Here is a 57671-nt window from a genome sequence, read left to right as displayed (position 1 = left end):
CCCGCTACGGGCTGGAGGAGCAGGCCTTGCTGTCCTGCTGGCGGTGGCGTGGCCAGCGGCCACGCCACGAGAGCAGCAGTGCGCGGGCAGATGCGGAAGTGCTGCTGGATACGGCCGGGCGTCACCTGCTGGCGGGACTGTGCGGGGTAGATCAGGAGACGCTGGCACGGGCGTTGCCGGCCTGGGCACTGGAGGACGCCAAGCTCCCCGAGTCGCAGGCTGGTGCGGGGCAGGCGCTGTGGCGGGTCGGGGGCGCGGTGGTTGGCCCGGTGGCGTTCGGATGCCGTCTGTGCGCGGCACGGCGCACCGCGGTGACCGGGCGGGTGGTGCGCTACGCCAAGCGCTGGGAGCGGGTGTGTATCCGGCACAGGCGGTGGGCGCTAGACGCTGACGCCGACCAGCCCCACGAGTACCTCGACCTACGGGGCGTGCCGGAGGTGGTCACGGCGCAGCGGCGGTGGGCCGGTGTCGCGCGGCGGGCGGTGCGAGCCGGGGCGGAGCCAGAGAGGGTGTTCGCTCTGGCGTACGCGGTGGCTGCCCGCTGGTGGGAGCACGCTCTGCACTGGGGGCAGGAGAAGGACTGGCCTCGTCGGCTGCACCAGGTCGCGGACGGTGACGCCGGGGGCGATTTCGACCGGTGGCGGATCGTGGGCCGGGACGCGGTCATCTTCCCCGAGGTGGTCACCGTCGCCGACGCGCTGCTGGATCCGGCCATGGCCGAACTGGTGTGGAGGGACAGCGGGGCGGGGCGGCCGCGGGCGCTGCCCGCCGACGGGATGTTCTGCCGCCAGCTCGGTGAGCGAGTCGGGCGCACGTGGCTGGGCCCCTTGGCAGCAGGGGATCACGGCGGTCCGCTGATCGCCTGGATGGGCAGCCTCATCCGCCAGCGCCGCACAGCCGCCGGCCCGCCCGGGTACGCGAACGATCCATGGTGGGTGCGCAAGGAAAACCAGCCGGTAACGATGGCGGGGCAGTTGCGGGTGCTGGACAAGGAGAAGCGGGCGCCGGGCTCGGGGAGGATGTGGCGGGCGTCGGTGTCCGCGGAACAGCGCATGCTGATCACCCGTGCGATCGAGAGTGCCGAGGAGCAGCTCCACCAACTGCGCGGGGTGCAGACCGGGCCCACCGCCGACGTTGCCGAGCAGCTCCTGGGCAACCTCCGCCACAGCGCTGTCCTGCTCGAGAACGCCTGGAAGCGGACCGCCCTGGCCGCCGCGAACGCCGGAGTGCCTTTGGAGGAGGTCGCCCGGTGGGCGGACACGCCCACCGAAACGCTCAGGAGCATGCTGACGGCGAGCCGGCAAGAAGACGACTGCTGAGAGCCACGGGCCGACGGGTGCATCGGCTGTTAGCTGAAACGGCACTCGTTTGTGGCAGAAATCCTGAAAACAACGGTGTCTGTCGGCGGGAACGGTTTGGCTGACGCAGGTGATCAGCACAGGAGCGGCCCGGCCCGGGGGCCGGACAGGACGAGCGGCGGTGGATCGTGGGATCGGGTTCGAGGCGGTGTTCCTTGACCCGGTGGGGCAAACGGTCCAGCAGCGGTGGGCGGATGCCGCCATGACCATGCCGTTCGAGGAGTTGCCACCAGTGTCGGCGTTCCCGGTGATCCCGGGGCGGCGGCGGGGGCCGGGTTTGTGGTGGTCGGCGACCACCGGGCGGCACGTGGCCGTGGGGTCGAACGCGATGCGGACCCAGTTGATGGTCCTGGACCGCGACCCCGATGTGGCCGGGCTCGCGGGGCGTCCGGTACGGCTGCTGTGGCGCGACGAACGGGGCCGGGTGCATTCCTGGGTGCCGCAGATGTTCGCCCGGTACCGCGATGGCACGGGTCTGCTGGCCGACTGCCCCAGCTCCCCGGAAGCCGGCGGCGAACGCGCTGTGAAGGCGGCCGAAGCGGTGAGCGCGGCGTGTGAGGAGATCGGCTGGACCTACCGGCGCCTGGCGCCGCTCGCCGATGTGCCAGCCGCCAATCTGAAATGGCTGGCCGGCTACCGCCATCCCCGCAACGCCGGCCGCCCCGGCCTGAGCGCCGCGGTTGTGGCGGCGTTCGCGCGGCCGCGGCCGCGGCCGCTGATCGAAGGTGCCGAAGAGGTCGGCGACCCGATCGAGGTCCTCCCCGCGCTCTTCCACGCTCTGTGGCACGACCAGCTGACGGCAGACCTGGAGACTCCGCTGCACGAACGCGTCCTCGTCGGCCCGCGGAACGGGAGCGGCACCGGTGAGAGGGGAGGTGCCGGGTGACCGCGCGGCGCAACGCCCGGCCAGCGGTGAAGGTCGGGGCGCAGGTCCGCTTCCGCGGTGTGAAATGGCAGGTGGTCGCCCTGTCCGGGCAGGTGATCCATCTCGTCGGCCCGGACAGCGAAGGCGAGGCCGTGCTCGCCGGGTATCTGTTCGCCGACCCCGGCTTCAGCGTAATGGGGACCGAAATGCCCCAGGCGGCCCCGCAGTGGGGGCTGTTCGAGACCGCCCCCGCCGCGGCGCGGGAGAAGGCCCTGACCTGGCAGCGGCACGTGAGAGAAGTCGAATGCGGCCTTGCCGACGGGCCCGGCAGTGCTGGAGCGGTGCGGGAGCAGTACGACCCCGCACGGCACACACTGGCCGAGCGGGAGCAGGCCAAGGCCGAGGAACTGACCGCGCTCGGCTTCGGCCGCATCTCGCGCACCACGGTGCAGCGCATGCGCCTGGCCTACCGCAAGCAAGGCCTGTGGGGGCTCCTGGACCACCGCACCACCCGCGCTTCCAGCCCCACCGGGCGTTCCGACGAACGGGTCGTCGCAGCCGTCCGTGAGGCACTGCGCCGCCGGCGCGGGCGTTCCAAGGGCACCGTCAACGGCCTGTTCCCGCTATCAACCAGATCCTTCAGGAGCGGCACGGCCCCGGTGCGGTGCCCGTGCCGTCCCAGGCCACGCTGTACCGGCTCGTCACCACGCTCGCCCGCCCCGGCGAACTGCCCTCCGGCCCCGTCCGCCAGGTGCCCGCCAGCTTCGAAGGGCGGGCCTTCACTCCCGCCATCGCGCTGCGGCCCGGCGAGCAGGTCCAGATCGACACCACCCGCCTGGACGTCCTGGCCCTCTTCGACGACGGCACCCTCGCCCGCCCCGAACTCACCATCGCCGTCGACGTCGCCACCCGCGCCATCCTCGCCGCCGTGCTCTGCCCGAGCGCGACCAAGGCCGTGGACGCGGCCCTGCTGCTCGCGGAGATGGCCGTCCCGCACCCCGCCAGGCCGACCTGGCCGAACATCCTGCGCATGGACCATGCCCGTGCACTCCCCCACCAGCGGCTGGCCACGCTCGACGAGCGCCTGGCCGGTGCGGCGGCCCGGCCGGTCGTCCTGCCCGAGACGATCGTCGTCGACCGGGGCAAAGTCTTCGTCTCCCGGGCGTTCACCGCTGCCTGCGAGAGCCTCGGCATCAGCGTCCAGCCAGCCCCGCCCCACGCCCCCACCGCGAAAGGCATCGTCGAGCGCACCTTCGGCACCATCAACGCGCTGTTCTGCCAGCACCTGCCCGGCTACACCGGATCCGACGTCACCCGCCGCGGCCCCGACACCGAGAAGGACGCCTGCTACAGCGTCGCCCAGTTGCAGGACCTGCTTGATGAGTGGCTGGTGCACTACCACCACCGGCCCCACGAAGGCCTGCGCCACCCCATGATGCCCCGTAAGGCACTCACGCCGAATCAGATGTGGGCCGCGCTCGTCGCCGTCGCCGGTTACGTGCCCGTCCCGTTGACCGGGCGCGACTACCTCGAGCTGCTGCCCGTGCGCTGGCAGGCCATCACCGCCTCGGGCATCCGTATCCATCACCGCACCTACGACGCGGACCTCCTCGCCCCGCACCGCAGCCAGGCATCCTCCGTCGCCGGCCGCGGCGGGAAATGGGAGATCCACTACAACCCCCACGATGTGCGCCAGGTCTGGGTCCGCCTCTCCGACGGCGAGCTCACCGAAATTCCGTGGATCCACCGCGACCACGTCCACCGGCCCTTCGACGAACGCACCTGGCAGCACATCAGAACCCTCGCCCTGCACAGCAACTACGGCGACACCGAACAGCACGAAGCCGACCTCGCCGACGCCCTCGACCAGCTCATGCGCCGCGTCCACAGCGGCCACGCCACCCAAACGGAGCAGGCTCTCCTGGCCGCACCGCTCACCTCCCGTTCCCCACAACCCGCGACGGAGACCACGACACCGAAGCACCCGCCGACCGCCCGGAACAGCAGGACGACGACGACAGCATCGACGACCTCGACGACCTGCCCGACGACGACTTCAGCCCCGCCCCGGCCACCGGATTCGGGCTCTACGACGCCCACGAGGAAGCCGACAAGTGGTGAACCCGAGCCCGCCAGGCGCGAGCAGCACACCAGCCGGCGACAGCGGCGGAGCCGGGCCGTCCTGGCCGCTGACCACCTGGCAGGGCTGGCAGCGCTTCGCCACCACCGACCCGCCCGCACCGCCCCGGCCCGGAGAGCCGCCCCGCAGCGCAGAGGAACGCCTGGCCTACCACTCCGCGTTCGTCACCATCCGCACCCCCGCCATCAGCACCCTGGCCACCCAGGTACGCACCCTGATGATCCTCGGCCGTCACCAGCAGACCACCGCACGGCCTTCGCTGATCGTCACCGGACCCGCCGCAGCCGGGAAAACGACCGCGCTCCTGAACGTCGGGCGTACCTGCCATCTCGCCCACACACGCAGAAACCCCGCACCGTCCGGATCAGCGCACGCAGTGGTACCCGTCGCGTATGTCCTGGTCCCGCCCGGCGCGACCGCGAAAACCCTCATCACCGAGTTCGCCCGCTACCTCGGCATCCCCATAACCGCCCGCATGACCCAGACCCAGATCACCGACGCCGTCTGCCACACCTACACCCAAGCCAGCGTCCAGCTGGTGATGATCGACGAGATCCACCGCCTCAACCCCCGCACCACCACCGGCGCCCAAACCGCCGACCTCATCAAAGACCTCACCGAACGCCTGGCCGCGACATTCGTCTACGCCGGCATCAACGTCACCGACACACCCCTGTTCACCGGCACCCGCGGCGCCCAACTCGCCGGACGCGCCACCCTCGTCGACTGCGGCCCCCTACCCGCCCGCCACGGCACCAGCCACCCCTTCCGCGACGCCATCACCGACATCGAAAACAACCTCGACCTCACCCACCACAAACCCGGCACCCTCCCCCGCCACGCCCCCTACCTCCACCAGCGCACCGCAGGCCGCATCGGATCCCTCACCCGACTCATCCGCCAAGCCGCCATCACCGCCATCTGCGATGGCACCGAACGCATCACCAAAACCGCCCTCGACGCGGTACGACTCGACCACCTCGCCGAAACCCACCACCGCCCCCACACCCGGGGCCGATAAGCCCACCCGCCATGCAGCCGAAACAGCCCTGACCAGCACAAACACCAATCGGGCCTTTACACGCTAGAACCACCTACAACACACCCAGCCACTCTCAGCACAGAACACACAGCCCCAGCTCACACACCACGACCACCCCGGCCGAACCGCAAATTCCACCTCTCAGCGAACCAGCAACACCCCAGGCCAGCCAGCACCCCACACTCCAACAAACCCCCCTCCCAGCGTCAGAGCGTCGCCGCGATCAACTGCTCACAAGCTCTCGACACTTGCCGGTGGCCAGCCCTCCTCATCCACATCCATGCGGAAATGAACCTTCACGTGGTCTCCGCTGATGCTCGTCACCGCGCCATCATCTACGCTGTCGCAGCAGACCTGGAGGCCATCCCCACCAGCGCCTTTCGTTCCCGCCGCAGAATGCGAAAACCGGGCGTTCGACCGGCTCCACGGCCGCTCACTCGAACCGGCTGAGGGGCTGAAGGCCCTCCACGAATGCCCGGAAGTCGGCCGCGAGCGGCAGTTCTGCGCCGGAGTCGGTGTCGAACCAGGTCACCGACGGTTCCCCCAACGCGCTGTAGGCCCGGTAGTCGAGACCGATCCAGTAGTGACCGTCACCGGACAGCAGCACGACTGGAGACGGCAGTCCCCACTCCTCCACCAGGTACGGCGTGTCCAACAGCGACAAGCCGTGCCCACCGGTGCCGATCCCCATCAACTCGGTGAACGGGATGTGGTCCTCGCTCCACGAGGTTGGCTGATGGGTCGGAAAGGCATCCCGGTCGGGCGTGACACCGCCGCCGTTTTGCACACGCAGAAGGTCGAGCAGCGATTCGGGGAGTCGCAGCCCGAGGACGCGCTCCGCGTCGGCGACGGTCGCCTGGGTCAAGGCGGGCTGAACACCGTAGGTGTGTCCGCTCCAGAAGGACGCCTTGATTTCATCAAACTTCATCGGCTCCTCCACTCGGGCCGTCGCGGCGAACCAACTGATGAAGCTCTTCAGCGGAGTCGGCGGCGAGGCGGTAGATGCCCTGGAGGCTCACCGAGCGGATCAGCCGCCCGTCCTCGACGTACTTGAGAAGGCGCTCGCCACGACGAGATGTGAACGTCAGCCGCTCCAGAAGGTCCCCGGGGACGGCCGTGTCGAAGGTGAGCGGGGCACCTGGCGGTCCGACAAGCACTTCAGTGACACATCCAGCCTTGAGCGGGCGCCAGTCCAGCAACTTCACGTAATCATCATCGGGAAGCACCGAGCCGACGTTCTCGTAGGGAACGATGTGAGCTACCTCCAACATCCCCAGCACATGGAGGCGGGTGCGGTGCACACGCACCGGGTAGATGCGGTCGCCAGGCTGCACCCCCGCGCGCTGGAAGCTCGGCAGCGACTGGTGCGGCCCGCCGAACAGCATCGTCAGTCGCTGACCGGCATAGCCAGACCGCTCAAGCTCTCGGCACAAGTCGTTGGTCCACAACGTCGTATATGAGTTCGACACGCCAGCACGGTAGCCGTGCCCTCTGACAGGCACCGTGCCGGGAGCCGATGTCAGTACGTGGTGGCATGCTCGCGGCCATGAACAAGGAGCATTTCTGGATGTTGATCGAGAAAGCCCGTGAACACGTACCTGACACCAGGGACGGTTCCAATATCGCCGACTGTGCCTCCGCTTTGCTTGCTCGCTGCTCAGTCCAAGAGATCACCGCGGCACAGCAGACCCTGTGGGATCTCATGGCCGACTCCTACCAGAACCGGCTGTGGGCTGCCGCCTATGTCGTCAACGGCGGCTGCTCGGACGACGGCTTCGAGTACTTCCGGGGCTGGCTGATCGCACAAGGACGTACGACATTCGAGCGCGTCCTTGCAGCCCCCGACACACTTGCCGAACTCTCCCACGTCCGCACTGCCGCGGCTGAGGGCACCGACCTCGACTGCGAAGACATGCTGAGCATCGTCTGGAACGCACACCAGAAGGCCACCGGCCAGGAACTCCCCGCCGATGCCTTCACCATCCGGTACCCGGACCTGGACCCTGCCTGGGACTTCAATTTTGACGATCGTGAAGAGATGGCTCGTAGGCTTCCCGCCTTGACCGCGCTGTATTCGTACTGACAGGAGTCGGCAACATCCCGTGATGCCGATAGAGCCCAGCCTGAACTGCCCCACCGCAACTGCTACTCGAGTCTTATCCGGAAGGCCATCATGAGCTGGGACGTGATCCTCCTTCGCCTGCCCGACGACGTCACCTCGGTGCAGGAGATTCCCGCCAACTACACCCCGGACCCGCTGGGCCGGCGACACGACGTACTCGCGGCTGTCACCCAGGCCGTTCCCGATGTTGATCTCTCGGACCCCGCGTGGGGCGAGCTTTCCGGCCCCACGTGGTCCATCGAGCTCAACATCGGCTCAGAAGACCCGGTGGAATCCGTCATGCTCCACATCCGGGGCTCCGGCGACGACGTGCTGACGCCCGTCCTCCGTCTCGCCGAGGCTCTGCGGTGCAAGGCGCTCGACTGCGCCGAAGGGGACCTGATCGCTCCAGGGCAGACGTCGGGCCGGCACGCTTTCCAGCAGTTCCGCGATCGAGTGGTGGGACCCTCCCAGTGATACTTCCTGGTCACAGCGCCAGCATCCGCCCCATGCACCGTGAAACCCGATTGGGCCTTGAAAGCATGCTTCCGCCCGGTCGGATGCTCACGTCCGATGAGGGCGACGGAGATGTACAACCCCTCTGGCTCAGTGACGGGCCGGCCACGGCCGATCTGTGGACGCGGATGCGCGCCGAACACCTGCGCTCCGGACTGTGGCCGCTGCTGCTCGACTCGTTGGATCCGAGCGACAGCGAATTCCGCCCATGGGGATCCGGGGAGGTCTTCCCCGAGCAGATGTCCTCCCCGGCAAGCCACGACCCTGCCGACCTCCTCGCCCAGTGGTGGACGACCTACACAGCCGTCGATGAAGACGACGACATGCTCGACGCCGACAGACGCCTCGCCGTCACTGCCCCCTTCGGGCAGACCTGGCCCGGTCTCACGTCCAGTCGGGAGACGACAACGAACCCCGATCAACTGGCCGCCGAGTTCGCGCAGGCGTTCCTCGCTGACCGCCCCCAGACGCGCCTGGGGGCTTGTCGCCGCGGCATCCGGTGCCGAGGCGCTGACGGCCGCGGGCTGGGCCGGCCCCTGCAACTACGACAATGACACCGCGAAGTTCTCAGCGGTCGTCCGAGATTGGGAGCACCGGCTCGGTGCTCGTGTCGTAGCGGTCGGCTTCTCCACGCTGCACCTCAGCGTCGCCTCGCCTCCCGTGGACGAGCACGAAGCTCTCCTGGTCGCGGCCGAGCACTTCGCCTTCTGCCCGGACAACATCTGGCAGAGCAGTAGGCCGTACACACTGGCCGCATACGCCGAGCGGATCACCGGTGCCCACCACTGGGACTTCTGGTGGGACTGATCCGCTACTTGGAAGACGTTCGACTGGGAAGTGGCCTCCAGAGCGCGGTGCTGGGTTGTCAGGCGACGGACAGTCTGTGCCACCAGTGACTGCAGCCGCCGGAGCAGAAGCGCTCGCGGCGCCGTCCGTCGGCGATCGCGAGTACCGCGATCAGCAGCCGGAACGCCTTGCGGCGTTCATCGAGAGGCGCGAGACCGGCGATCTTTCCTAATTGCTCGTCCATCCGGCCTCGTGAGATCAGCACTGCGGTATATGCGTCGGGCGCAGCCCGGCACGGCGGACGCTCTCTGGTGCGTCCTCGGTGACTGCGCGCGCCTGGACGCAGTGATGGCGCAGGAACAGCAGCACCTCGGACTGCTCTTTCTGGCCGAGGCCGTCGAACCATTCGATGCCCTCTGACATCGGGCGTAGCCCCTGCGCGAGCTTGTTGAGCAGGACATCGCGTCCTTTCACGACTGCCTCCCGTGGGATAGACGCCGCTCCGCAGCAGTGATCAGGATTCCGAGCAGCACCGCCAGATCGGCCGCGCCTTCTGCGTCGTCGGCCCTCGGTGTCCGTGTCTACTTCATCCATGTCCGCGGCCTGCCACCCGCCACCACCGCCAGCAAGCTGGCAACGCCACCCGCTTCACCCTCACCCGAAACGACCCCACCAACCCTGACAACCACCTGACCCGCCCCACCAAGGAGCAGCGCACTGGAATTCCGGGCCGCGCGCCAAGCCATCTACCCTCGCCCGCCCACGAGCCGCCGTCCCCTTCGCCATGCCTCGACGTTCACGTAATTCCTCAGCGACAGGGTCAACTTCCCCGTTCAAATATGCGAGGCCGATGGCCCCGTGGTGGCCCTGCCAGTCCCTCGTGCAAGCATGCCGTCGTGACAACAGCATCACCTGATGAGTCTCCTGCCACAGATATCCTGGGATTCTTGCGCTCTGCATTTGACAGGCGGCCGACGTCGGCACGGTGACCGGGAGGTGCCGGCTCCGATCGGTGGACGAAGGCCAGGGTGTGGGTCAAGCTCTACCGCCTGGTCCTCGACGAGCTCTGTGCCCGCGGTGAGTTGGGCTGGTCCCGTTGTGCGATCGACTCTAAGGTCCATGTCCGATGAAGCGGGCTGAGACCTGTTTCCTGTTCCCGGATCGGATTGGCAACGTTCCCCACCGTTTCGATGTCGCATGAGACATCGGTAGGGGTCCCCGTAGTACTCGCCGAAAAACGGGCGGATATGCCTGACCTGCAGTGATGTGGCACTATCCGCGGTGTCGTGGACTAACCCTGCAGGCGACAGTCGACTCAGCGGACTGTCGTAGCTGGCGGTGTGACCGCCTCGCGCAGCTCGGCGGCGGCCTGGGCCATGAGCTGAGCGAGGGTCTTGTCCGGCTCGGCCAGCCAGCGGGGTATGGCACGCCGGTGGATCGCCAGCACCACGTCGATGATGAAGCGTGCTTTGCCGGGCTCGACGCCGCGGCGCTCGAGCGCCGGTGCCAGCGCGTCGGCGATGTCGGCGAGCTTGATCAGATCGCGCTCGGCCAGTGCCGGGTTGGCGCCGATCACTCTTCCCCGGCGCAGTACGAACTCGCGTGGGCCGAGGATCTCCTCGGCGGTTCCCACCGCGGTCAGCAGCGCCTCGATCGGGGTGAGGCCCGCGTCGGCGGCCTCGACCCGGGCGACGAGGTGGGCCTCGAGTTCGTTGCCGGCGAAGAGGACTTCCCGCTTGTCGGGGAAGTACCGATAGAAGGAGCGCTCCTTCAGACCGGCGGCGCCTGCGATCTGAGCGACCGAGGTGCCCTCGAACCCCTGCGTCTCGAACAGCTCGAGCGCGGCGCGTTCGAGCCGGCCCTGTGCGTCGGATTCCCATCGCGGCATAGCCACCACTGTACGACAACAGGAGCTGTTATCGGCTGGTACGGTCGATGACAACAGATGCTGTTATCAGTCAGGAGATCGTCATGAAGGCTCTGCAATTCGACCGGTTCGGTTCCCCGGACGTGATCGTGCTCCGCGAAGTCCCACAGCCGGAGCCGGGACCCGGCCAGATACGGATCGCCGTGCGGGCGTGCGGCCTGACACCGGCCGACTGGCACGTCGTCGACGGTCTCCTCGCCGACCGTCTGCCGCCGCTGCCGCGCGGGCTCGGCCTCGAGGTCGCGGGCACCGTCGACGCGCTCGGCGAGGGCGTCACCGGCGTCCAGATCGGCGACCACGTGTTCGGCCCGGCCACCTTCGACGGCCCCACGGCCGGCGCCGCCGAGTACGCGCTGATGCCGGCCTGGGCACACATTCCCGAGGGCGTAACCGCCGAGCAGGCCGCCGCGCTGCCGATGGCGGCCGAGACGGCGTGGCGCGCGCTCGACGACCTCGGCGTCCAACCGGGTGAGCTGCTGCTCGTTCACGGCGCGGGCACCACCGTGGGTGAGGCGGCGGTGCGCTTCGCGCTGCACCGGGGTATTCGGGTGATCGCCACAGCCGGGCCGACTCGGGCCGCCACCCTGGAAGAGATCGGCGCCCAGGTGACCACCTACGGCGAGGGCATGACCGAACGCGTCAGCGCACTGACCCCAGGCCCCGTGGACCGCGCCCTGGATACCGCGCCGACCGGGGGCCGGATCGACCGCGCCGACCAGCCCAGCCCGGCCGGGGGCTCGCTACCGACCTTGATCGAGCTGACCGGGGATCCCGACCGTGTCCTCACCGTCTCGGACTTCGCCGCCGCAGCCGAACTGGGCGTCCGGATCACCACCGAGATCCGCTACGACCAGATGAATGAGTTCGCCAGGCTCGCCGGCGAAGGCATCCTGGTCGTACCGGTCGCCCGCACTTACACCCTCGCCCAGATCCAGGAAGCGGCCAAACTCAGCCAATCCCGCCGCCCCGGCGGCAAACTCATGCTCGCCCTGTGATCGCCCTGCCAGCCTGACAAAACAAGACCACCTCGACGAAGAACAGGGCCAGGCCTGGGAACACGACGGTCCCTGCCCGCACCGCCATCTGTCGCATCGGTTCGGCTCTCACCTGCCCTGCTGGGCAGTGCCCTTCCTCGGCGCGCATCCGGGTCGAGCATGGCATTGCCCACCTGAAGCACCGGCGGGCAGTACCCGCCACCTCGGCCGCCGCGAGCACATGGACGTCACCGTCCAACCCATCGCCGGCCTGCTGTCCCAGCAACAGACCGCAGACCGGATCCTTGCTCGTTAGACGTGAGCACCGAGCACCGCGCACCTTCGACAGCTCACCGTTAACCGCCCACGAGTTTGTTATGGGCGGAAGCCGTCGATCGCGAGGTCCAGGAGGCGGTCGGCCTGCGCGGCGCCCTCGGGGCTGTCCGGGGTACGCCACAGGCAGCTGAGCAGCATGATGACCTCGACGGGGTCGATGCCGGGGCGTACGGCACCGGCCTCGACGCAGGCGTCGAGGAGGCGTTGGACGGCGACGGTGACGGGAGGCGCTGATGACGTCTTGGGCTGCGGCGGAGTGCAGGGCCTCACCGAGGCCGTGCTTGATGCGCACGTAGCCGGTCAAGGTCGTGAACCAGCTGCGCAGCGCCTCCAGCGGAGGGTGAGCGGCGAGGACTTCGGTCACGGAGTCGGTGAGCCGGACTGACGGCTCGCCGCGCCCGCGAGGATGGTCCCTCGCCGTGCGTGCTTGGCGACTTCCCGCCGGGTCGCCGGTCAAGCCAGTAGCTGGCCCCCGCCGAATCCGACACAAGAGTCCAAGTCCGCCCAGGCGTCGGACGGGAGGTCGGTCGAGGCCCATTCGGCCGCCGACCTCGCTTCCGCCGCCGTGCGGGCGCCCGCTACGACGGAGGCGACCGCCGAGTGCCGCAGGGAGCAGTTCCTTGACGGCCAGCCGCAGCAGTCGGCCCCGGCCGTCCTTGAGGACCACCTCGCCGCCCGCCTGCGTGCCGGCGAATTGCACCACCTCGACGACCTCGCCGTCGTAAGAGAAGCGGCTCCCCACGCCTACGCGCACCGCGGTCCGGCTCACGATGCCGTCCTCAGCACGCTGCGGGCGCTCAGTGGAACGCTCAGGTCGGTCAGCCACTGCTGCTTCCAGAGCAGGCGCAGGACCCCGGCCCCCACCAGCGGAGCCGGACGACCGGGCAGGCAGTCGAACGTCTCTCCCGGCGTGTCCCCATCCACGACCCGGTCGCGTACTTCGTCGGGTATCGCCGGGTCGAACAGCCGCTCAGGCGGTGACTCCTCCTCCACCGCCTGGTCGTGTATCTCTTCGGTCAGGTCCGGCTCGAACAGCCAGTCGCGGCGGTAGCCCGTGAGGAACCGGACGTTGGCCAACTCGGCGTCCGGCGGCTCGCTCCACACCTCGTAGTGCCAGCCGCGGGACTCGACCGCTTCGCGGGTCCAGGCGAAGATGAACGCATGCTCCGGCTTGGCCGCACGGTGCCGCGGCTTGACGTCAACGACCAACGGGCGTGCAGTGGTTGCCATCAGGTAATCCGGGATGTGGCGGCGCAGCACGCCGTCCACTTCGGCCCGCAGCAAGAAGGGCTGGGCCACGATCGCTGTCACATCCCGGTCGAAGTCCGCGTAGAGCAACCGCGCGAGCTCCAGCCGCGACTCGTAGATCACGTGATCCGCCTGCGTACTCGTCCAGTACGAACCCGAGTAGTGCTTCTGCCCCATGTATCAGCGGAACGTCCGTCATGGCTCGGCCACGTAGAGTATCTCCAGCAGAACCGACTCCCAGGAGAGGCCCTCGGACACCTCATCCTCGGCAAGCCGAACACACACCTCTGCATTCACCATCCGTCCCCAGCACCTATGCAACGGACCTTGATCGCAGGACAGTTACACGGGCACTGGAGTACGAACAGCCACACCCACTTTCGATCACCCGAAAGGGTGATCACTCCTCCTTGGTCAGAGTGCGATCCAGGAGGGGGAGCAGGCGATCCCAGTGGCGCTTCAGCCCGGAGGCGTTGAAAGCGTCGGTATCGGACATGGTGAAGCCATGGATGGTGCCGGGGTAGATCTCGGAGGTGTAGCCGACACCAGCGGCATCCAGCGCCTGATTGAGCTCACCGAGTGCCTCAAGTGTCATGTCGCCTTCGGCGTGGCCGAGGTGGACGCGGGCGGTGAGCCTGGAGAAGAGGTCGGGCCCGTCGACGCCCACGGGGCCGTGGAATGCGGCGACGGCGGCCACCTGGTTGGGGTGGGCCGCGGCGGTGCGCATCGCGTAGAGACCGCCTATGCAGTAGCCGGTGACTGCAACCGGTCCGGCGCCGACCTCGGGCTGGGTGGTGAGGAACTTGATGTAGGCGTCGGCGTCGCTCAGGACGCGTTCGGCGGTGTGCGCCTCGAGCAAGGGCATCAGTTGGGCGAAGACCGCAGGCCGGACCTCTTCCCCGATGTGCTCGGGAAGCTCGACCACCGGTGCCGGGCCATGGCGGTAGAAGAGATGGGGGACGAGCACGTAGTACCCGTGCCTGGCCAGTTCGTGCGCCATCTCCCGAAGCACGGGCCGGATGCCGAAGCCGTCCGCATACATCAGCACCCCTGGGTGCCGCTCGCCGTGGTCAGGGAAGGCGGCGAATGCGTCGGCCTGACCGTCCGCGGTGGGAATCTGCAGAGACTTAATGGGCATGAATCCTCCTATCGTGGTTGATGTGTCGAAATCTGCGATCAACACGACAGAGGCGGAGCTCGCGCAGCAGCGCCAAGTCCTCGCTCGAACAGCGGGCCTGCACCGGCCCGTACGGCGCTCAGAAGAGCACCGGGTCACCGATCCGTGTGTGGCGCAAGGCCGTCCCGGTAATCATGGTCGCGCAGCGTAGTCCACCGGACCAAGCCGACGCCAGCACGCAAGTCACGCGCGGTTGGCGAGGATGATCGCGGCCAACACCTCGCACTCTGAACCCGGTCGCAGCCCCGCCTGGGAGAGGAGTAGCGGTCTCGCGGCTGCGACGCGCCGGCGCTTCGGCAGTCGCGTCCGAAATAAGGGCGGTGGCGAGTCCGACGCTGTGCCGGAAATACTCCCGGGCGCGGGGCAAGATGTCGTCGCGGTTCACTTGGAACCCGTACGGGGTCTCCAGGACCACCGCCCCAGGTCCGGGATCCAGCGCTGCGACCAGTTCCCGGTGCAGCGTCACCATGGTGGGGCTGGTCTCCCCCGAGCCCATGCGATACCCGCCCTGACCTCGATTCTTTCGAGTCGGGACGACAGGATTTGAACCTGCGACCCCTTGACCCCCAGGAGTGAGGACCATAGGAAATACCTGCGCATATCACGCAGAACTGGGGTGCACAGCGAGCGTGCCCGCGCGTACTGTTCGAGGTCGCGAGCACCGTGTGGTCCCCAACTGGTCCCCAGTAGATGGACGCTGGCAAGGGGGCGGCCAACCTCTCCGTTCAGGTGCCCTGACTAATCGACTACACCGTGGCGAGTACGGACGAGGCCGCACCGTGCCACTACGTGACGAGAACTTCCAGGAAGCGAAGGCGTGGGTAGACGCAGCCCGCGAAGAGGCGGAGCAGGACGAGCGGCGTGAGCGCGAGAACCACGCTCGACGTGAAAGCGGGGATGGCGGCGGGGCTGGTCGGTCTCGTTCCTGCGCCCGGCGGGGACGCCCAGGGTGGCGAGATCTTCAAGGTCACGTGACGAGATGAGCATCCGCTGAGATGATCGATCACGCGCACATTGATCACCGCAGGTAAGAGTTCGCCGTGGCTGCTTGCAGAGGTCCCGCCGCCGGACATCGGCCCGCAGGACGTCCTGTTGGAGGTGGCGGCCGCCGGGCTGAACCGCGCCGATCTCCTGATGCGCCAGGGTGATTACGTACCGACCAGTGCCGACTGGAACGTGCCTCTGAACCGCGTGGGCTTCGTGATGGCCGGCCGGGTACGGGCCTTCGACCCGGAGGTGAGCCCCGAGTCGAGCGGGTTCAACGCCGGACAGTGGGTGATGGCACAGACGGGCGGCGCCTGCGCGGAGTGGGTAGCCGTCGACCACCGCTTTCTGCTGCCGGTGCCACCCGTACCGCACGTGCCTGTTCCGGCCGTGCAGCCGGACGTTGAGACCTCCTCCCTACTCGCTCGGGTCGATGGGCAGGCTGTCTGCCGATGCGTCGGTGCTCAGGGGCTCCGCCAGACGACGCCGCGCTGCTGGTACTCCATGATGGACTCGACGCTGAGGGCGATGGATGCTCCGCACTCGCGAGTGACGATCCAGAGTGCGAGATCGATTCCGCTGGTGACACCGCCCGCGGTGATCAGGTTCCCGTCGTCCACGACTCGTGCGTCGATCACTTTGCCTCCCTGGTCGGCCAGTTCGGCTTTGGCGTGGTGGTGTGTCGTACATGGACGGCCCTCGGTCAAACCTGCCGCGGACAGCACCATGACGCCTGTGCAGACACCAGCGATGACGACTCCAGCCTGGTGTGCCTGTACAAGGTTGCGATGGACATCCGGATCGTTGATCAGCTGGTCGCCGCCGCCCGGCACGATCAGAAGATCGGTGCTGGTGGGCTCCCACGCGGTCGGCACCGTGACTTCGGTGCCGAAGAAGCAGGTCACCTGGCCGGGGGCCGATGGCCGTACCAGTGTCGTTTCTATCTGGCCGCCCGCCAGCGCGGCGTGCCCGAAAACGTCACGCGGTCCGATGAAATCCTGCTCCTCGACCCCGTCGTAAAGGAGGATCTGAACACGTAGAGGCATCGACTTTGTCTCCTTGGCTTGTGGGGCGTCTGTGCAGCACCGTTCAGGTCAGTGAGCAACGCTCGGGCTGGCGGTGTCGTCCCGGGCGGCCTCGGCAGTCCGGTGGTCGGCGAGGGGCTGGGCCCCGTAGGTGATGCGGATGACGCCGTCCGAGTGCCGCTCCGCGCTCGCCCGGACGCCGAAGACGTCCCTGAGGGTCTCCGGAGTCAGCACCTCCAGAACCGGCCCCGCTGCCACCGCCGCCCCCTCGTGGAGGACGACCAGGTGGTCGCAGAGGCGGGCGGCCAGATCAAGGTCGTGCAGGACGGCCAGCGTGGTGATCCTCGTGGCACGGATTAGGTCCAGGAGTTCGAAGCGGGCCCGGATGTCGAGATGGTTTGTCAGCTCGTCGAGCACGAGAAGCCGCGGGCTCTGGGCCAATGCCCGCGCCAGCAAGACGCGTTGACGTTCACCGCCGGACAGGGAAGCGTAGTCACGGTCAGCGAAGGGCCGTACGCCACAGCGGTCGACGGCTTCCTCGACGGCACGGTGGTCCTCGGCGCCGTCGCGCCCCAGCAGTCCGTGATGCGGTGTGCGGCCGAGGGCGACGATCTCGGTGACAGTCAGGCCGGTGGTGTTGCCGGTGACGTCCTGGAGGACGGCGGCAGTTCGGCGGGCCGCGGTACGGGCGGACAGAGCCCATACGTCGTCGTCTCCGACCCTGACGACACCGTCCGCCGGGCGCAGGGAACGGTAGACGGCGCGCAGCAGCGTCGACTTGCCGCTGCCGTTGGGGCCGACGAGGCCGACGATGTCGCCCTCGCGGGCCTCCAGGTTGACGTCGTGCAGGATCGGGGTGCGGTCCAGGGTGACGTGGAGCTGGTCGACGGTGAGTTTCATGCTGTCAGTCCAGACCCTTGTTGTGGCGCAGGAGCCACAGGAAGAAGGGGGCGCCCAGGAGGGCGGTGAGGATGCCCAACGGCAGTTCGTTGGGGCGGTCGAGTGTGCGGGAGAGCAGATCGACGAGGACCAGGTAGAGGGCTCCCAGCAGGGCTGTCAGGGGCAGCAGTCTGCGGTGGTCCGCGCCGATCGTCAGCCGCACCAGGTGCGGGATCATCAAACCGACGAAGCCGATGCCGACGGCGACGGCGACGACCGTGCCGGTCAGCAGCGCGCTGAGGACCAGCAGGACGGCACGCAGCCGGTTGACGTCCACACCGAGCGCGGTGGCTGACTCGTCGCCGGCCAGCAGGACGTTGAGACGCCGGCCGAAGAGAGCCAGGAGCACGGTGGTGAGCAGTACCACCACGCTCACCGTGGGAATCTGGTCCCACTGCGCTCCCGCGACGCTGCCCAGCATCCAGAACATGACCGTCCGCAGCTCGGTCGGCGTCGCCTGGAGTTGCACGTAGCTGGTCGCCGAGAGGAAGACGTAGCCGACCGCGACCCCCGCCAGCACCAGCCGGGTAGGCGCCAGTCGGCCCCGCCGCTGCCCGAGGGTGAAGACCAGCGCGCCGGCCGCCAAGGCGCCGACGAAGGCTGCTCCCGACACCCCGAGCCCGGCCAGCGCCGCGCCGCCGCCCAGAGTGATGACCAGTACCGCGCCGAGCGTGGCGCCGTAGGAGAACCCCAGCACGGTGGGGTCGGCCAGCGGATTGGAGACCACGCTCTGGAGCACCGCGCCGGACACGGCAAGGGCGGCGCCCACGAGGGCGGCCAGGACGACCCGCGGAGTGCGGAAGTTCCAGACGATCTGGTCGAGCGCGGGGTCGGACGGCGCCGTCCCCGCTCCGGTGACGTGGTGGAGGACGATCCCCCACACGTCACCCAACGGGACGGTGACGGCGCCGATACTGACCGCCACAATCATGGCGGCGAGCAGCGCGGCCGGCAGGAGCGTGAAGGCCAGCGGGACCGTGAGACGGCTCAGAAGGCCTCCGGGTGCAGGGTCTTGGCGATCTTCTCCACGGCGAGGTCGTTGCTGGGGCCGAGGTACATCGAGTCGGACAACGTCACGTACGTGTTGTTCTTGGCGGCCGGCCACTGGGGGAACTCCTTGAGCAGTTTCTTGGCGTAGGCCGCCGGGTTCGGGTCGTTGTAGGCGATGACGACGACCGCGTCGACGTCGGTGGCGGCCACCTTCTCCTTGCTCAGGTCGGCGAAGGTAGTGTCCGCCGTGCTTTCGAAGGCGTTGGCGGCGCCGGCTTTGCCGAGGATGTCGTTGATGATGCCCTGGGCGACGACCGAGCTGAAGTCGTTGCTGCCCATCGACATGTTGGAGAAGAGCACCATGACCTTCGGGCTCTTCTTCCCCTTCACCTTTTCGGAGACCGCCGAGATGTTCTTCTCGGACGCGGCGATCAGCTTCTCGGCCTTGTCACTGACGTTGAAGATCTTTCCCATGTCACGCAGCAGTTGGTAGCTGTCGGCGACCGTCATCTTCGAGGGATCGTCGTCGCAGCCCTGCGGGGAGACGTAGCTGTTGACTCCGACCTGCTTCAGTTGCTCACGGGTGGCGAAGCCGTTCTTCTGGTCGAAGCCGTACGTGGTAACGGACAGGACGAGGTCGGGGCGGAGCCCGAGCATGGCCTCACGCGGGATGTCGTAAGCCTCGTTGAGCTTGATGTCACCGGTAGGCAGCTTCTTGACGGCCTCGGCGCGGCCCGGCACCTCGGACATGCCGTAACTCTGCTCGTTGGCGACGATCTTGTCCTGCACGCCGAGGGAGAGAAGGGTGGAAACCTCGGCGACAGAGGCTCCGTTCATCACGACGACCCGGCCGGGGGCCTTCTCGAAGGTCTCCTTCTGCCCGCAGTTGTCGAGGGTCACCGGGTAGCCGGACTTCGAGGCCGCTGCCTCCGTCGTCCCCCCGCTCGCCTTGTCGGTGTCCGAGGAGTCGCCACAGGCCGCCGTGAGCAGACAGAGCGCTATGGCCAGACCGGTGGCGACCGGCCGGTTCATCGACATGCGGGCTCCTTGCGTACGGGACGTGCTCTTGGGCTGATTGGTTCTGTCGCAGTAGTCGGGGCGAAGTGGCGGTGAGTTCCCGGCACGTCCCGGCTATTTGCCGAGTGCTGCGGGAGGCGGCTGCCGCCCGGCCGTGGCGGGCACGCACCGGCGGTGACGCAGTCGTCGAGATGGCGGAAGAAGAGGTCCCGGTCGACAGGCGGGCAGATGACGCCGCTTCCTTCCAGAGCGGTGTGAACGTTGTCGGCGCGCACCCGGCAGAGACGCAGGTCCGTCGCTGCGGCCTGTTCGGCGGAGTCGAAGAAGGCCAGCGTCGTGGCGGCGACGTCGGCCGCGCGTGGCGGTTGCTCCCGACACCGTGCCGGCGGCGGCTGCCGACCGGACGCGAATGGCGCCTTTCAAGCACCTGCTCAAGGCGCACGAACCGAGTTCGAATCACCAGCAAGCCCAACCGGTTCCGATCAGGCGGGAACTAGGCGGAAGGCGGAGCCGACTCCTGTGAGACGTCTCCCCGCCTCCACGTGACAAGGACCCTCCATGACCGAGACCACGCCGGCCCCTTCTCCCCCGTCCCAGCCTCCGCCCTCGACCAGGCGGATACGGGACGAACGGGACCCGCTCCCTCCCGGCACCGACGAGAGAGGTCAGCCGCCGAGTGCCGCCACGTGGAGCGGGCTGCGTCCCCTGCTGCTCCGGCTCCACTTCTACGCGGGGGTCCTGATCGGACCCTTTCTGCTGGTGGCCGCCGTCACCGGGCTGCTCTACACGACGACCCCGCAGATCGAGTCGCTGGTGTACGGGCATGAGCTGAAGGTCGCCGCGCAGGGCGGGAGAGAACCACTCGCCGCGCAAGTCGACGCCGCGCGCGCCGCTGTCCCCCGCGGTGAGCTGGCGTCGGTGACGGTGGGGGCGGGCGATACCGACAGCACCCGGGTGACCTTCAATGTGAAGGGGTTGCCGGAAGGCTATACGCAGACCGCCTTCGTGAATCCCCACAACGGCGAAGTCCTCGGCAGTCTGCGGACGTTCGGTGAATGGCTGCCGGTCAGGGCCTGGTTCGACAGCCTGCACCGCACGCTGCACCTCGGTGACTTCGGCCGCAACTACAGCGAACTCGCCGCGAGCTGGCTGTGGGTGGAGGTGGCCGGCGGCCTCGCGCTGTGGATCGGCGCTCCCCGTACCCGGCAGCGGCTTCGCAAGCTCTTCGTACCGCGCCGAGGTCCCAAGGGCCGGGGGCGCGCGATGTCGTGGCACGGTGCGATGGGGTTGTGGGTGGCCATTGGTTTTCTCGCCCTTTCTGCGACCGGTCTGACCTGGTCCGCGCACGCGGGCGCGAACATCGGCAAGATCCAGGACTCGTTGGGCGGCAGCTCCCCCGTTGTTTCCACCGCACTCGACCGGCCTGCGGCCGATGCCACCGACTCGGCGTCCCGTCCCGGGGGCGCCGGCGCGGACGTCGGCATCGACACCGTGACCCACAGCGCACGCGAGGCCGGGCTGCGCGGGAAGCTCGTCATCACCCCGCCCGCCGACGCCAAGAGCGCGTACGTCGTCAACGAGAACACTCGGCAGTGGCCCGAGCAGCAGGACTCGGTTGCGGTCGACCCCGCGACGGGCAAGGTCACCGCGATGCTCCGTTTCGACGACTTCCCGGTGCTCGCCAAGCTCACCCGCTGGGGCATCGACGCACATATGGGTCTGCTCTTCGGCCTCGCGAACCAGATCGTGCTGGCGCTGATCGCCGTGGCGCTGATCGGCATGGTGCTGCTGAGTTACCGGATGTGGTGGCTGCGCAGGCCGACCCGTACGGCGGGACTGCGGCCCGGTCGCGCTCCGGCACCCGGAGCCTGGCGCCGCGTGCCCGGCAGGGTCATGGCGCCGCTCGTGGTCGTGGCGGCTGTCCTGGCCTACTACCTGCCGCTGTTCGGACTGCCCCTCGTCTGCTTCCTGTTGGGGGACCTCGTGGTCGCGTCCGCGCGCCGCCGAAAGGAGATGGCCCGATGATCGCCGCCACCGGACTGCGCTGGATTCTGACCCTGCTCTTCTGCGCGCTCGCCGCTCACGGACTGTGGCGTGCGCTCGCCCCCGCCCCGCCCCACGCGCTCGCCCCCGCGCACGCGGTGCAGCCGTGGGCGGCGCGGCTCGCGCATCTGATGCACGCCGTGATGGCCGTCGCCATGGTGGCGATGGTGTGGCCGTGGGGGATGGAGCTGCTCGCCGTCCCGCAGGTGGTGTTCTTCTCTCTCGCCGCCGGGTGGTTCCTCGTGGCCGCCGTGGCCCTGCCGGGGAAGCCCGCCCGGAGCCGGGCCTTGGTGAGCGCCCTCCCGCACGCGGTCATGACCGGTGCGATGGCCTGGATGGTCGCGGCGATGACCTGGGGTACGTCCATGGGCGCTGCGGGCGGCGGAGCGGCGCACAGCATGCCGGGGATGGTCATGTCAGGACCTGGTGCGACCGGCACGATGTCGCTGAGCGGTTCAGGGGACCGGTGGAGCGCGGGCGTCCTCGCGCTCGCCCTGCTGGCGCTGGCGCTGTGGTGGCTGGCTCGGGGCTTCGACACCGGTCGGCTCGCGCCCCGCCCCGATGCGCAAGGCGGCGCGTCCGGCGCCGCGCGGGGCGCGTTGGACCTGGGCTGCCACGGGGTGATGGCGCTGGGGATGGCGGTGATGTTCGCCATCATGGTGTGAGGTGGGCGGGTGCGAGAGATTCCCGGAGCGACGCATGCGCATCAGGTGACTCAGGTCACTCTGACATCGGGGAACTCGCGCCCTCCCCGGGCCGACCTCTGGACTGTACGGCCGCGGCCTCCTCGCTCGCGGCCCCGCACCCAGCCCGGAGTCACGTCCATGGACCATCATCCCGTCACCCCTTCCACCGGGCGGCGTTCCGCCGTCTCCGTCCCCTACGCCGCGCTTGCCGGCTTCCTGCTGCTGCTCACGGGCGTCTTCGCCGTCTCGTACAGCGTGGGACAGCTTGTCGGGCCGGTCGCCCCCGGCATGCGAGGGGTCACCCACGACGACGCCCCGGGCGTCGGGGACATGGGCGGTATGGACGGTATGGGGGATGGTCACTGATGTCACCGGAGACCGCAGCACGCTCCCTGACCACGACCGATCTGATCGTAAGCGGGATGACCTGCGCCGCCTGCGTACGCCGGGTGGAGAAGAAGCTCGGGGCGCTGGAAGGCGTCACCGCGACCGTCAATCTGGCCACCGGCCGTGCCCGGGTCCAGCACCCGGCGCACCTCGGTCCCGAGCCGCTGGTCGAGGCGGTCGAGAAAGCCGGGTACACCGCGAGCCTGCCGGAACCGCCCAGCGGTCACGCGAGCGCGGACGAGAAGGAACCGGGACAGACGCTTCAGCAGCGGCTCGTCGTGACGGCGCTGCTGGCGGTCCCCGTCCTGGTGCTGTCGATGGTGCCCTCACTCCAGTTCCGCAACTGGCAGTGGCTGTGCTTCGTACTGACCGCGCCCGTCGCGTTCTGGGGCGCCTGGCCCTTCCACCGCAGGGCGCTGCGCGGACTGCGGCACGGCGCCGCCACGATGGACACCCTCGTCTCGCTCAGCGTCCTCGCGTCCTTCTCCTGGTCCGCCTACGCCCTCTTCCTCGGCGGGGCCGGCGACCCGGGCATGCGCATGCCGTTCACCCTGCTGCCCACCGCCGCCGACGGCGTCGCGCACATCTACCTGGAAGCGGCGGTCAGCGTCCCGCTCTTCGCCCTGCTCGGCCGCCACCTGGAGGCGCGTGCCCGGCACGGGACCTCGGCCGCCCTGCGCTCGCTCACCGAGCTGGGAGTCAAGGAGGTGACGGTACGTGAGAACGGCACCGAGCGCCGCATCCCGGCCGAACTGCTGCGCCCGGGGCAGGACTTCGTCGTACGCCCCGGCGAGCGTGTCGCCACGGACGGTGTGGTCGTGGAAGGGGCCTCCGCCGTGGATCTCTCCCTCGTGACCGGCGAGTCGCGGCCCGTCGAGGTCTCGAAGGGCTCGGCGGTGAGGGGCGGCGCCGTCAACGCCGGCGGCCTGCTCCTCGTACGGGCCACCGCTGTCGGCGCCGACACCCAACTCGCCCGCATCACGCACCTGGTAACCGAAGCCCAGGCGGGAAAGGCCCGCGCCCAGCGGGTCGCCGACATGGTGGCCGGGGTGTTCGTGCCCGTCGTGCTGGCCCTCGCGGCCACGGCGCTCGGCTTCTGGCTCGGCGCCGGAGCTGACACACAGCCCGCCGTCACCGCGTGTGTGGCCGTGCTCGTCGTCGCCTGCCCCTGTGCGCTCGGACTCGCCACGCCCACCGCCCTCATGGCTGCCACCGGACGCGGCGCCCAGCTCGGCGTTCTGGTCAGCGGCCCCCAAGCTCTCGAAGCCCTGCGGCAGATCGACACCGTCGTCCTCGACAAGACCGGCACCCTCACCTCGGGACACCTCGACGTGGTCCGGGTGACGGGACGGGAGGACGGCCTTCCGGCCGACGACGCCCTTCGCCTGGCCGCCGCCGTCGAGAGCGGTTCTGAACATCCCCTCGGCCGGGCCCTGGTCGCACACGCCGAGCGCGTCCTCGGCGTGGAAGCCGCGCGGTCCGGCGTCCTCACCCGTTTTGCCTCGACGCCCGGCCGCGGGGTACGAGGCCTGGTCGACGGCGTGCCCGTCGCCCTCCGGGCCCCGGAGGGCGGCCTCCCCGGCACGCTCGGCGCGGCGCTCGCCGACGCCCGGAAGGCCGCACACACCACCGTTGTGGTGCACGTCGCGGAACGACCCGAAGCTGTCGTGGCGCTGGGGGATGTGGTGCGGCCCGGCAGCTACCACGCCGTGGACCGGCTGCGCCGCCTCGGGGTACGCCCGGTGCTCGCCACAGGCGACCAGGAAGCACCGGCCCGCGCCGTCGCGTCCCTACTCGGCATCGACGAGGTGCACGCCCGGTGCACGCCCGAGCAGAAGGCCGACCTGGTCGCCGGTATGCGGGAGAATGGGCTGCGGGTCGCGGTCGTCGGAGACGGTGTCAACGACGCGGCGGCGCTCGCGGGGGCCGACCTCGGCATCGCGATGGGCACCGGCACGGACGTGGCCATCGGGGCCGCCGATGTGACGCTCGTACGCGACGACATCGAGGCCGTCGCCGACGCCGTACGGCTGGCCCGCCGCGCCCTCGCCACGATCCGCGGAAACCTGCTATGGGCCTTCGGCTACAACGTCGTCACCGTCCCGCTCGCGATGGTCGGCCTGCTCAACCCGATGCTGGCGGCTGCCGCGATGTCCCTCAGCTCCGTTCTCGTCGTCCTCAACAGCCTCCGGCTGCGCCGCTGGCAGCCCGCCCCCACGCCTACCGGGCGGCGGTCGCGCACACCTGGGGCCGCCCGCTCGCGCGCCGCCCTGTAAGCCTCGCTTCTGCCCGTCGTCAGTGCACCTCACCGTCAGGGAGAACCGCCCGTGACATACCGTCTGCCCGCCGGCCTGCGATCCCAGCTCGCCGCCGCCGGCGCCCCCCTGCTCGCCTGCGGGCTCGCCCTGGCCGGGCTCGGTGCCTGGACCACGAACGGCAACGCCGGCAGCCCGGCACACCTGAACGTGACGGCCGGGCACGTCTTCCCGCGTTTCGGCGCGACACCGGAGACCGCGGCCTTCTTCACGATCACCAACACCGGTGGCTCGGCCGGCCGGCTCCTGTCCGTCACGTCCCCGCGCGCAGCGGTACGGCCCGAGTTGAGCCGGCACCGGATGACGGACTCGGGGGCCGGCTATCGCGGCCCGGTGGCGAGCGCCGTCATCCCCGCCGGGGAGGGGCTCGTCATGGCGCCGGACACCATAGACGTGACGGTCCGCCCCGACACCGACTGGCGGGAAGGAGAGCGCATCCCCTTCACGCTCCACTTCGAACGCGCCAAGCCGGTCACCTTCCTGGCGACCGTCGTGAGGCCGGGCGCGAGCACCGTCTGACCTACGGCCTTGACGACGATCAGGAAGCCCCGCCCCGCCCGACTCCACTCCCTGATGGGAGGATGAGGCCCCATGGAAGCGGGACATATCGGACGTGCGATCCGAACGGCGATGTTCGCGGCCCTCTCCGTAACGCTCGCCGCCACCGGCCATGTCCTGATGTCCGGGACTCCCCTGCCCCTCTGGGGCCTCGCCGCGGCCTTCCTCGGCGTGGCGGTCCCTGGATGGTGTGTGGCCGCGCGCGAGCGGGGCACTCTGGTCGTCGCCGGACTGACCGTGACGTCTCAGGCCGTTCTGCACAGCGCCTTCGCGACGGCACAGCGGCTCGTCGTCCCGGCCACGGCGGGAGCGGACCGTGCGCAACCGCCGATGGCCGACCTCTGCTCCGGGTACGCGGGGCAGACGGCGGTTGCGGACCGGACAGCGGGCATGGGCCACCTGACTTCCATGAGTCACATGAGTCACATGAGCCCCGTGGAGGGCATGGACCACATGGCTTCCATGGGGCACATGGGACATGACATGGCCGGAATGTCCTCGGCCGGAATGCTCGCCGCACACCTGCTCGCCGCGCTCGTCTGCGGGCTGTGGCTGGCCAGAGGCGAGCGGGCGGCCTTCCAGATACTGCGATCCGTGGCCGGCTGGCTGCTCGCCCCGCTCCAGGTCCCCGTCGCGGCCCCCGCGCCCTCTCCTCTTCCCCGTACGAGTGCCCGACGCGGCCTCAGCGACCTGCTGGCGCAGGGCCTGTTGTGCATCCGCGACCTGGACCCACGCGGTCCGCCCGGGGGCCTCGCCGCGCTCTGAAAGCAGCGGCAGGCATCCCGAAGGGCTTATGTGCGCGCGGACTCGGTCTGATGACCTTGCCGCCCGCCACCATGCCGTAGAGGACGGCGCTTCCTTCGGGCACACCCGGGGCCGGCAGGCACGGGTGCCCCATCACCGGATCCCCTCGCCATCCGTTCCTCCCGGGCCCCGGGCCTTAAGCGCGAACCTCGTTCCCGCGCGCTCGCAGGGCCTCGACGGAAGCGGCTAGCCAGGCGGTTCCGGAACGATCCGCGAAGGACACCACGCGATGAAAACCGTTCTGCCCACCACACGCGGTGAGCCGTGCGAACACCACCGGCCCGAGCCGGCTCATGCCGCCCGGCCCGTGAGGACCCCACACCCGGTGGAGCCCCGGCCGGACGACGCCGCATCGACCGGCTGGGCGCTGGCCGCACGCGCCGGCGATCCGATGGCGGCCGAGGCCTTCGTACGGGCCCTGCACCGCGACGTCGTGCGCTACGTCGCCCATCTGTCGGCGGACCCGCAGGCCGCCGAGGACCTCGCCCAGGACACGTTTCTGCGTGCCCTGCGCAGCCTGCACCGCTTCGAGGGACGCTCATCGGCGCGCACCTGGCTCTTGGCCATCGCCCGCCGCGCCGTCGTCGACGACTACCGCAAAGCGGCTGCGCGTCCTCGGCTCGCCGCCACGGACGACTGGCGGCTGACCGTCGAGCGCACACAGCCCGCCGGCCTGCCGGGCTTCGACGAGGGGGTCGCGCTCCAGGAACTGCTCGCCGCACTTCCCTACGAGCGGCGTGAGGCGTTCGTCCTGACCCAACTCTTGGGGCTGCCGTACGCGGAGGCCGCCCAGGCCGCCGGGTGCCCGGTCGGCACCGTACGCTCCCGGGTGGCCCGCGCACGGGCCACCCTGACCGCCCTGCTCGCTGAAAGCGAGACGGCCGGCGACACCGGGCGCTCCTCGCTCGCGGCGGTCGCGTAATCCGACCCGTGGGGGCCGCTCCTGGCACCAGGGCGGCTCCCACCCAATCCGTGTCGTCAGCCACATAGGCCGAGTTGAGGCCGTCACCCTGACTTTCCGGACGTGCCCTTGGTGTCAGGGCGAGGGATGCGAGGATGGGCCCGCCATGACTCCGGGCCGAGGTTGCCGAGCGCTACGCGCGGCCGTGTTCGCAGCGACTTGTGTGCTGCTCGCGGCTGTCGGCCATGTGCTCATGTCGGGAACGACCGTCCCCTGGTGGACGATGGTGCCGGCCTTGGCGATCGCGGTCGGCGCCGCCTGGCCGTTTGCCGGCCGCGAACGAGGCTGCGTCGCGGTGACATCGATGGTCGTCCTCGCTCAGGCGGCCCTGCACACCCTCTTCTCACTGGCCCAGACTGTCGTTGACTCCTCGACGACCGACACCGCGTCCTTCGCCCGGCGATGGGCGCAGTCCCTGCTCTGCGGGATGTCCGGCTCCACCATGACGGCACAGGGCGAAACAGCAAGCGCAGCCGCCGGCCTCACGCACGTCGGCGGAATGGGACAGCCGATGCCCGGCATGGCAGGCATGATCATGCCGGGCGGTCAGCACATGCGCGAGGCGACGCGCGGCATGACCGACCACTCTGCTGCGATGGCCACCGGCCAGGACATGGGTGGCATGTCTCCGACGGGGATGCTGGCGGCTCACCTGCTCGCGGCATTGGTGTGCGGCCTGTGGCTCGCCTTCGGCGAGAAGGCGGCCTTCCGTCTGCTGCGCACGTTCGCCGGGTGGATCGTCGCCCCTCTGCGCCTGCTCCTGCGCCTACCCACACCGCCGCACCGGCCGCGCGTCCGGACACGCCGCGACCACCAGGCCCGTACACCACGGCAGTTCCTTCTCAGCTACGCCCTCATCTCACGAGGTCCACCCTCCGGGACCGCTGTCATCTGACGGCTGGTCTCCCGACGCGCCGGTGTCCCGCACCGCGCGCCTCGGGCATCGGCAACGCCCATCGGCGATGCCGTACACCACACCGGCCGCTCACGAGCGGATCCGGGTCCCGGATGGTCGATCCCCGTAAGGAGAACAGGCGATGCCCCCTGCCCTGCCGACGGCCGAAAACAGCACGACACATCAAACCCGCCTCATGGACGAGCCGTTGACACGACTGGCACTGGCCGCACGCGACGGCTGCCCCGAAGCCGTCGACGGTTTCGTGCGTGCCCTGCACCGCGACGTCTGGCGCTACGTGGCCCATCTCAGCGCCGACCCCCAGTCGGCGGACGACCTCACTCAGGAGACGTTCCTGCGCGCACTCGGCAGCCTCCACCGTTTTCAGGGGCGCTCGTCCGCCAGGACCTGGCTGCTGTCGATCGCCCGCCGCACCGTCGTGGACAGCCTCCGCCACGCAGCCGCTCGACCGAGGATCGCGGGCCATGACGACTGGCGGACCAGCGCTGAACGGGCACAGCCGCGCGATTTGCCCGGCTTCGAGGACGGAATCGCGCTGATCGACCTGTTGGCCGTACTCCCGGCCGAACGCCGGGAATCGTTCGTCCTCACCCAGCTCCTCGGCCTCCCTTACGCGGAAGCCGCAGCAGCCATCGGCTGCCCGATCGGTACCGTCCGCTCACGTGTGGCCCGTGCCCGCTGCTCACTTGTCGAACTGCTCAGGGCCGCCGAATCTCTCACTCCCCATGGAGGCCTGATACGGCCGACAGGGAGCGACTTGGCGCCTGCGCTCCAGTCCACCGCGGTGTGATGGAGCCCTGCGGGCGGTGCCGTGTCTTTGAGGCCACTCCCTGCCCTCAAGGCACTCGGAGGTGCGGGCGTCACAAGGCGGCGACCAAGGCGTCGCTGAGCGAGCACCAGATCGCACGCGCCTCGCTGAACCCTGCTTCGCGCAGGGTTCGCGTGTGCCACTCGGTGGTGGTGGGCCATGCCGGGCGGGGAGTGTCGCTCGCCGGTTTCCGGGGGTCGCCGAGCAGGGCGAATCGGCTGCGGGCCGGCTCCGCGAGTGCCGGGTCCTCGGCGACGGCGTGCCACCACGCGGTCCAGTCCTGTGCCCCGTAGGTGCGCTCGCGTTCCTTGCGCGCCTCGTTGTGGGCGCGGGCCGCCGCGTGGATGCGCGGTGCGGACTCGTCCAACATGTGGTCGGCGTTGAGGAAGACACCGCCTTCCTTCAAAACACCGGGGAGTTGACGGTAGAGGGCGCGCAGCGGCTCGGTGTCCAGCCAGTGCAGCGCCGTCGCCGTGAGGACCGCGTCGTAGGAGCGGCCCGGCAGCGAACGCGTCCAGTCCGGGTCGGTGAGGCCGGCCGTCACGAACGCCACGCGGTGGTCGTCGGCGAAGGAGTGGGTGGCTATGGTGAGCAGGGCGGGGTCGAGGTCGACCCCCGTGCTGCGGGCATCGGGAAAGCGCCGCAGGTCGCGTCAGTTCCCTCGCTGGTCATGATTGGCCTTCCGGACCTGGCTGGGCAGTATGAAGGGGTCGATCAGCCAGCCCACTCCCAGGAGACCGACCGTGCACAGGTAGAGCACTTCGCGGCCGGTCCTTCCCAGGTAGAAGTAGTGCGCGCCGAACAGGCCCAGCAAGAACCACCAGAGGTAGGCGATCCCGAGCGATGCCCGGCAGTGGCGTACCGGCGTCTCCGCGGGTGCCGCTGCGGGCGTCTGCGCCCGCACCTCCGTCACCGGCCGAGGTTCGGCCAAGACGGTAGTGGCTGTGAATTGCGGCCGTTCGGGCTGCTCGCTGCGTCGGGCCGCCAGCCGCTCCGCCCGTTCAACTACCTGTACCTGTCGCGGCGTCGGCATCTGCATCTCAGGTCCCACCCATGGCTGCGTCAGAGGCTGCGCCGGTGCCGCTACCGGCGCGGGCCCCGGGAGCACCGTTTCGTTCAGGCCGATGTGGCGGTGGAGCCGCTTGAGCGGGGCCGGGGCCCACCAGTTGGCGCGGCCCAGCAGTGTCATGACGGCGGGGACGAGGACGCAACGTACGACGGTGGCGTCGATGGCCACAGCCGTCGCCAGGCCGAGTCCCAGTTGCTGAACCGAACCCATGCGGCCGGTGATGAAACCGCCGAAGACGATGACCATCAGCAGCCCGGCAGAGGTGATGATCCGGCCCGAGTGCTGGAGGCCGCGCCGTACCGCGACGTCGGTGTCGAGGCCCTCGGCCACGTACTCCTTGATGCGGCCGAGCAGGAACACCTCGTAGTCCATCGAGAGGCCGAACGCGAAGGCGAGGACGCACACGACGGTGAAGGGACTGAAGCCGTCGACGGTCAGCAGGCCGAGCGGATCGGCAAGGAAGCCGTGCTGGAAGACCAGGCTCATCAGGCCGAACGCCGCCCCGAGGGACAGGGTGTTCATGGCGACGGCGGTGAGGGGTACGACGACGGAGCCGGTCATCGCGAAGAGCAGAACGACCATTGCGAAGAGCGTGACCGCGATCGCCAGCGGAAGCCGGTCCTCGATCTGCTGGAGTACGTCGTCGAGGCCGGCCGCGTCGCCGGTGACCCACGACTGGCCACCGTCGGGGCGGTCGGCGCGGATCGTGTGGACCAGGCCCCGGGCCGTGGCGCCCTCGGGGTCGCCCGTGGTGTCGATGCCGACGGTCGCCAGCCCCGGACCGGCCTTCTGGGCCGGGTAGATGCGGCTGACACCGGGCGTGTCCGTCCAGCGTCGCGCCCACGCGTCGAGGGCAGCGGCATCAGTCTTGGCGACGACCGTGACGGTCGGAACCGTCGGCAGGTCGAACCGGTCGGCGAGCTGATCGGAGACCCGTACGGACTCCAGGGTCCTGGGGAGCGCTCCGGTGTCGTTGAGGTGCATCGACATCGACAGCACGGGAAGGCTTGCTGCGACCAGGGCCACGGCTGTGACCAGCATGGTGGTCAGAGGACGGCGCTGTACGCGGCGAGCGAGCCCGGCGAAGACGCCTGTCTCGACGGAGGCCGCACGCTCGTCCGGCCCCGGCGCTTCAGCCACCGCCGACGGCATACGGCGCCCCGCCCCACCACGCCGCGTCCGCACTTTCGCGGGCTTGATCCGGTTGCGCGCGAAGCCGACCAGCGCAGCCGTCAGCGTCAGCGCCACCAGCATCGACGTCAGCGCGATCGCGACACCGGCCGCACCGAGCGCCGCCAACTCGGGGATGTCGAACATGAGAAGCTCGGTCAATGTTGCGGCCACCGTCAGGGCACTGAAGGCGATGGTCCGCCCTGCCGTCGCCCACGCGCGGCTCAACGCCACTTCCGGCGGGAAACCGGCCCCCAGCTCCTCGCGGTAGCGGGCGACGAGCAGCAGCCCGTAGTCGATGGACAGGCCCATGCCGAGGAGCGTCACCACTGTTACCGCGTCCGAAGTAATCGACGTGAACCGGGTGATGAGCAGCAGAATCGTCATCGACGAGGCGATCGACACGACTGCCCCGAGCACCGGCACACCGCCGAAGATGAACACCAGCACCACCAGCGTGACCGGCAGCGACAGCGACTCCGCACCGTTCAGGTCCTTGGACGCCTGCTCGGTGAACTCCTTCTCCATCACCGGTTCGCCGCCGACGGTAACCCGGGCGCCGGCCTGGCCGCTGTCCACGAGGGTCGCGGCGAAACCGTGCAGGGTGTCGGTGAGCGCATCGACCGCGGTGGCCTCCGCGTCGTCGTCCAGCTTGGACAGGGTGATCTGGACGAGCAGACCTATGGTTCGAACGATGATGCGTGAACGTGGGAACCATCCACGCTCGTCCTCTCACCCCCGCCGCTTACGGGCCTGAGTGATCGCGCTGGCCGACGGTGGTGTACGAGACGCGTCCGAGCACCCCCACGTGTTCAGTGATCCGCTGTTCGCACGGACCGGAAGTCGGTCCGTGCGAACAGGCCGTTCGATCAGGAACGATGGTCACGACTCGGTTCGTCAGGCCACCTTGACGCCGGATCCGAGGGTCCACTTCTGGTTGGCGCCTCCGGTGCAGTTCCACAACTCCAGGCCGGCGCCGTTGGGGTTGGTGGCCCCGGTGACGTCGAGGCAGAGCCCGGACTGAACGCCGGTGATCGTGCCGTTGGAGTTGACGTTCCACTGCTGGTTGGCGCCGCCGTTGCAGTCGTAGATCTCCACGTGCGTACCGGCGGTGGTAGCGCCGCCATGGGCGTCGAAGCACTTGCCCAGCACCTTCAGCGTCTTGGCCGAGGAGCTGTAGGTGATCTTCTGGTTGGCGCCGCCGTTGCAGTCCCATACGTCCAGCTGAGTGCCGTTCACCAGGGTGCTGTTCGGGTCGTCGGCGCAGCGGCCGGAGAGGCCACTGGTCAGGTTGCCGCCGACCGGAGTCGAGGAGCCGGACGGGGTGACCTTGAACAACGCGGACTCGTGCGGGGCCAGACTCCGGCTGACGGAGTTGGTGAGAGTCTCGTTCGACTTGCCCCAAAGGTTGCGCACCGTGGCGGAACCGCTGAACCCGAGGTCGGAGAAGTTGGCCGTCACCGTCTCGTTGCCGGCCCGGTCGGAACGGTTGAACAAGGCCACCGTGTAGCTGCCGTCCGGGTTCTTCTGCTTCGTGGCCCACACCTGCAGATCGTTGTTGTTCGAGATCTGGCTGGCCACCACGGAGTCGGTCTGGTTGACGTTGGTTACCTCGGCGTTCTTCAGCATGTTGAGGTCACCGGCGTCCAGGTTGGTCAGGTCGCTCCCCAGCATCATCACCGACCGCGTGATCGCCCACAGAGTGATCACACTCTGCCGCTCGTTCACGGTCAGACCATTGTGGTCACCGTTGCCGACCTCAATCGAGTCCGGGTCGTTCCAGCCACCCGGACCGGCGTACTGCCCCCACTGAGCCAGGTTCGCCCACCGCGGCCCGACGTTGCTCCAGGTGGTGAGAGTCGAGCAATAGCACTCGATGTCACCGCCCGTCCGCCAGCTGTTGGAGTACTGCTGCCAGGTCTTGATGTTGTTGATGTCCAGGGTGTTCGACAGGCCGTAGTGGATGGTGCGGCCTGTCTGGTTCAGCGCCTTCGACCAGGCGATGACGTCGTCTTGGTCGCTGGTGTGCACGCCGTCGATCTTGATGTAGTCGACCCCGTAGGAGGCGAACAGGTTCGCCCACGAGTTCACGAACGCCTGTGCCGCGGTGGGGTTCTTTTTGTAGTCGATGAAGTACATGACATCGCCGAACCCGCCGTAGTTCGACTCGAAGGTGGACGTGCTCGAGACGATGTCCCGTGCGTGGTACGACGTGCCCTCGATCGGGGTGTTCTGGTTGTACGCCGCCACTGGGATACCCGGCGTCACGTACATGCCGAACTTCTCACCCAGGCCGTGGATGAAGTCGCCCAGGTTCTTCATACCGTCCGGGAACTTGCCGGTGTCGACGACCCAGCGACCGTACTGATCGACGGTGGTGCCGGGGTTCTTGATGTAGTAGTCGTCCAGGTTGATGTACTTGTAACCCGCAGACATCAGGCCCGAGTCGTGCATCGCCTGAGCCTGGGCCTTGATCTTGGCCTCGGTCGGGTTGTTTCTGACGAAGCTCCAGCTGCTCCACCCCATCGGCGGCGTCCGCGACGCACCGTTGTCCTGGGCTTGCGCGGGCGTCGAACCCGTCAGGGTGGATATGAACAGCGACGATGCCAGGGCAACCGTCGCGACGAGCGCGCGCTTGTACATGACTCTCCTTCGATTCACTTCACGTCAGGAGTTTCGTACTGTTCTGTATTGAGCCCTAGTGTTCGATCAGGTGTCAATACATCCACCTAAGTGGACCTGATCGGACAGATTCATTCAGTTCCGGACTGCCGCAGCGCTTGTAGTTCGTTGATTGGTGGGTCGTCATTGTTGGTCAAGTGGTTCCTGTGGCGGCGAAGTTGTTCCTGCGGCGGTGGGCTGTGGCACCTAAACTATCCGGGGCCGGCTTCTATGGAACGGTCGCCGAGCAGCGAGCGCGAGACGCACTTGCGTGGCTGGGAGTTGGGAGCCTCCGCAAGGCCCGGTCTCTCAGCACGCGAGGGAATTCCCGCCATACTGTGTGCTCATCCCGCACCTGACGTACCGGTTGAACCTCGTACAAACGGCTCCGCCTCGTCAGATCTGGACGAACTTCCACTGCTGCGGGGTACCACCGTTGGCGGTCCATTGGGTGACGGCGGCGCCCTGCGCGGTGGTGTTGCCGTTGTCCAGCACTTTGCCACTCTGACGACAGGTGAGTTTGTAGTTGCCGCCGCCGGCGCTGGTGATGGCCCACTGCTGTTGAGGGCCGCCGTTGTCGGTCCACTGGATGACGGCGGCGCCGTCATTATTGCTGTTGCCGTTGTCGAGCGCTTTGCCGCTGTACTGGCTGACGAGCTTGTAGTAGCCCCCGCCGACGCCGGTGACCTTCCAGTGTTGTTGTGTTCCGCCGCCGCTGGCCCACTGCATAGCGGGCGCGCCATCCGCGCCGGCGCTGCCGTTGTCCAGGGCCTCGCCGCTGCGGGCGCAGACCAGCTGGTAGGTCGCTCCGGACACGATGGAGGAGGACGAGGAGCCGGGTTGGCTGGCCGGGGTGACCGCCTGCATGATCACCGCGCCGATGGATTCGACAGCCCGGGTGTCGTCGCGCGGTGTCTGGGCGTCCCAACGGTTCCAGGTCAGGTTCAGGTCGGTGCGGCGAGCGTTCCATGCCGCATCCGCGTTGCGCTTCATGAAGTCGTAGTACTGACCCCATTGGTTGTTCTGGTTGACGAACTCGCCCATACCCCGGGCGAATTCGGACTGCCAGGTCCCTTCCCGCTGGCCGTTGGTCATGATTCCGTTGGTGGTGCGGTCCCGGATGACCCAGTCGACGGTCCGCTTGGCGTCGTCGAACAGGCTTCCTCCGCCCTGGTTGCGGTAGATCGCCTGGGCCGCGCTGACGAAGGCGCCTGCCGAGTAGACGGTCTCCCCGCTGTCAAGGTTTCCGTTGGCCTGTATTTTCTCGTGCACGGCGCCGGTCGAGCGGTCCAGCAGCGTGTTCCACGTCCAGTCGTAGATCGCCCGGGCCTTGGTCAGATACGAGCTGTCACCGTTCGACTCGTAGATCAGACAGCCGAGGATGACCGCCGGGCCGTTGCTCAGAGCGCTCTTCTCGTTCTTGCCGACGCTCCACCAGATGCCTCCGCCCAGGGCGCTGTCCCAGCCACGGTTGTAGGCCCGGTCGAAGGCATACTTCGCCTGGTTCAGGTAGGTCTGGTTGCCGGTGACCCGGTAGCCGCGCGCGAAGGCCAGTCCGGCCCAGAGCATGTCGTCGTTGTAGTCGTTCCAGTTCCAGTCGTACAGCCCGCCCCCGCCTTGGTTCTGCTGCAGGAAGGTGTCGAGCAGGCCGCCGACCAGCGTTCGGGTGTCGGTGGTCGGGTTGCTGTCGTACACGTCCTCCACTGCTTGGATGTCCAGTGCCTGACGCCAGAAATAGTCCTTCTCGGTGTTGTTGAGAGACGTCTTGTAGTACCGCTGGTTGCCGTTGGAGATAAGAAAGGCGTTGTTCAGCGCGGTGAAGGCTGCGTTGGCGTTGTCGGTTCCCAGCGTGGCGCCGGGTGCCACTGCCGAGGGGCGCTCCCTTGCCTTGGCGAAACCTGGTGCGGCTGTCGCACCGACCACGGCGATTCCGGTCGCCGTCGCGGCCGTGAGGAATGTTCTGCGTCCGATCATGTGCGTTCTCCTTGGCGAGTACGCGGGTGGGTTCGGAGCTGTGCGGGGGGACCCGCTGACGCCGGTCTGTGGCTTTGCCCTTGGGCCTCTCGATCTCGTCGAACTACTCGCGAGTCTCCGCCCGGATCGCATGGACTTGCGATCGGCTACCGGCGCAGGGTGCTGTCCGGGGCCAGGTCTGGTTGACGCCACCGTTGCAGTGCCACAAATCGATCTAAGTGCCGTTGATCTGCGAGGCGTTGGGAAAGTCAAGAAAGCCGCCGAAGCCTGCCCCGCCCAGCACGCCGGTGCTGCCGCCGCTTCCGGTGCCGTCCGGCTCGCTGCCGGTGCCCCGCTGGGACCGCTCTAGCTGCCGCGGCGTTCATGAGTCCACCGGACCGCCGGGCCGGGGCCGTCGAGGCGGCGACTGGGGGCGGCACAGGGCGCAGGCGTCGTTGCAGCACATACCTTCTCCAGCGGGGGAGGACAGCTTCGCGAGAGCTCCAAGCCAGGGAGCCGACGGTCACCGTTCCGGAGACTGGGCGACAGTGTGTGGTCCTGTTTGTTTCTGCGTCAAGACGCGCGCCGAAAGAAACAAGTATCAACGAGATAAAATGCGTCATACATGAGATCAGGCTCGAAGAGCCTTGTCCGTCGCACCGATCGACGCCGCGTCAGCTCTGCGATCCCCGTTCCAGCGCGCCAAGGCCGCTCAGCCGGCCGGGCAAGCCAGCGGCGCGGCGGGTCAGGATTTTCGGTATCGGCGGCTTACAGGTCGGTGACCTGTGATGTCACTGTGATCGGAAACTGTGTGAACTTGCTTCTTTGTCAAGAAGGTTGACCTCAAAAGAAACACGACAGCACACTGTGCCCCATCCTCCTGACAGTACGTAGCGTCCCCCCTCATCTGAACGCGCGCTTCCTTCCATCCCCTACGCTCCGAAGGATGCCTACATGCAGAGACTTGTGAGATTAGCCCCGTTGTGGGTCTTGGCGCTGCTGGCCGCGGTGCTGGCGGTGAGCAGTACGCCGGCACAGGCCGCGACCACGTCCATCACGGTGGACGGCTCGCAGGGTGGCCGGACCTTCGACGGGATCGGAGCGATCAGCGGCGGCGGCGGCAACTCCCGTCTGCTGACGGACTATCCAGCCGCCCAGCAGTCGCAGATCCTGGACTACATGTTCAAGCCCGGCTACGGGGCGAGCCTGCAGTCGCTGAAGATCGAGATCGGCGGCGACGCCAACTCCACCGACGGCTCCGAGCCCTCCATCGAGCACTCCCGCGGCACGGTCAACTGCAACGCCGGCTACGAGTTCTGGCTCGCCGAGCAGGCCAAGGCCCGCAACCCCGACATCGCGCTCTACGGCCTGGCATGGACCGCGCCCGGCTGGATCAACGGCGGCTTCTGGTCCACCGACACCATCAACTACATCGTGTCATGGCTGGGCTGCGCCAAACAGCACGGCCTGAGCATCAAGTACCTCGGCGGCTGGAACGAACGCGGCCAGGACGCCAACTGGTACATCCAACTGCGCTCCGCCCTGAACAGCGCCGGCTACAACAGCGTACAGATCGTCGCCAACGACAACGGCTGGGACGTCGCCGACGAGATGGCCGGCAATGCCGCCTTCAACAACGCCGTCTCCATCATCGGGACCCACTACACCTGCGGTTACGGCAACGACAACATCGCCCAGACCTGCTCCTCGACCGCCACCGCCCGCAACAACGGCAAGCCGCTGTGGGACTCCGAGGGCGGATCCAACGACATGAACAGCGGCGCCCCCGCACTGATCCGCTCGATCACCCGCGGCTACACCGACGCCCGCCTGACCAGCTACTACAACTGGCCGCTCATCGCCGCGATCACGCCCAACATGCCCTACTCCACCGTCGGCCTGGCCACCGCCGGCTCCCCCTGGTCCGGCAACTACGCCATCGGCGCCAGCACCTGGGCGACCGCGCAGGTCACCCAGTTCACCAAACCCGGATGGAAGTTCATCGACTCCGCCTCCGGCTACCTCGGAGGCTCGGAGAACAACGGCAGCTTCGTGACGATCAAGTCAAACACCAGCTCGGACTACTCCACGATCCTGGAGACCACGACCTCCGGCTCGTCGCAGACCGTCAACGTCCACGTCCAGGGCGGGCTGTCCACCGGCACGGTGCACGTGTGGGCCACCAAGCTCAACTCGCCCAGCAACGCGACGTCGTTCCTCCACACCCAGGACATCACGCCGGACCACGGCTCGTACTCCCTGACGATGCAGCCGGGCTACGCCTACACCGTCAGCACTCTGAACGGTGCGGGCAAGGGCACCGCGACCGCGCCGGCCGCGCACTCCCTCGCGCTGCCCTACTCCGACAACTTCGACGGCTACGGCAACGGCACCGAGGCGAAGTACCTGTCCGACATGCAGGGCTCCTACGAAGTCCAGCCCTGCACCGGCCGCAGCGGCAAGTGCGTGCAGCAGATGGCGCCGGTCAAGCCGATCGAGTGGCAGGACGACTCCGACGCCTACTCACTGATCGGCGACGCGACCTGGTCGAACTACACCGTCAGCGCCGACGTCCTTCTGCGCGGCGCAGGCACCACCGAACTGCTGGGGAGGGCCAACACCCAACTGCGTCCTCAGTCCCACATGAACGCGTACTACCTGCGCATCCGCGACACCGGGCAGTGGTGGATCGAGAAGATGCAGACCGACGGGTCCAACCACACCCTGGCCACCGGCACCACCACGGCACTGGGCACCGGCACTTGGCACAACCTGTCCTTCGCCTTCCAGGGCTCCCAGATCACCGCCAAGGTCGACGGCAGGCAGATCGGCTCGGTCACCGACGCCTCCTTCCAGAGCGGCCAGGCCGGTCTCGGCATCCAGGGCTACCGCACCGACCAGTTCGACAACCTCTCCATCACCCCGGGCTCAGGCACTGGAGGCGGTACCGCGACCGGACCGGTCACCTCCGCCCTGAACACCGGCAAGTGCCTGGACGACTACACCGGTTCGACCACTGCCGGCGCCGTCGTGGACGTGTGGGACTGCAACGGATCAGGCGCCCAGCAGTGGACCATCGGCAACGGCTCCGTGAAGAACGGCGGGCTGTGCCTGGACGTGGTCGGCAACGCGACGGCCAACGGCTCCCTGGTTGACCTGTGGACCTGCAACGGCGCGGGCAACCAGCAGTGGAACGTCTCCAACGGCACGCTCGTCAATCCCGCGAGCGGACGCTGCCTGGACATCCCCGCTGCCAACACCACCAACGGCACCCGACTCGCCATCTGGGACTGCAACGGCGGCACCAACCAGAAATGGAACGTGCCCGCAACCTCGTAACACCGGTGGCCGCGTGGCGGGACGCCCCTGTCACCACACGCGTCCAGGCGGACCGGATGAGCCGGTCCGCCGAAATCATCCCCCCACATCGGAGAAGGCAAATATATGAGGTATTACACAGCAGGACTGGTTGCAGCGACGACGGCCGCGCTCGGCCTGGGCGTCTCGCTGCCGGCGGCCGCCGCCGGATCGGCGGCAGCCGCTCCCGCACCGGCGGCCGCCGCGCCCGCGTCTTTGCGGGTGATGCCGCTGGGTGACTCGATCACCTGGGGTCTCGGGAGCCCGTCGGGAAACGGTTACCGGGGTTTCCTGTGGAACCAACTGGCGGCTGAGGGACACACCCTGGACTTCGTCGGCTCCGGCCGTAACGGCCCGATGTCCGACCCGGACAACGAGGGCCACTCCGGATGGCGGATCGACCAGATCGCCGGCATCGCCGACTCCGTGCTCAGCCAGTACCGGCCGAACGTGGTCACCCTGGAGATCGGTACCAACGACTTGGGGCAGAACTACCAGGTGCCCACCGCCACCAACCGGCTGCACGCGCTGATCGACCAGATCACCGCGGACGCCCCGGACGCGACCGTGCTGGTCGGCACCCTGATCGTGTCGACGAACAGCACCGAGGAGCCCAACCGGCCCGCGTTCAACCAGGCGATCCCCGGCATCGTCCAGGCCGAGCAGTCCGCTGGCAAGCACGTCCGGCTGGTCGACATGAGCGCGCTGACCACAGCAGACCTGTCTGACGGGCTGCACCCCAACGATGGCGGCTACCAGAAGATGGCCACCGCCTTCAACGCCGGGATCCAGGCGGCCGACGCCGCCGGGTGGATACACGCACCAGCGACCTACCCCGCGGGCCCGGTGCGCTCGGGCGTCGCAGGCAAGTGCCTGGACGTCAACACCGGCAGCAGCGCCAACGGCACCGCTGCACAGATCTGGTCCTGCAACGGCACCAACGCCCATTCGTGGAGAGCCGGTTCGGACGGCACACTGCGCGCGCTCGGCAAGTGCCTGGACATCGTCGGTGGCGGTACCGCGAACGGCACCAAGGCCGAGATCTGGGACTGCAACGGCGGCGCCAACCAGAAATGGGAGGCGTACAACGGCGGCTACCGCAATCCCGCCTCCGGCCGCTGCCTCGACGACCCCGCCGCCACCACCACCGACGGCACTCAGGTCCAGATCTGGGACTGCAACGGCGGCACGAACCAGAAGTGGACGGCGCCACAGTCCGCGTAGTCCGCTGCGGTTTCCGCTCCGAGCCCAGCACGCGACTGGTGAATCCAGTCGCACGACCGTCATCGATCCGCAAGGAGACTTCCGTGTTCCGCAGACCCCTTCACAGACCGCGCCATCGGCGATGGTCAGCGGCCGCTGTCGCCGCGCTAGCCGCGATCGCGGCCCTGGCGGCCATGCTGACGACCAGCGCGACGCCCGCCTCCGCGGCCACCGGGTCGCACATAACGGGTACGGCGTCGGGCCGGTGCCTGGACGTGATCGGCCAGAGCACGGCGGACGGCGCCGGAATCAACATCTACGACTGCAACTCCCAGACCAACCAGGCCTGGACGCTCACCTCGGCCGGTGAACTGCGGGTCTACGACAGCCCGAAGTGTCTGGACGTGGCCAAGGGAGCCACCACCCCGGGCGCCACGCTGCAGATCTGGACGTGCAACGGCGGGACCAACCAGCAGTGGAAGGTCAACAGCAACGGGACGATCACCGGGGTGCAGTCCGGTCTGTGCCTGGACGTGGTGGGCGGGGCGACCGCGAACAGCACCCTGGTAGGCCTGTGGACCTGTAACGGCGGCAGCAACCAGCAGTGGAAGACCACGGCGGGCGACACCCAGCCGCCGACCGTGCCGGGCAGCCCGCGGGTCAGCAACCTGCTCTGCGACTCGGTGACCTTCGCCTGGAACGCCTCCAGCGACAACACCGGGGTGGCGTTCTACGACGTCTACCACGACGGCCAGCTGATGAAGTCGGTCAGCGGCACGACGCTGTCCACCAGCCTGACCGTTGTCCCCGGGGTCAACTGGGGACTGTACGTCAACGCCCGTGACGCCGCCGGGAACGTCTCCCAGGCCAGTTCCACGGTCGCCATCACCCCGCCGCAGTGTCAGGTCGACACCCAGCCCCCCACCACGCCGGGCAACCTGTCCGGCACGGTGTCGGGCACCACGGTGTCGCTGAGCTGGTCGGCCTCCAGTGACAACGTCGCGGTGAAGTACTACGACGTCTACCGAGGCAGCACCAAGGCCGGTACCGTCACCGCCAACGGCACGACCCCGCCGGCGACGACGTTCATCGACAGCGGCCTGAGCGCGAACACCACCTATACCTACTACGTGGTGGCCCGTGACGCACAGGCGAACGTCTCCGGCCACAGCAACACGGTCAGCGTGAAGACCGGTGCCGCGTGCGGCAGTGCGGTGTGTGCGGTCACGCAGATCGCCACCGACACCGACATCCCGTGGGGCCTGGCCACGCTGCCCGACGGCACGATCCTGTACACCCGCCGCGACGCCCACGACATCGTCCACCTCAACCCCGCCACCGGGGCGAAGACCACCGTGGGCACCGTCCCCAACGTCGACGAGACCGACGGCGAGGGCGGCCTGCTCGGCCTGGCCGTCTCCCCCACCTACGCCAGCGACCACTGGCTGTACATCATGCACACCTCCCCGACCGACAACCGGATCGTGCGGATCAAGCTGGACAGCGACAAGCTCACCCTCAGCAGCGAGCAGATCCTGCTCACCGGGATCCTGCGCAACAAGTTCCACAACGGCGGCCGGTTGCGCTTCGGCCCCGACGGGAAGCTCTACGCCTCCACCGGCGACGCGCAGAACGGCGACAACGCGCAGAACAAGAACAGCCTCAACGGCAAGATCCTGCGCCTGAACCCCGACGGCTCCGTGCCCTCGGACAACCCGTTCGGCAACTACGCCTGGAGCTACGGCCACCGCAACCCGCAGGGCCTGGCCTTCGACTCCCAAGGACGACTGTGGGAGCAGGAGTTCGGCAACGCGATCATGGATGAGACCAATCTCATCACCAAGGGCGGCAACTACGGCTGGCCGGCCTGCGAGGGCACCAGCGGCACCTGCGGCACCTCCGGATACATCGCGCCCAAGCGCACCTACGTCACCGCTGACGGCTCCTGCTCCGGCATCTCCGTTGTCCGCGACGTCCTGTACGTGGCCTGCGAACGCGGCACCCGGATGTACCGCGAGGTCATCAGCGGCAGCTCGCTGACCGACGTGCAGACGTACTTCAACGGCACCTACGGCCGGCTGCGCACCGTCGAACCCGCCCCGGACGGGGGCCTGTGGCTCACCACCAGCAACAACGGTGACAAGGACAGCATCCCCAACAACAGCAACGAAAAGCTCTTCCACGTCGCACTCGGCTGATCCAGGGCCCGGCCCAAGGAGGTTCTCGACGACACCCTTGGGCCGGGCGCCCTCCGCACCGCCGAACACCGGGCCGTTCACGCCGCAGGAGTGGAAGTGGCGGCGGACGGCCAACTCTGGAGCTGTGACCTGGCAACGGCCGAGAAGCCGTTGCCCAGTGCCCCTTTCCCCCTGGAGGATTCCGATGGATGTGCAACGACGCAGGTTCCTGGCCCTCGGCGCGACGATGGGACTGTCCGCCGTCGCAGCGACACGAGTCGCCCTACCGGCGTCGGCGAGCGTCGCCGACGGCGCCGCGACGCAGACGATGTACCTGACCGGTACCGACGTCGACAGCACCGTGCCGTGGGACTTCCAGTGCACGGCCGGCCGCAGGAGCGGGGTCTGGGGTACCGTCCCGACGCCGTCGAACTGGGAGTTCTCCGGCTACGGCACGTACAACTACGGCGGGGCGCTGACGCCGGGTGAGAGCGGGAAGTACCGTCACAGCTTCACACCGCCCGCCTCGTGGGCGGGCCGACAGGTGTTCCTGGTCTTCGAGGGTGCGATGACCGACACCACTGTTCTGCTGAACGGCAAGTCAGCGGGGCCCAGGCACCAGGGAGCCTTCTACCGGTTCCGCTACGACGTCACGTCCCTGATTCTCCTGGGCAAGAGCAACCTGCTCGAGGTCACCGTCGACAAGGATTCCTCGAGCAGCTCGGTCAACCAGGCCGAACGTGAGGGTGACTACTGGAACTTCGGCGGCATCTTCCGGCCGGTGTACCTGCAGGCGTTCCCCACGGCGCGGGTCGACCGGATCGCGGTGCGGGCCGAGTCCAGCGGGACCTTCGCCGCCGACGTCTACCTGGCGGGGAACGTGGGCAGCGGCAGGGTGACCGCCCAGATCAAGACGCTCGACGGCACGAACGTCGGCGGCAGTGTCTCGACCGCGGTCTCGGCGGGCGCCACCCATGTCACCGTCTCCACGAGCGTGTCGAACCCGAAGCTGTGGACCGCCGAGACCCCGAACCTCTACCAGGCGGAGGTGGTGCTGACCGACTCCTCGGGCGCGCAGGTGCACGGGCTCACCGAGCGGTTCGGCTTCCGGACGGTGCAGGTGCGCAGCGGTGACGGCGTCTACGTCAACGGTGTCCGGGTGCTGTTGAAGGGCGTGACCAGGCACACCTTCTATCCGACCCTGGGGCGTGCCTCCAGCCCGCGTCTGGCGCGGGAGGACATCGCGCTGATGAAGTCGATGAACGTCAACGCGGTCCGGATGTCGCACTATCCGCCGGACGCGTACTTCCTCGATCTCTGTGACGAGCTGGGCCTGTACGTGCTGGACGAGCTGGGCGGGTGGCAGCACAGCTATGACACGGCGACCGGCACCCCGTTGGTCCAGGCGATGGTCACCCGGGACGTCAACCACCCCTCGATCCTGTTCTGGGACAACGGCAACGAAGGTGGCTGGAACACCGCCCTGGACGGCCTCTTCGGCTCCTGGGACCCGCAGAAACGGGCGGTGCTGCACCCCTGGGCGAACTTCGGCGGCATCGACACCAACCACTACCCGACCTACTCCGCGGTCCAGTCCAAACTGGCCGGCTCGACGGTCTACATGCCCACCGAGTTCCTGCACGGCCTCTACGACGGCGGCGCCGGCGCCGGACTCGATGACTACTGGAACCTGATGGCCGCCGCGCGGCACGCGGCCGGCGGGTTCATCTGGTCGCTCATCGACGAGTCGATCCGCCGCGACGACGGCGGCGGCGCGATCGACACCAACGGCAACCGGGGGCCTGACGGCATCGTCGGCCCGTTCCGCGAGAAGGAGGGCAGCTACTTCACCATCAAGGACATCTGGTCACCGGTCCAGCTGACCAGCCGCTCGTACTACGAGACCACCTTCCCCGCCAGTTTCGACGGCACCGTCGGGCTGACGAACCGCTACGCCTTCACCAACACCTCCACGTGCAGGTTCATCTGGCGGCTGGTCACCTACGCCTCCCCGGGAGGCACCGGGCACACGGTGACGGCGCAGGGCACGTGCGCCAGTCCGAGCATCGCTCCCGGCGGCACCGGGAAGCTCACTCTCGGACTGCCGGCGAACTGGGCGACCGCGGACGCGCTGCGCGTGACGGCAGCCGACGCCTCGGGCGCCGAACTCGCCACCTGGGTCTGGACGATCAAGAAGGCGGCCGACCACGCGGCCCGGATTGTCGTCCCGGTCCCGGGCGCGCCGTCGGTGACCGGGACCCAAAGCGGCGACACGGTCACGATGACCGCGGGCGTCACCTCGGTGCGCATCGCCCGCGCCACCGGAAGGCTGACCGGGATCACCAGGGACGGAACCGCGGTGTCGCTGGCCAACGGGCCGGCCCTGTCGGCCGGGTCCTCGACGCTGACCGGCCTGACCCACGCCCAGGACGGCAGCGCCCACACCGTCACCGCCACGTACTCGGGCAATCTGACAACGGTGCGGTGGCGGCTGGACAGCAACGGCTGGCTCCGGCTGGACTACACCTACAACCTCACCGGGACGCACGACTACCTCGGTGTGAACTTCGACTATCCCGAGTCCAAGGTCACCGGCGTGACATGGCTGGGCCGCGGGCCCTACCGGGTCTGGAAGAACCGGCTGCGCGGGGTGACCACCGACGTGTGGACCAAGAACTACAACAACACCGCCACCGGGAAAACCGGCTTTGCCTACCCCGAGTTCAAGGGCTACCACGCCGACCTGTACTGGGGTTCCCTCCACACCACAGAAGGAACGATCACCGTGGTGTCCGCCCAGGAGAACGTCTTCCTGCGGCTGTTCACGCCCTCGCAGCCGTCAGACTCGGGAACCGCCGCCGCGCCCTTCCCTGCGGGGAACATCTCCTTCCTCGACGGAATACCGGCGATCGGCAATAAGTTCCACTCCGCGACCGACGTAGGGCCGGCCGGCCAGCCCAACACCGCGGCGGGGACGTACACCCGCACCCTGTACTTCCGGTTCGAGAGCTGACGGAAACCTTGACCGCCACCCGGCGAAGCTTTAGCGTCGTCGGCACTTCATATATGAGATCTCCTGGGGGCCTGTCCTGTGTCCGATGTGCTTGCTCATTCCAGCCGTTTTCATCCCGGCTTGCTGCCCTCGCGTACCGAGGCGGTGCTGGACGCGGTCAAGCACGGAATCCTGACAGGTGAGTTGAAGCCGGGCCAGCCGCTGGTGGAGACCGAACTCGCCGCTCAGCTGGGGGTGTCGAAGACGCCGGTACGCGAGGCGTTGAAGACGCTGGCAGGGACGGGTCTGGTCATCATGAGTCCCTACAAGGGAGCTTCGGTGCGCGAGGTCGACCAGGCCTTGGCGCGCAGCGTGTACGACATGAGGCTGTTGCTGGAGCCGGTTGCCGCGGTACGGACCGCGGCAACCGACCACCGGTCCTGGGATGCGGCGGCAGCCGCCCTCGACACCGCGGACCGGGCCGCCGACGCGGCCGAGCGCTCGCTGGCGAACCGGGACTTTCACCGGGCCCTTTACGCGGGCTGCGGAAACCCGCTGCTGGTCAACTCACTGGACGACCTGCGCGACCAAACGGCCCTGGTGTCCAGTGCCGCCTGGGCCGTCCGACCCTCCTGGGAGATGGAGGCCCAGGAGCACCGGGCCATCCTGCGCGCCGCGCAGAGCGGGCAGCCGGAACTGGTAGGCGACCTGCTCCGCGACCACATCGGCGCGTTCGTGGCGCGCAACTTCCCCCACCTCAGCGGAGGAGAACCGGCATGACACCGGACACCTCGCGTATTGATGATCTCCGTGCCCGGCTCGCCACCGTGATCGCCATCCCGGTGACACCGTTCAACACGGACGGCAGCGTGGACTGGGACAACCACGCGGCACTGGTCCGTCGGCTGGTCGACCACGGTGTGCAGGTGGTGACCCCCAACGGCAACACCAGCGAGTTCTACGCCCTCAGCCCTGCGGAGGCCCGGCGGGCCGTGGAGTCGGCCGTCGCGGCGGCCGGAGGCCGGGCGGAGGTGATGGCAGGCGTCGGCCTGGACACGGCAGGAGCGGTCGCGGCCGCCCTCCACGCCCGTGACGCCGGAGCAGGCTCCGTCATGGTGCACCAGCCCGTCCACCCCTACCGCTCCGCAGAGGGCTGGATCGACTACCACCGGGCGATCGCTGAGTCGGTGCCGGAACTCGGCGTCGTCCTCTACATCCGCGACGAGCGCGTGAGCGGCGAGCAGATCCGGAGGCTCGCCGACACCAGCGCGAACGTCGTCGGTGTGAAGTACGCCCTCCCTGACTCGGCACGCTTCGCATCCGTGGCGCGGGACGCGGGCCTGGACCGGTTCGCGTGGATAGCCGGGCTGGCCGAGCTGTACGCCCCCGGATACTGGGCGACCGGCGCAGTCGGCTTCACCTCGGGTCTGGTCAACGTCATCCCGCGGCTGTCACTCGCGCTGCTGGAGACACTGCGGGGCGGGGACTACCCGAAAGCGATGAAGGTATGGGAATCGGCGCGGACCTTTGAGGAACTGCGCGCGGCCGACGCGTCCGCCGACAACGTCAGCGTGGTCAAGGAGGCACTGGCGCAACTCGGCCTGAGTACACGGACGGTCCGTCCGCCGTCCCGGCTCCTGCCTGCTGCGGTCCGCGACACCATCGGTGAACTGATCGCGCAGTGGCGGACGGAGGGCCGGCTGTGAACGCGGGAACCGCCGGGAACAGCGAAGCCGATGAGACCGGTGCCTTAGCTGCCGCCGCTGATGTGGCCGGGACCGTGTCGCCAGGGTTGAAGCCGCTGCGCAGCGCGGCCTGGTTCGGCAACGCCGACGACGTCACCGGCGGCGGCCTGCGGGCCTTCAGCCACCGCTCGCGGATGCGGCAGCTCGGCTACCTCCCGGAAGAGCACCTGGGCAAGCCGGTCATCGCGATCCTCAACACCTGGTCCGACATCAATCCCTGTCACATGCACCTGCGGGAACGGGCCGAGCAGGTCAAGCGCGGTGTGTGGCAGGCCGGCGGATTCCCGCTGGAGTTCCCCGTCTCCACTCTCTCGGAGACCTTCCAGAAGCCCACTCCCATGCTGTACCGCAACCTGCTGTCCATGGAGACCGAAGAGCTGCTGCGGTCGTACCCGGTAGACGGCGCGGTGCTGATGGGCGGCTGCGACAAGACCGTGCCCGCGCTGCTCATGGGGGCCGCGAGTGCCGGGCTGCCGGCCCTGGTCGTCCCATCAGGGCCCATGCTGCGCGGCCACCACCGCGGAAAGACCCTGGGCAGCGGCACCGATCTGTGGGCCTACTGGGACGAATACCGGGCCGGGCGCATCGACGAGTGCGAGATGTCGCAGGTGGAGTGCGGTCTGGCGCGTTCACCGGGCCACTGCATGACCATGGGCACCGCCTCCACGATGACCGCTGTCGCCGAGGCCATGGGCATGGCGCTGCCCGGCTCCTCCGCCATTCCCGCAGTGGACTCTGCCCATCACCGAATGGCGGCGGCAGCAGGCCGGCGGATCGTCGGGCTGGTCGAGGAGGACATCACCCCGGCAGCCGTGATGACCCGGGCGGCATTCGAGGACGCCGCCGCGACTGTGCTCGCCCTCGGCGGCTCCACCAATGCGCTGATCCATCTGACAGCCATGGCCGGACGGCTCGGGGTCCCCTTCTCGCTGGCGGACTTCGACGTCATCGGCCGCCGCGTCCCGGTCCTCGCGGACGTCCGCCCGGTGGGCGCACATCTGATGGAGGACTTCTACTACGCCGGCGGACTCCCGTCCCTGCTGCGGCAGTTGAACGAGGTTCCGGGAACGCTGCACCCGGACCGCATCACGGTGGCCGGTCATTCCTTCGGTGAGTACTTCGCGGACGCCGAAATCCACGGGCCCGCCATCCGCAGGCATGACGAGCCCCTCCACGAGGAAGGCGGCCTCGCCGTCCTGCACGGCAATCTCGCCCCGGACGGCGCGGTGATCAAGCACCTGGCGGCCGCCCCCGAGTTGCTGAGCCACACCGGACCCGCGGTTGTCTTCGACTCCTACTCCCAGTTGAGGGAGGGCATTGACGATCCCGCCTTCGCCATCACCCAGGACACCGTCCTGGTGCTGCGCGGCGCAGGCCCCCTCGGCGGGCCGGGCATGCCGGAGTACGGAATGCTCCCCATCCCCGCCTACCTGCTGGAAGAGGGCGTCACCGACCTGGTGCGAATCTCCGACGCCAGGATGAGCGGCACCAGTTACGGCACCTGCGTACTGCACATCGCCCCCGAGTCGCATGCGGGCGGTCCGCTGGCGCTGGTACGCACCGGCGACCTGATCACCCTCGACGTCGAGCGACGCCTGCTTCAACTGAACGTCGAACCGGCCGAGTTGAAACAACGTCGCCTCGCCTGGCTCCCGCCGGAGCCGGTGTCCACCCGCGGCTACGGCGCCCTCTACAACGAGCACGTCACGCAGGCCGACGTGGGCTGCGACTTCGACTTCCTCGCATCACAGGGCCGCAATCCGGTGCCCGACCCACGCTGAACCGGCATACCCGCAACTGCGCACAGCACACCACTCCTCAGCCACCGCACCAGCGAAGGGCTTGATCCGCCATGTCTGAGATCCCCGGAAGGTCCGTCCCGCGCCCCCCTGGTCTCCCGCGTCGCCGGGTGCTGTCCACCCTGGCCGCCGCCGGGGTCGCCGCACCGATCCTGGCGGCCTGCTCCGCCCCGAGCAGCCCCGACGACAGCGGCAACAAGGCTCCCGCGCCCACGTCACTGGCCAGCACCCCCAGCAAGCCGGTCACCCTCAACATCCTGGACGTGGCCGGAAATCTGGCCCTGACCAAGCCGATGATCGAGGCATTCACGTCCGCGCACCCCGAAGTCGTCGGCAAGGTCACCTACAGCACGGGTACGGCGCCGCAGTTGGCGTCCAAGGTGCAGGCGCAACAGCAGGCCGACAACGTGCAGATCCACCTGGTGCTGACCGGCACCGACGGGTTGGCCGCCGGTATACAGAAGGGCCTGTGGTACAACCTCAAGCCGTACTACGACACCTTCCTCCCCGGCCTGATGGCCAACTACCAGCCAGCTGCTGCCTCGATGACGTCGCTGGCGCAGGACCAGGGCATCGAGCTGGTCTGGTACCCGTCTGGTCCGCTGCTGGAGTACGACCCGAAGAAGGTCACCAGCCCGCCAGCGACGACGGACGCGCTGCTGGACTGGGCGAAGGCCAATAGGGGGAAGTTCCAGTACGCCCGCCCTGCCAACTCCGGCCCCGGGCGAACCTTTTTGATGGGTCTGCCCTACCTGCTCGGTGACTCCGACCCGACGGACCCGACCAACGGATGGGCGAAGACGTGGGCGTATCTGACGGAGCTGAACAAGTACGTCGATTCCTACCCGGCCGGGACGACCGACACGATGAAGAACCTCGCAGCGGGAACGGTGCACATGGTCGCTTCCACGACGGGTTGGTATATCAATCCGCGGGCCTTGGGCACAGTGCCGCCGGGGATGAAGGTGTCGAAATTCCAGACCTTCACATGGGTGTGTGACGCCCAGTACGGGGTGATTCCCAAAGATGTCTCGTCGAACACGCTGACGGCGGTCCTGCGTCTGCTGGCGTGGATGCTCACCCCGGAGCAGCAGGCGTTCGCCTATGACGAGGGCTACTTCTATCCGGGGCCGGCGGTGAAGGACGTGCCGCTGGACAAAGCGCCCGCCGCGTCGCAGAAGGTCGTCGCGCAGTTCGGTGAGCCGCTGTTCGACACGTGGATCAAGCAGTATCCGATCAAGAATTCCTTGCCGGCCACCACCCAGGTCACCGCCTTCGACCTGTGGGACCGCAAGATCGGCTCGTCAAAGTGACCGCGGTGACCCCGACGAATTCCACCGCATCCGGCATCCGGCCCAAGAACCCGCTCACTGACGATGACCGGATCGGCTCACAGCTGCGCGAGCTGCGCCTGCGGGGCGTGACCCGTGACTACGCGACGCACACCGCGCTGCATCCGCTGGACCTGACCGTGCACGGCGGGGAGTTTGTCGCCCTGCTCGGGCCCTCGGGTTGCGGCAAGACCACCGCGCTGAACTGCCTGGCCGGGCTGCTGCCACTGACCGGGGGTGAGATCACCTTGGACGGGCGGCGCGTGGACACGCTGCCGCCGGAAAAACGCGGATTCGGCATGGTGTTCCAGAACTACGCCCTCTTCCCGCACCTGACCGTGCGGGCGAACATCGCATTCGGCCTGAAGATGCAGAAGATCCCCAAAGCAGACCTAGACCGCCGTGTCGATGCGGTGCTGTCCCTGGTCAGGCTGACCGAGCAGGCCCGCAAGCACCCCGGGCAGCTCTCCGGCGGTCAGCAGCAACGGGTCGCGATCGCCCGCGCCATCGTACTGGAACCGCCGCTGGTTCTCATGGACGAGCCGCTGTCCAACCTGGATGCCGCACTGCGCCTGGAGATGCGCAGCGAGATTCGGCGCATCCACCAGGAATTCGGCCTCACCACCCTGTATGTCACCCACGACCAGGAAGAGGCCCTGTCGCTCGCCGACCGCCTGGTCGTCCTCCACGAGGGCCGCGTCAGCCAGATCGGCACGCCCGCCGACCTCTACGAGCACCCCGCCAACCCGCACGTCGCCGCGTTCATGGGCTACCGCAATCTCCTTTACCTGGAGGCGGCGTCCGCAGACTCCCACGGTGTACTCGCCCGCGGCCGTGGTTTGGAACTACGCGGCACCCCGGTCGGCGACCGCACGCCCGCTGTCGGGGAGCAAGTCGCGGTTGCCGTCCGCCCCGAAGACATCCGCCTCGCCGAAGACGGCGACGAGACCGGCGGCGCCGGCATCGAGGCCGTGGCCGAGATCGTCGAGTACCACGGCCGGCTCTTCCATGTCGAAGCCCTCACCGGCGCGGGCGACCGCATCCACTTCAAGACAGCAGTCCACGCTCACCCGGGCGACACCGTCTCCCTGGCCATCCCCTCCGAGCGGGCCCTGGTCTTCGTTCGCGAATCCGAGGAGTTGCAGGAGGCGACCGGATGAGCGCCGCCGTCCCTCCACCCGTTCCCGCGCCGGACCCACCCGCCCGAACCGCGCTACGACACCGCCTGGCCGAACGCGGCGTCGACCGCACCCTGCTGCTGCTCCTGCCGGGCCTGCTCGCGGTGATCGCCCTGTTCGTCTACCCGTTCCTCTACGGGCTGCAGATATCCTTCCAGCCCGAAAAGGGCGGCTTCTTCGGCTCCTACCACGACTTCTTCACCAACTCCTTCGCTGTCGGCTCCATCAGCATCACCTTCAAACTCGCCATACCCGCCGCGATCATCAACGTCGGCGCCGCCGTGCCGATCTCCTACCGGATGCGGCAGGACTTCCGCGGCAAGCGCCTGCTGCTCGCCCTGCTCGTCGTCCCCATCACGCTCGGCACGGTACTGACCGCCGAAGGCATCCTGGAGTTCTTCGGCCCCGTCGGCTGGTTCAACCAGACCCTGCATGCCCTCCACCTGACCGACTCACCGGTCAAACTCACCTACAACTACTGGGGCGTATTGCTCTCCCTGATCATCAGCGGCTTCCCGTTCGCCTTCTTGCTCACCCACTCCTACCTCTCCGGAATCAACCCGGCTCTGGAGGGCGCCGCCGCCACCCTCGGCGCGGACTGGCGGCAGCGCTTTCGCCACATCACCTTCCCGCTGCTGCTGCCCGGGCTCATGACCACTTTCGTCCTGACCTTCGTCCTGGCCTTCGCGGTGTTCCCCTCCGCGATGATGGTCGGCGATCCCGACGGCAAGACCCACGTCATCTCCGTCGAGGCCTACGAGACCGCCCTGGAGCGGTTCAACTACTCCGAGGGCTCTGCGATCGCGATGGTCATGACTGCCCTGATGCTGGCAGTCATCGGCCTCACGATGGCGCTGCGCTCCCGCCTTTACCGCAGCTCCACAGGAGGCAAGGGATGACCGTCCCCACGATGTCCACATCGCCGGTTGAGGCTCCGCGCCGCCCAGCCCCGGTGCGACGCCGGAGCGTGACCCTGCGCCCGGGCGCCTGGCTGGTCTGGGCCGCCCTCGCAGTCTTCTTCCTGGCTGTGCTCGGCGTCATCGGCTCCGTGGTCGTCAACTCCTTCGGCAGGACCTGGTTCAAGGGCTGGGCACCCCACGGCTACACCACCTCCTGGTACAGCAAGGCATGGAACGAGTTCAACCTCGGCCAGGTCATGTGGGTCACCGTCGAGGTCTCCTTTTTGGTCGTCGCCCTGTCTCTGTTGCTCGGCGTGCCGGCCTCCTACGCCCTGGCCCGCCGTGACTTTCCGGGCAAGAAGATCGTCAATACGCTGTTCGTGCTGCCGATCCTGGTGCCGCCGATCGCCTACGGCATCCCGCTGGCCACCGTGCTGTACAAGTTCCACCTGGCCGGGACGCTCACTGGCGTCGTCCTGGCCAACCTCGTCCCGTCCATCCCGTTCGTGATCTTCACGATGACGCCCTTCATCGAACAGATCGACCCCCGCCTCGAAGCCGCGGCCCGGATGTGCGGCGCTTCCACCCGCTCCGTCCTCCTCCGCATCCTCGGCCCACTCCTCCTGCCCGGCATGCTCGCCGCCGGTATCCTCGTCCTGGTCCGCACGTTCGGCATGTTCGAACTGACCTTCCTCACCTCAGGACCCGACAGCCAGACCCTCATCGTGTCCCTCTTCTCCGCCGTCTTCTCGGCCGGTATCCGTAGCCCCCAGTCCATCGACGCCATGGCCGTCATCTACACCGCGTCCATGGCGGTGCTGCTCCTGATCGCACTGCGGTTCGTCAATCCCACCCAGTTGGTCGCGCGCAGCTCGCAGTGACGCCCCCAATCTGGAGGACCGTGCCACGGACTTTCCGAACACAAGTGCGGTCGGCCGACGATCCTACGAATGACCGTCTCAGACCCTCGCTTGGGAGGTAGGACAAGCTCAGCGCGGATGCGTAACGCGAGCGCGGGCACGCAGAGGAAGTACGCCTTTGCGGTAGCGGTCTGGCTGGGGTTCCTTGATGCGGCGGGCCGGGCTTGGCACAACGCCGGCGAAGAGGACGTCGCCGGGGTCAAGTTCTGGGGATGACTGACGAGGCAAAAGTTTGTGCCTGACGCCCGTGGGGCAACGTCGACCCCGCCACCAAGTCGGACAGTACATCCCACGATCGTGTCCCACCGGGAACTCATCCATGCCACGCGCCGGCTCCGGCTACCTCCAGCCGGCGCAGCTCACAGTCAGCGGGCGATTGAGATCGCGAACGGTGTGAATCCGGTGGAACGGATGATGTGAGGGACGAACAGGATCGCGGCCTCCGTGGCGCGGGCGGTCTGAATCCCGCCGAGGTCGGTGATCCATTCCCTTTGCCAGCCGAGGTCGGTGAGCAGTTCGCGGACGCACTGCTTGGCCTGCGCGTCCTCGCCGGAGAGGAACACGGTCGGTGTCTGGGCGAGCGTGTCCGGCGAGGTCATCACCGGGAAGAGCATGGTGTTGAGTGTCTTGACGACGCGCGTTTCGGGGAGCGCCTTCTGGAGCTGTTCGGCCAGGCTCGAGCCGGGGTAGATCAGATCGGCGGGCAGCCCGTCCGGTCCGTCGGTGGTGGCGTTGGAGACGTCGACGAGGATCTTGTCCCGGAGTTCTTCGCGCAGAGCGGCGAGCCGGTCCAGCGAGCCGGCGCCCGGGGTGGCGTTGATGACGATCCGGGCAGTCCGGGCGGCGTCGGCGGCGGTGCCCGGCGTGCGGTCCGCCACTGTCACTTCGTGTCCTGCCCGGGCGAGGGCTGCGGCCAGGTTGCCGCCGACGCGGCCGTTTCCGAGAACTGCGATCTTGGTCATGATGATCTGGTCCTTCCGTGGGCGTGCGGGTTGTAGTGCGCGGTCAGCGCGAGAGCGTGGACACGGCCTCGGCGTGGACGCCCGGCGCGGCGGCCACAAAGCTCTGGCTTTGGGGGGTCCAGGGGCGGCCCTCGGCGTCGGAGATCCGTCCGCCGGCCTCGGTGACGAGCAGCGCTCCGGGAAGCAGGTCCGCGCGGGCGCCGGCGAACTGCCAGAAGGCGTCGATCCGGCCGGCGGCTACGTTCAGCAGGTGCAGGGTGGCGGGCACGGCGACGCGGACGACGAGCGCGTCGAAGAGCATCGCGGTGATCGAGGAACCGACCCGCCGCACGACCTTTTCGTCCTCGTCCGGCCGGGCCTGGCTGGTGGCCACGATGCTCAGGCCGAGGTCGGCGGTCTGGGAGACGTGCAGCGGCCGGCCGTCGAGGTGGGCCCCCGCGCCGGTGAGCGCGGTGTAGGTCTCGCCGGTCAACGGCAGGTGCACTGCGGTGAGCACCGGCTGGTTCTCTCGCACGAGGGTGGCGGTCACCGCCCACTCCGGCAGGGCGTGCAGGTGGTTGACGTTGCCCTCGGCCGGATCCACGACCCACCACTCGCCGGCCGGCAGCGCCCCGCCGTCCAGCTCGTCCTCCACCCAGCCGGCCTGCGGACGCAGGCTCGTGAGACGGGGACGCAGGATGTCGAGAGCCGCGTCGTCGTTGACGGCCAGCGCGCGCATCAGCTCTTGGCGGCTCCGGTGGCGGACCACCTCGCCGAAGCGCTCGCGCAGCGCCGAACCCGCCTCACGCACGGCGATCACGGTCTGGGCGAGCAGGTCGGCTTCGGAGGCGGCGACGTTGGTGGTCTGGAGCGTTTCGGACATGGCGGTATTCCCGTCTGAGGAGGGGTGCTGAGGCCGGTCGAGGGCCGAACTGCGCGTTACTTCTTGCGCTTCGCCTCAACGGTAGGCAGCCCGGCGATTAACTTCAATTGCATGTCAGGCACGGTTAGAATTACTCACATGCAATTGGATTTGAACCTGCTCGCCGCGCTCGACGCGCTGCTGGAGGAGGGCAGTGTGGCCGGGGCGGCGGCGCGCCTGCACGTCACCGCCCCCGCGATGAGCCGCAGTCTGGGCCGGATCCGGCGCACGACCGGGGATCAGATCCTCGTGCGCACCGGCCGCACGATGACCCCGACGCCGTATGCGATCGCCGTCCGGGAACAGGTGCACGAGCTGCTGCACCAGGTCCAGGGGGTGCTGGCACCGAGCCGTGAACTCGATCTGGCAACGTTCGAGCGCACGTTCACACTCCGCTGGCACGATTCCCTCGTCGCCTTGAGCGGCCCCGCACTGCTCGCGGCCGTGCGTGGACAGGCGCCGGGCGTGCGACTGCGCTTCGTCGCGGAATCGAGCATCGACACCCCCGAATTGCGGCGCGGCGAGGTCGACCTGGAGGCGAACTCCAACCGCCCGAGCGCACCGGACATCCGTGCCGAGAACGTGGGCGAGACCCGCCTCGTCGTCGTCGCGAGGATGGGGCACCCCCTCACCCGCGTCAGGACCCTCACCGCACAGCAGTACGCCGACGCTGAACACGTCACCGTCTCGCGCCGTGGAAACCTCACCAACGCCATCGACGACGCCCTCGCCCGGCTCGGCCTCACCCGCCGTGTGGTGGCGACCGCGCCCACGGAAGGGGCCGCTCTGGAGTTCGCGCGCGGCTCCGACATCCTGATCAGCGTCCCCGAAGCCACCACGCGGTCAGCGGTTGCCGACCTCGGCCTGGTCGTGCTCCCCCTCCCGCTCGATCTGCCGTCGGCACCGATATACCTGTCATGGCATCAGCGCTACGACACCGATCATGCCCACGCCTGGCTGCGCGGACTGGCGCGAACCGCGCTGGCCGGGTGCGGAGCGTCGTAGTCGGCGCCGTGGCTGCGTCACTCATACGTCCACGGTCCACGCGACCACCACGGCGATCTGCTTGAACGTCAGCAGCGGCTTGTCCGTGCGGTTGCTGGCCGTGGAGGCGGCCAGACCGACGCCTGCGGCTCACCATCGCGGCTCGCCGGTGCGCAGATCAATCTCACCGGGATTTCCTGTACCTCAACTACTTTCCAGGAGTCGGCCGTTCACTGGCGCGGGACCTACCGCCCTCAAGCCATAACAAGGGCGAGTTCGGCCGCCAGACGCCCCGCCGCGTGACAGCGCGAGGCTGAGGCCCGGCCCTCCCACACGTTGATACGTATCCCGCCAGACCTGCTTGCCGCGGCCGACCGGGGCGCCAAGCCGGTCGCCCTCACCGCCCGGCGCCGTGCCGAGACACCTCGGCAGGTGGGGCCCTTGTCCATGGACTACCTGCGGGTCCGTGGACAGTGACGTCGAGGGTCTGCTGTCGCTATACGAGCCGAGCAGCGACGGCTCGGCCGCCTCGTGGCCCGGGGACGTCCGCGGACCAAGGTCGAGCCCGCGGCATGGCCACGTGACCTCTGACCTGATCGTCGTGGACACCAGCCGACGACCAGCACCAGGTCGATCGATCGCCGGTGCTCACGCACGGCATGCACGTCGTAGCGCGTGAAATCGCCCGCGATGCAGACCAGGCGCGGGCCGCCCCACCGAACCTGGGACGCCGCCGTCACGCCGAGCCGGCCGCGGACCAGATGCTCGAACTCGGCACGGCGGTCAATCAACCACGCCAGATAAAACAAACCCTGGTCGATGACCCCGGCATCGACACCGCGCTTGTACCCCACGATTGCCGGCGACCCGTTCTCGTCCATTCCGAGCGAATCGATCCGGCTCCCGCGAACCGCATCAGCACTCTCAACAAGTCCTCCGCTGGTTCCCACCACAGCCGGCCGGTACCGGCGCCGGGATCAAGGCGTCTCTGATCGAAGACGAGTGCCCGCACGCCGGCCTCCCCTGCCGGCTTTACGGGCGCGCTCACACCTGCGCGTAACCACCGTCGGCGAAGAGTTCGGCACCGTTGACGTAACTCGATGCGTCCGAGGCAAGGAACGTCGTCACGGCGGCGATCTCCTCGGGTTCGGCGAGCCGGCCAAGAGGGACGTCGCCTTCGGCCTGCTTGAGAACCTCGGGCGGCACCAGCTCGAGCAGACCCGGGGTGCGTGTACCGCCTGGGGATACGACGTTGACCCGGAAGCCATGGGTGCGCGAGCTGAGGGCCCAACCGCGGGCGAGGTTGCGGACTGCGGCCTTCGACGCCGCGTAGACCTCGAGTCCCTGACTGGGCCGTGTCGTGGCGGTCGATCCTGTGAGAATCACCGAAGCGTTGGCGCTGAGCAGTGGCAGCGCTTGTTGCAGGGTGAAGATCGTTCCCTTGACGTTGGTGGCGAACACCGAGTC

45 protein-coding genes and 6 pseudogenes (2 of these 51 cut by a window edge) are annotated in these 57671 nt (G+C 68.4%); 32 read left to right on the top strand and 19 right to left on the bottom strand.

What is annotated here, in order from left to right; all coding sequences use genetic code 11:
• From ACZ63I_RS21155 to ACZ63I_RS21140, 4 genes and pseudogenes are all read left to right on the top strand, one after another.
• Positions 1 to 1319, top strand: partial view of a TniQ family protein gene (locus ACZ63I_RS21155; protein ID WP_469340506.1) — the 3' portion only. The gene continues 73 nt to the left of window position 1, outside the view; only the last 1319 of its 1392 coding nucleotides appear in the window; its start codon lies off the left edge, out of view; the stop codon is at positions 1317 to 1319.
• 187 nt (positions 1320 to 1506) lie between these two features.
• Positions 1507 to 2244 carry a TnsA-like heteromeric transposase endonuclease subunit gene (locus ACZ63I_RS21150; protein WP_469340505.1) on the top strand — a complete coding sequence of 246 codons (738 nt, stop codon included), beginning with the start codon at positions 1507 to 1509 and terminating at the stop codon, positions 2242 to 2244.
• Positions 2245 to 3205: 961 nt separating this feature from the next.
• Positions 3206 to 3886: pseudogene (locus ACZ63I_RS21145) on the top strand (transposase family protein); the annotation flags it as partial.
• A gap of 526 nt (positions 3887 to 4412) precedes the next feature.
• Positions 4413 to 5384 carry a TniB family NTP-binding protein gene (locus ACZ63I_RS21140; protein WP_469340533.1) on the top strand — a complete coding sequence of 324 codons (972 nt, stop codon included), beginning with the start codon at positions 4413 to 4415 and terminating at the stop codon, positions 5382 to 5384.
• A 454-nt stretch (positions 5385 to 5838) separates the two neighbouring features.
• Here ACZ63I_RS21140 and ACZ63I_RS21135 read toward each other — a convergent pair whose 3' ends face one another.
• Together ACZ63I_RS21135 and ACZ63I_RS21130 are read right to left on the bottom strand one after the other, a co-directional pair.
• Positions 5839 to 6345 (bottom strand): SMI1/KNR4 family protein, encoded by a 507-nt coding sequence (locus ACZ63I_RS21135; protein WP_469340504.1) that lies wholly within the window; start codon positions 6343 to 6345, stop codon positions 5839 to 5841.
• Entirely contained in the window at positions 6323 to 6874 is a 552-nt protein-coding gene (locus tag ACZ63I_RS21130) for a hypothetical protein (protein ID WP_469340503.1), read from the bottom strand. The genes ACZ63I_RS21135 and ACZ63I_RS21130 overlap by 23 nt, the downstream gene beginning before the upstream one ends.
• 77 nt (positions 6875 to 6951) lie before the next feature.
• Between ACZ63I_RS21130 and ACZ63I_RS21125 the strand changes: the two genes are divergently transcribed.
• The 4 genes from ACZ63I_RS21125 (at position 6952) to ACZ63I_RS21110 (ending at position 8829) form a co-directional block, all read left to right on the top strand.
• Positions 6952 to 7488, top strand: coding sequence for a DUF4240 domain-containing protein (locus ACZ63I_RS21125; RefSeq protein WP_469340502.1), 537 nt, complete (start codon positions 6952 to 6954; stop codon positions 7486 to 7488).
• 90 nt (positions 7489 to 7578) lie between these two features.
• Positions 7579 to 7983, top strand: a complete 405-nt coding sequence (locus ACZ63I_RS21120) for a hypothetical protein (RefSeq protein ID WP_469340501.1) — start codon at positions 7579 to 7581, stop codon at positions 7981 to 7983.
• Between the two features lie 32 nt (positions 7984 to 8015).
• A complete protein-coding gene (locus ACZ63I_RS21115; protein ID WP_469340500.1) occupies positions 8016 to 8576 on the top strand; it encodes a hypothetical protein in 561 nt (186 codons plus the stop codon).
• Complete coding sequence (locus tag ACZ63I_RS21110; protein WP_469340532.1) at positions 8476 to 8829, top strand: DUF4253 domain-containing protein; 354 nt, start codon at positions 8476 to 8478, stop codon at positions 8827 to 8829. Before ACZ63I_RS21115 ends, ACZ63I_RS21110 begins: the two co-directional genes overlap by 101 nt.
• A 58-nt stretch (positions 8830 to 8887) precedes the next feature.
• Here ACZ63I_RS21110 and ACZ63I_RS21105 read toward each other — a convergent pair.
• A pseudogene (locus ACZ63I_RS21105) lies at positions 8888 to 9231 on the bottom strand (DUF5958 family protein).
• A gap of 590 nt (positions 9232 to 9821) precedes the next feature.
• On the opposite strand from ACZ63I_RS21105, the pseudogene ACZ63I_RS21100 reads away from it, so the two are divergent.
• A pseudogene (locus ACZ63I_RS21100) lies at positions 9822 to 9920 on the top strand (IS5/IS1182 family transposase); the annotation flags it as partial.
• Between the two features lie 203 nt (positions 9921 to 10123).
• On the opposite strand, the gene ACZ63I_RS21095 reads toward ACZ63I_RS21100, so the two are convergent.
• Positions 10124 to 10696 carry a TetR/AcrR family transcriptional regulator gene (locus ACZ63I_RS21095; protein WP_469340499.1) on the bottom strand — a complete coding sequence of 191 codons (573 nt, stop codon included), beginning with the start codon at positions 10694 to 10696 and terminating at the stop codon, positions 10124 to 10126.
• 83 nt (positions 10697 to 10779) lie between these two features.
• Between ACZ63I_RS21095 and ACZ63I_RS21090 the strand changes: the two genes are divergently transcribed.
• Entirely contained in the window at positions 10780 to 11730 is a 951-nt protein-coding gene (locus ACZ63I_RS21090; RefSeq protein WP_469340498.1) for an NADP-dependent oxidoreductase, read from the top strand.
• A gap of 354 nt (positions 11731 to 12084) precedes the next feature.
• On the opposite strand, the gene ACZ63I_RS21085 is transcribed toward ACZ63I_RS21090, so the two are convergent.
• From ACZ63I_RS21085 to ACZ63I_RS21075, 3 genes are all read right to left on the bottom strand, one after another.
• Positions 12085 to 12315 (bottom strand): SbtR family transcriptional regulator, encoded by a 231-nt coding sequence (locus ACZ63I_RS21085; RefSeq protein ID WP_469340497.1) that lies wholly within the window; start codon positions 12313 to 12315, stop codon positions 12085 to 12087.
• 495 nt (positions 12316 to 12810) lie between these two features.
• A complete protein-coding gene (locus ACZ63I_RS21080; protein WP_469340496.1) occupies positions 12811 to 13470 on the bottom strand; it encodes a TnsA-like heteromeric transposase endonuclease subunit in 660 nt (219 codons plus the stop codon).
• A 223-nt stretch (positions 13471 to 13693) separates the two neighbouring features.
• Positions 13694 to 14431 (bottom strand): dienelactone hydrolase family protein, encoded by a 738-nt coding sequence (locus tag ACZ63I_RS21075; protein ID WP_469340495.1) that lies wholly within the window; start codon positions 14429 to 14431, stop codon positions 13694 to 13696.
• Positions 14432 to 15484: 1053 nt separating this feature from the next.
• Between ACZ63I_RS21075 and ACZ63I_RS21070 the strand changes: the two are divergent.
• Positions 15485 to 15805, top strand: a pseudogene (locus ACZ63I_RS21070) (alcohol dehydrogenase catalytic domain-containing protein); the annotation flags it as partial.
• A 113-nt stretch (positions 15806 to 15918) separates the two neighbouring features.
• On the opposite strand, the gene ACZ63I_RS21065 reads toward ACZ63I_RS21070, so the two are convergent.
• From ACZ63I_RS21065 to ACZ63I_RS21050, 4 genes are read right to left on the bottom strand one after another with little or no spacing between them, the layout of a single operon-like run.
• On the bottom strand, positions 15919 to 16500 hold the full coding sequence (locus ACZ63I_RS21065; protein WP_469340494.1) for a DJ-1/PfpI family protein: 582 nt from the start codon (positions 16498 to 16500) through the stop codon (positions 15919 to 15921).
• 48 nt (positions 16501 to 16548) lie between these two features.
• A complete protein-coding gene (locus tag ACZ63I_RS21060) occupies positions 16549 to 17379 on the bottom strand; it encodes an ABC transporter ATP-binding protein (protein WP_469340493.1) in 831 nt (276 codons plus the stop codon).
• A 4-nt stretch (positions 17380 to 17383) separates the two neighbouring features.
• On the bottom strand, positions 17384 to 18349 hold the full coding sequence (locus ACZ63I_RS21055; protein ID WP_469340492.1) for a FecCD family ABC transporter permease: 966 nt from the start codon (positions 18347 to 18349) through the stop codon (positions 17384 to 17386).
• Between the two features lie 56 nt (positions 18350 to 18405).
• On the bottom strand, positions 18406 to 19446 hold the full coding sequence (locus ACZ63I_RS21050; RefSeq protein ID WP_469340491.1) for an ABC transporter substrate-binding protein: 1041 nt from the start codon (positions 19444 to 19446) through the stop codon (positions 18406 to 18408).
• A 537-nt stretch (positions 19447 to 19983) separates the two neighbouring features.
• Here ACZ63I_RS21050 and ACZ63I_RS21045 point away from each other — a divergent pair.
• The 9 genes from ACZ63I_RS21045 (at position 19984) to ACZ63I_RS21005 (ending at position 28885) form a co-directional block, all read left to right on the top strand.
• Positions 19984 to 21450 carry a PepSY-associated TM helix domain-containing protein gene (locus ACZ63I_RS21045; RefSeq protein ID WP_469340490.1) on the top strand — a complete coding sequence of 489 codons (1467 nt, stop codon included), beginning with the start codon at positions 19984 to 19986 and terminating at the stop codon, positions 21448 to 21450.
• Complete coding sequence (locus tag ACZ63I_RS21040; protein ID WP_469340489.1) at positions 21447 to 22133, top strand: DUF5134 domain-containing protein; 687 nt, start codon at positions 21447 to 21449, stop codon at positions 22131 to 22133. Before ACZ63I_RS21045 ends, ACZ63I_RS21040 begins: the two co-directional genes overlap by 4 nt.
• 159 nt (positions 22134 to 22292) lie before the next feature.
• Positions 22293 to 22520 (top strand): hypothetical protein, encoded by a 228-nt coding sequence (locus ACZ63I_RS21035; protein ID WP_469340488.1) that lies wholly within the window; start codon positions 22293 to 22295, stop codon positions 22518 to 22520.
• Positions 22520 to 24817: a heavy metal translocating P-type ATPase gene (locus tag ACZ63I_RS21030; RefSeq protein WP_469340487.1), complete on the top strand. Its 2298-nt coding sequence runs from the start codon at positions 22520 to 22522 to the stop codon at positions 24815 to 24817. Before ACZ63I_RS21035 ends, ACZ63I_RS21030 begins: the two co-directional genes overlap by 1 nt.
• A 51-nt stretch (positions 24818 to 24868) precedes the next feature.
• On the top strand, positions 24869 to 25375 hold the full coding sequence (locus ACZ63I_RS21025) for a copper chaperone PCu(A)C (protein WP_469340486.1): 507 nt from the start codon (positions 24869 to 24871) through the stop codon (positions 25373 to 25375).
• Positions 25376 to 25447: 72 nt separating this feature from the next.
• Complete coding sequence (locus ACZ63I_RS21020) at positions 25448 to 26179, top strand: hypothetical protein (RefSeq protein ID WP_469340485.1); 732 nt, start codon at positions 25448 to 25450, stop codon at positions 26177 to 26179.
• Between the two features lie 268 nt (positions 26180 to 26447).
• A complete protein-coding gene (locus tag ACZ63I_RS21015) occupies positions 26448 to 27140 on the top strand; it encodes a sigma-70 family RNA polymerase sigma factor (protein WP_469340484.1) in 693 nt (230 codons plus the stop codon).
• 184 nt (positions 27141 to 27324) lie between these two features.
• Positions 27325 to 28074 carry a hypothetical protein gene (locus ACZ63I_RS21010; RefSeq protein ID WP_469340483.1) on the top strand — a complete coding sequence of 250 codons (750 nt, stop codon included), beginning with the start codon at positions 27325 to 27327 and terminating at the stop codon, positions 28072 to 28074.
• 196 nt (positions 28075 to 28270) lie between these two features.
• A complete protein-coding gene (locus tag ACZ63I_RS21005; protein ID WP_469340482.1) occupies positions 28271 to 28885 on the top strand; it encodes a sigma-70 family RNA polymerase sigma factor in 615 nt (204 codons plus the stop codon).
• Between the two features lie 70 nt (positions 28886 to 28955).
• Here ACZ63I_RS21005 and ACZ63I_RS21000 read toward each other — a convergent pair.
• The 4 genes and pseudogenes from ACZ63I_RS21000 to ACZ63I_RS20985 form a co-directional block, all read right to left on the bottom strand.
• Positions 28956 to 29555 (bottom strand): annotated as a pseudogene (locus tag ACZ63I_RS21000) (class I SAM-dependent methyltransferase); the annotation flags it as partial.
• The gene (locus ACZ63I_RS20995) at positions 29556 to 31802 is read right to left on the bottom strand and encodes an MMPL family transporter (RefSeq protein WP_469340531.1); all 2247 of its coding nucleotides are present in this window, start codon (positions 31800 to 31802) and stop codon (positions 29556 to 29558) included.
• Between the two features lie 237 nt (positions 31803 to 32039).
• Positions 32040 to 33785, bottom strand: coding sequence for a glycoside hydrolase family 27 protein (locus ACZ63I_RS20990; protein ID WP_469340481.1), 1746 nt, complete (start codon positions 33783 to 33785; stop codon positions 32040 to 32042).
• A gap of 414 nt (positions 33786 to 34199) precedes the next feature.
• Complete coding sequence (locus ACZ63I_RS20985) at positions 34200 to 35777, bottom strand: RICIN domain-containing protein (protein WP_469340480.1); 1578 nt, start codon at positions 35775 to 35777, stop codon at positions 34200 to 34202.
• 960 nt (positions 35778 to 36737) lie between these two features.
• Here ACZ63I_RS20985 and ACZ63I_RS20980 point away from each other — a divergent pair.
• From ACZ63I_RS20980 to ACZ63I_RS20930, 11 genes are all read left to right on the top strand, one after another.
• Positions 36738 to 39095, top strand: coding sequence for an RICIN domain-containing protein (locus tag ACZ63I_RS20980; RefSeq protein ID WP_469340479.1), 2358 nt, complete (start codon positions 36738 to 36740; stop codon positions 39093 to 39095).
• 105 nt (positions 39096 to 39200) lie between these two features.
• Positions 39201 to 40337 carry a ricin-type beta-trefoil lectin domain protein gene (locus ACZ63I_RS20975; protein WP_469340478.1) on the top strand — a complete coding sequence of 379 codons (1137 nt, stop codon included), beginning with the start codon at positions 39201 to 39203 and terminating at the stop codon, positions 40335 to 40337.
• 173 nt (positions 40338 to 40510) lie between these two features.
• Positions 40511 to 42514, top strand: a complete 2004-nt coding sequence (locus tag ACZ63I_RS20970; protein WP_469340477.1) for a PQQ-dependent sugar dehydrogenase — start codon at positions 40511 to 40513, stop codon at positions 42512 to 42514.
• Positions 42515 to 42698: 184 nt separating this feature from the next.
• Positions 42699 to 45506 carry a glycoside hydrolase family 2 TIM barrel-domain containing protein gene (locus tag ACZ63I_RS20965; protein WP_469340476.1) on the top strand — a complete coding sequence of 936 codons (2808 nt, stop codon included), beginning with the start codon at positions 42699 to 42701 and terminating at the stop codon, positions 45504 to 45506.
• A 120-nt stretch (positions 45507 to 45626) separates the two neighbouring features.
• The gene (locus ACZ63I_RS20960; protein WP_469340475.1) at positions 45627 to 46265 is read left to right on the top strand and encodes a GntR family transcriptional regulator; all 639 of its coding nucleotides are present in this window, start codon (positions 45627 to 45629) and stop codon (positions 46263 to 46265) included.
• Positions 46262 to 47191 (top strand): dihydrodipicolinate synthase family protein, encoded by a 930-nt coding sequence (locus ACZ63I_RS20955; protein WP_469340474.1) that lies wholly within the window; start codon positions 46262 to 46264, stop codon positions 47189 to 47191. Before ACZ63I_RS20960 ends, ACZ63I_RS20955 begins: the two co-directional genes overlap by 4 nt.
• Positions 47192 to 47265: 74 nt before the next feature.
• A complete protein-coding gene (locus tag ACZ63I_RS20950) occupies positions 47266 to 49011 on the top strand; it encodes an IlvD/Edd family dehydratase (RefSeq protein ID WP_469340473.1) in 1746 nt (581 codons plus the stop codon).
• Positions 49012 to 49139: 128 nt separating this feature from the next.
• Entirely contained in the window at positions 49140 to 50342 is a 1203-nt protein-coding gene (locus ACZ63I_RS20945) for an extracellular solute-binding protein (protein ID WP_469340472.1), read from the top strand.
• Entirely contained in the window at positions 50339 to 51520 is a 1182-nt protein-coding gene (locus tag ACZ63I_RS20940) for an ABC transporter ATP-binding protein (RefSeq protein ID WP_469340471.1), read from the top strand. Before ACZ63I_RS20945 ends, ACZ63I_RS20940 begins: the two co-directional genes overlap by 4 nt.
• Complete coding sequence (locus ACZ63I_RS20935; RefSeq protein WP_042002237.1) at positions 51517 to 52437, top strand: ABC transporter permease; 921 nt, start codon at positions 51517 to 51519, stop codon at positions 52435 to 52437. The genes ACZ63I_RS20940 and ACZ63I_RS20935 overlap by 4 nt, the downstream gene beginning before the upstream one ends.
• A 68-nt stretch (positions 52438 to 52505) precedes the next feature.
• Positions 52506 to 53318 carry an ABC transporter permease gene (locus ACZ63I_RS20930; protein ID WP_042002235.1) on the top strand — a complete coding sequence of 271 codons (813 nt, stop codon included), beginning with the start codon at positions 52506 to 52508 and terminating at the stop codon, positions 53316 to 53318.
• 404 nt (positions 53319 to 53722) lie between these two features.
• On the opposite strand, the gene ACZ63I_RS20925 is transcribed toward ACZ63I_RS20930, so the two are convergent.
• Both ACZ63I_RS20925 and ACZ63I_RS20920 read right to left on the bottom strand, forming a co-directional pair.
• Entirely contained in the window at positions 53723 to 54319 is a 597-nt protein-coding gene (locus ACZ63I_RS20925; RefSeq protein WP_469340470.1) for an NADPH-dependent F420 reductase, read from the bottom strand.
• A gap of 43 nt (positions 54320 to 54362) precedes the next feature.
• Positions 54363 to 55181 (bottom strand): inositol monophosphatase family protein, encoded by an 819-nt coding sequence (locus tag ACZ63I_RS20920; protein WP_469340469.1) that lies wholly within the window; start codon positions 55179 to 55181, stop codon positions 54363 to 54365.
• A 138-nt stretch (positions 55182 to 55319) separates the two neighbouring features.
• Between ACZ63I_RS20920 and ACZ63I_RS20915 the strand changes: the two genes are divergently transcribed.
• Positions 55320 to 56225, top strand: coding sequence for a LysR family transcriptional regulator (locus ACZ63I_RS20915; RefSeq protein WP_469340530.1), 906 nt, complete (start codon positions 55320 to 55322; stop codon positions 56223 to 56225).
• Between the two features lie 602 nt (positions 56226 to 56827).
• On the opposite strand, the pseudogene ACZ63I_RS20910 reads toward ACZ63I_RS20915, so the two are convergent.
• A pseudogene (locus ACZ63I_RS20910) lies at positions 56828 to 57115 on the bottom strand (DUF5655 domain-containing protein); the annotation flags it as partial.
• A 133-nt stretch (positions 57116 to 57248) separates the two neighbouring features.
• Positions 57249 to 57671: the 3' portion of an SDR family NAD(P)-dependent oxidoreductase gene (locus tag ACZ63I_RS20905; protein ID WP_469340468.1), read on the bottom strand. Its footprint extends 315 nt past the window's final position; the window shows 423 of its 738 coding nt (coding positions 316-738); its start codon lies beyond the right edge, outside the window; its stop codon occupies positions 57249 to 57251.

This window comes from Streptomyces sp. NPDC087906, assembly GCF_055584925.1.
This window is presented reverse-complemented; position numbering and strand designations above follow the sequence as displayed.

Bases quoted from the DNA above. Each gene is read 5' to 3' on its own strand.
- ACZ63I_RS21050 (WP_469340491.1), bottom strand. From the start codon at position 19,446: ATGTCGATGAACCGGCCGGTCGCCACCGGTCTGGCCATAGCGCTCTGT.
- ACZ63I_RS21035 (WP_469340488.1), top strand. From the start codon at position 22,293: ATGGACCATCATCCCGTCACCCCTTCCACCGGGCGGCGTTCCGCCGTC.
- ACZ63I_RS20970 (WP_469340477.1), top strand. From the start codon at position 40,511: ATGCTGACGACCAGCGCGACGCCCGCCTCCGCGGCCACCGGGTCGCAC.
- ACZ63I_RS21090 (WP_469340498.1), top strand. From the start codon at position 10,780: ATGAAGGCTCTGCAATTCGACCGGTTCGGTTCCCCGGACGTGATCGTG.
- ACZ63I_RS21030 (WP_469340487.1), top strand. From the start codon at position 22,520: ATGTCACCGGAGACCGCAGCACGCTCCCTGACCACGACCGATCTGATC.
- ACZ63I_RS20925 (WP_469340470.1), bottom strand. From the start codon at position 54,319: ATGACCAAGATCGCAGTTCTCGGAAACGGCCGCGTCGGCGGCAACCTG.
- ACZ63I_RS21075 (WP_469340495.1), bottom strand. From the start codon at position 14,431: ATGCCCATTAAGTCTCTGCAGATTCCCACCGCGGACGGTCAGGCCGAC.
- ACZ63I_RS21095 (WP_469340499.1), bottom strand. From the start codon at position 10,696: ATGCCGCGATGGGAATCCGACGCACAGGGCCGGCTCGAACGCGCCGCG.
- ACZ63I_RS21055 (WP_469340492.1), bottom strand. From the start codon at position 18,349: ATGATTGTGGCGGTCAGTATCGGCGCCGTCACCGTCCCGTTGGGTGAC.
- ACZ63I_RS21015 (WP_469340484.1), top strand. From the start codon at position 26,448: ATGAAAACCGTTCTGCCCACCACACGCGGTGAGCCGTGCGAACACCAC.
- ACZ63I_RS21065 (WP_469340494.1), bottom strand. From the start codon at position 16,500: ATGCCTCTACGTGTTCAGATCCTCCTTTACGACGGGGTCGAGGAGCAG.
- ACZ63I_RS21080 (WP_469340496.1), bottom strand. From the start codon at position 13,470: ATGGGGCAGAAGCACTACTCGGGTTCGTACTGGACGAGTACGCAGGCG.
- ACZ63I_RS20990 (WP_469340481.1), bottom strand. From the start codon at position 33,785: ATGTACAAGCGCGCGCTCGTCGCGACGGTTGCCCTGGCATCGTCGCTG.
- ACZ63I_RS20965 (WP_469340476.1), top strand. From the start codon at position 42,699: ATGGATGTGCAACGACGCAGGTTCCTGGCCCTCGGCGCGACGATGGGA.
- ACZ63I_RS21125 (WP_469340502.1), top strand. From the start codon at position 6,952: ATGAACAAGGAGCATTTCTGGATGTTGATCGAGAAAGCCCGTGAACAC.
- ACZ63I_RS21040 (WP_469340489.1), top strand. From the start codon at position 21,447: ATGATCGCCGCCACCGGACTGCGCTGGATTCTGACCCTGCTCTTCTGC.
- ACZ63I_RS21045 (WP_469340490.1), top strand. From the start codon at position 19,984: ATGACCGAGACCACGCCGGCCCCTTCTCCCCCGTCCCAGCCTCCGCCC.
- ACZ63I_RS21120 (WP_469340501.1), top strand. From the start codon at position 7,579: ATGAGCTGGGACGTGATCCTCCTTCGCCTGCCCGACGACGTCACCTCG.
- ACZ63I_RS20920 (WP_469340469.1), bottom strand. From the start codon at position 55,181: ATGTCCGAAACGCTCCAGACCACCAACGTCGCCGCCTCCGAAGCCGAC.
- ACZ63I_RS20935 (WP_042002237.1), top strand. From the start codon at position 51,517: ATGAGCGCCGCCGTCCCTCCACCCGTTCCCGCGCCGGACCCACCCGCC.
- ACZ63I_RS20915 (WP_469340530.1), top strand. From the start codon at position 55,320: ATGCAATTGGATTTGAACCTGCTCGCCGCGCTCGACGCGCTGCTGGAG.
- ACZ63I_RS21060 (WP_469340493.1), bottom strand. From the start codon at position 17,379: ATGAAACTCACCGTCGACCAGCTCCACGTCACCCTGGACCGCACCCCG.
- ACZ63I_RS21005 (WP_469340482.1), top strand. From the start codon at position 28,271: ATGGACGAGCCGTTGACACGACTGGCACTGGCCGCACGCGACGGCTGC.
- ACZ63I_RS20955 (WP_469340474.1), top strand. From the start codon at position 46,262: ATGACACCGGACACCTCGCGTATTGATGATCTCCGTGCCCGGCTCGCC.
- ACZ63I_RS21115 (WP_469340500.1), top strand. From the start codon at position 8,016: ATGCACCGTGAAACCCGATTGGGCCTTGAAAGCATGCTTCCGCCCGGT.
- ACZ63I_RS20985 (WP_469340480.1), bottom strand. From the start codon at position 35,777: ATGATCGGACGCAGAACATTCCTCACGGCCGCGACGGCGACCGGAATC.
- ACZ63I_RS20975 (WP_469340478.1), top strand. From the start codon at position 39,201: ATGAGGTATTACACAGCAGGACTGGTTGCAGCGACGACGGCCGCGCTC.
- ACZ63I_RS21020 (WP_469340485.1), top strand. From the start codon at position 25,448: ATGGAAGCGGGACATATCGGACGTGCGATCCGAACGGCGATGTTCGCG.